Annotated in this window: 55 protein-coding genes and 1 riboswitch (2 of these 56 cut by a window edge); of the genes, 24 read left to right on the top strand and 31 right to left on the bottom strand. The window is 67.0% G+C overall.

The window, feature by feature from the left end; translation table 11 throughout:
• The 3 genes in view from DC347_RS16860 to DC347_RS16850 are tightly spaced (at most 26 nt apart) and all read right to left on the bottom strand, a layout consistent with a single transcriptional unit that may run on beyond the window.
• Positions 1-2,409, bottom strand: partial view of a UvrD-helicase domain-containing protein gene (locus DC347_RS16860; protein WP_240617829.1) — the 5' portion only. The gene continues 1,119 nt to the left of window position 1, outside the view; the window shows 2,409 of its 3,528 coding nt (coding positions 1-2,409); it begins with the start codon at positions 2,407-2,409; its stop codon lies off the left edge, out of view.
• Positions 2,406-5,705, bottom strand: coding sequence for an ATP-dependent DNA helicase (locus tag DC347_RS16855; RefSeq protein ID WP_109863793.1), 3,300 nt, complete (start codon positions 5,703-5,705; stop codon positions 2,406-2,408). Before DC347_RS16855 ends, DC347_RS16860 begins: the two co-directional genes overlap by 4 nt.
• Before the next feature lie 26 nt (positions 5,706-5,731).
• A complete protein-coding gene (locus DC347_RS16850; RefSeq protein WP_109863756.1) occupies positions 5,732-6,148 on the bottom strand; it encodes an MGMT family protein in 417 nt (138 codons plus the stop codon).
• Positions 6,149-6,211: 63 nt separating this feature from the next.
• Between DC347_RS16850 and DC347_RS16845 the strand changes: the two genes are divergently transcribed.
• From DC347_RS16845 to DC347_RS16830, 4 genes are all read left to right on the top strand, one after another.
• Complete coding sequence (locus DC347_RS16845; protein ID WP_109863755.1) at positions 6,212-6,922, top strand: 3'-5' exonuclease; 711 nt, start codon at positions 6,212-6,214, stop codon at positions 6,920-6,922.
• Positions 6,923-7,253: 331 nt separating this feature from the next.
• Positions 7,254-8,201, top strand: coding sequence for an ABC transporter substrate-binding protein (locus tag DC347_RS16840; protein ID WP_018760269.1), 948 nt, complete (start codon positions 7,254-7,256; stop codon positions 8,199-8,201).
• Between the two features lie 12 nt (positions 8,202-8,213).
• Positions 8,214-8,978 (top strand): amino acid ABC transporter permease, encoded by a 765-nt coding sequence (locus DC347_RS16835; RefSeq protein ID WP_109863754.1) that lies wholly within the window; start codon positions 8,214-8,216, stop codon positions 8,976-8,978.
• Positions 8,975-9,712: an amino acid ABC transporter ATP-binding protein gene (locus DC347_RS16830; RefSeq protein WP_109863753.1), complete on the top strand. Its 738-nt coding sequence runs from the start codon at positions 8,975-8,977 to the stop codon at positions 9,710-9,712. The genes DC347_RS16835 and DC347_RS16830 overlap by 4 nt, the downstream gene beginning before the upstream one ends.
• A gap of 113 nt (positions 9,713-9,825) precedes the next feature.
• Here DC347_RS16830 and hemL read toward each other — a convergent pair whose 3' ends face one another.
• The 10 genes from hemL to hemE form a co-directional block, all read right to left on the bottom strand.
• Positions 9,826-11,157, bottom strand: coding sequence for a glutamate-1-semialdehyde 2,1-aminomutase (hemL, locus tag DC347_RS16825; protein ID WP_109863752.1), 1,332 nt, complete (start codon positions 11,155-11,157; stop codon positions 9,826-9,828).
• 33 nt (positions 11,158-11,190) lie between these two features.
• A complete protein-coding gene (locus DC347_RS16820; RefSeq protein ID WP_018760273.1) occupies positions 11,191-12,267 on the bottom strand; it encodes an LLM class flavin-dependent oxidoreductase in 1,077 nt (358 codons plus the stop codon).
• Positions 12,264-13,247 (bottom strand): porphobilinogen synthase, encoded by a 984-nt coding sequence (gene hemB, locus DC347_RS16815; RefSeq protein ID WP_018760274.1) that lies wholly within the window; start codon positions 13,245-13,247, stop codon positions 12,264-12,266. Before hemB ends, DC347_RS16820 begins: the two co-directional genes overlap by 4 nt.
• Before the next feature lie 60 nt (positions 13,248-13,307).
• On the bottom strand, positions 13,308-14,204 hold the full coding sequence (locus tag DC347_RS16810) for a uroporphyrinogen-III synthase (protein WP_109863751.1): 897 nt from the start codon (positions 14,202-14,204) through the stop codon (positions 13,308-13,310).
• 7 nt (positions 14,205-14,211) lie between these two features.
• Positions 14,212-15,210: a hydroxymethylbilane synthase gene (gene hemC, locus DC347_RS16805; protein ID WP_109863750.1), complete on the bottom strand. Its 999-nt coding sequence runs from the start codon at positions 15,208-15,210 to the stop codon at positions 14,212-14,214.
• Positions 15,207-16,448 carry a ferrochelatase gene (locus DC347_RS16800; RefSeq protein WP_109863749.1) on the bottom strand — a complete coding sequence of 414 codons (1,242 nt, stop codon included), beginning with the start codon at positions 16,446-16,448 and terminating at the stop codon, positions 15,207-15,209. The genes hemC and DC347_RS16800 overlap by 4 nt, the downstream gene beginning before the upstream one ends.
• Positions 16,445-17,146, bottom strand: coding sequence for a hydrogen peroxide-dependent heme synthase (gene hemQ / locus DC347_RS16795; protein WP_018760278.1), 702 nt, complete (start codon positions 17,144-17,146; stop codon positions 16,445-16,447). Before hemQ ends, DC347_RS16800 begins: the two co-directional genes overlap by 4 nt.
• Before the next feature lie 111 nt (positions 17,147-17,257).
• A complete protein-coding gene (locus DC347_RS21540) occupies positions 17,258-18,061 on the bottom strand; it encodes a hypothetical protein (RefSeq protein ID WP_133247102.1) in 804 nt (267 codons plus the stop codon).
• Between the two features lie 138 nt (positions 18,062-18,199).
• Positions 18,200-19,648, bottom strand: a complete 1,449-nt coding sequence (gene hemG / locus DC347_RS16780; RefSeq protein ID WP_109863746.1) for a protoporphyrinogen oxidase — start codon at positions 19,646-19,648, stop codon at positions 18,200-18,202.
• Between the two features lie 3 nt (positions 19,649-19,651).
• On the bottom strand, positions 19,652-20,746 hold the full coding sequence (gene hemE / locus DC347_RS16775) for a uroporphyrinogen decarboxylase (RefSeq protein WP_109863745.1): 1,095 nt from the start codon (positions 20,744-20,746) through the stop codon (positions 19,652-19,654).
• 159 nt (positions 20,747-20,905) lie between these two features.
• Here hemE and DC347_RS16770 point away from each other — a divergent pair, with 159 nt between their 5' ends.
• Positions 20,906-22,231, top strand: a complete 1,326-nt coding sequence (locus tag DC347_RS16770) for a glutamyl-tRNA reductase (protein ID WP_109863744.1) — start codon at positions 20,906-20,908, stop codon at positions 22,229-22,231.
• Between the two features lie 247 nt (positions 22,232-22,478).
• On the opposite strand, the gene moeB is transcribed toward DC347_RS16770, so the two are convergent.
• The gene (moeB, locus tag DC347_RS16765) at positions 22,479-23,678 is read right to left on the bottom strand and encodes a molybdopterin-synthase adenylyltransferase MoeB (RefSeq protein ID WP_018760282.1); all 1,200 of its coding nucleotides are present in this window, start codon (positions 23,676-23,678) and stop codon (positions 22,479-22,481) included.
• Positions 23,679-23,762: 84 nt separating this feature from the next.
• On the opposite strand from moeB, the gene DC347_RS16760 reads away from it, so the two are divergent.
• Genes DC347_RS16760 through DC347_RS16750 form a run of 3 tightly spaced genes read left to right on the top strand, consistent with a single transcriptional unit; the run spans position 23,763 to position 25,026 of the window.
• The gene (locus tag DC347_RS16760; RefSeq protein ID WP_018760283.1) at positions 23,763-24,428 is read left to right on the top strand and encodes a TetR/AcrR family transcriptional regulator; all 666 of its coding nucleotides are present in this window, start codon (positions 23,763-23,765) and stop codon (positions 24,426-24,428) included.
• Between the two features lie 44 nt (positions 24,429-24,472).
• Entirely contained in the window at positions 24,473-24,697 is a 225-nt protein-coding gene (locus DC347_RS16755) for a DUF3107 domain-containing protein (protein WP_018760284.1), read from the top strand.
• 26 nt (positions 24,698-24,723) lie between these two features.
• Positions 24,724-25,026: a hypothetical protein gene (locus DC347_RS16750; protein ID WP_018760285.1), complete on the top strand. Its 303-nt coding sequence runs from the start codon at positions 24,724-24,726 to the stop codon at positions 25,024-25,026.
• A 63-nt stretch (positions 25,027-25,089) separates the two neighbouring features.
• On the opposite strand, the gene DC347_RS16745 is transcribed toward DC347_RS16750, so the two are convergent.
• The 3 genes from DC347_RS16745 to thiO form a co-directional block, all read right to left on the bottom strand.
• A complete protein-coding gene (locus DC347_RS16745) occupies positions 25,090-25,902 on the bottom strand; it encodes a thiazole synthase (RefSeq protein ID WP_109863743.1) in 813 nt (270 codons plus the stop codon).
• Between the two features lie 4 nt (positions 25,903-25,906).
• On the bottom strand, positions 25,907-26,143 hold the full coding sequence (gene thiS, locus DC347_RS16740; protein ID WP_018760287.1) for a sulfur carrier protein ThiS: 237 nt from the start codon (positions 26,141-26,143) through the stop codon (positions 25,907-25,909).
• Positions 26,140-27,429, bottom strand: a complete 1,290-nt coding sequence (thiO, locus tag DC347_RS16735) for a glycine oxidase ThiO (RefSeq protein WP_109863792.1) — start codon at positions 27,427-27,429, stop codon at positions 26,140-26,142. The genes thiS and thiO overlap by 4 nt, the downstream gene beginning before the upstream one ends.
• Positions 27,424-27,543, bottom strand: a riboswitch (TPP riboswitch). Its footprint overlaps the gene before it by 6 nt.
• Positions 27,544-27,576: 33 nt before the next feature.
• Between thiO and thiE the strand changes: the two genes are divergently transcribed.
• From thiE to DC347_RS16715, 4 genes are all read left to right on the top strand, one after another.
• Positions 27,577-28,263, top strand: coding sequence for a thiamine phosphate synthase (thiE, locus tag DC347_RS16730; RefSeq protein WP_109863742.1), 687 nt, complete (start codon positions 27,577-27,579; stop codon positions 28,261-28,263).
• A 29-nt stretch (positions 28,264-28,292) separates the two neighbouring features.
• Positions 28,293-29,804: an RNB domain-containing ribonuclease gene (locus DC347_RS16725; RefSeq protein ID WP_109863741.1), complete on the top strand. Its 1,512-nt coding sequence runs from the start codon at positions 28,293-28,295 to the stop codon at positions 29,802-29,804.
• Between the two features lie 291 nt (positions 29,805-30,095).
• Positions 30,096-31,763: a DEAD/DEAH box helicase gene (locus DC347_RS16720; protein ID WP_018760291.1), complete on the top strand. Its 1,668-nt coding sequence runs from the start codon at positions 30,096-30,098 to the stop codon at positions 31,761-31,763.
• A gap of 8 nt (positions 31,764-31,771) precedes the next feature.
• Positions 31,772-32,644 carry a site-specific DNA-methyltransferase gene (locus tag DC347_RS16715; RefSeq protein ID WP_018760292.1) on the top strand — a complete coding sequence of 291 codons (873 nt, stop codon included), beginning with the start codon at positions 31,772-31,774 and terminating at the stop codon, positions 32,642-32,644.
• A gap of 13 nt (positions 32,645-32,657) precedes the next feature.
• Here DC347_RS16715 and DC347_RS16710 read toward each other — a convergent pair whose 3' ends face one another.
• Positions 32,658-33,506, bottom strand: coding sequence for a PHP domain-containing protein (locus DC347_RS16710; RefSeq protein ID WP_109863740.1), 849 nt, complete (start codon positions 33,504-33,506; stop codon positions 32,658-32,660).
• A 79-nt stretch (positions 33,507-33,585) separates the two neighbouring features.
• Between DC347_RS16710 and DC347_RS16705 the strand changes: the two genes are divergently transcribed.
• Positions 33,586-35,160, top strand: coding sequence for an aminopeptidase P family protein (locus DC347_RS16705; protein ID WP_109863739.1), 1,575 nt, complete (start codon positions 33,586-33,588; stop codon positions 35,158-35,160).
• Between the two features lie 121 nt (positions 35,161-35,281).
• Here the strand turns inward: DC347_RS16705 and DC347_RS16700 are convergent, their stop codons facing one another.
• Positions 35,282-36,250: a general stress protein gene (locus DC347_RS16700; protein ID WP_109863738.1), complete on the bottom strand. Its 969-nt coding sequence runs from the start codon at positions 36,248-36,250 to the stop codon at positions 35,282-35,284.
• A gap of 77 nt (positions 36,251-36,327) precedes the next feature.
• On the opposite strand from DC347_RS16700, the gene DC347_RS16695 reads away from it, so the two are divergent.
• The 3 genes from DC347_RS16695 to DC347_RS16685 all read left to right on the top strand — a co-directional run bounded on the left by DC347_RS16695 (position 36,328) and on the right by DC347_RS16685 (position 39,506).
• Positions 36,328-37,611 carry a CBS domain-containing protein gene (locus DC347_RS16695; protein ID WP_026264267.1) on the top strand — a complete coding sequence of 428 codons (1,284 nt, stop codon included), beginning with the start codon at positions 36,328-36,330 and terminating at the stop codon, positions 37,609-37,611.
• Positions 37,612-37,645: 34 nt separating this feature from the next.
• Positions 37,646-38,293 (top strand): DUF1003 domain-containing protein, encoded by a 648-nt coding sequence (locus DC347_RS16690; RefSeq protein ID WP_231369833.1) that lies wholly within the window; start codon positions 37,646-37,648, stop codon positions 38,291-38,293.
• A 67-nt stretch (positions 38,294-38,360) separates the two neighbouring features.
• Complete coding sequence (locus DC347_RS16685; protein ID WP_109863737.1) at positions 38,361-39,506, top strand: Mrp/NBP35 family ATP-binding protein; 1,146 nt, start codon at positions 38,361-38,363, stop codon at positions 39,504-39,506.
• Positions 39,507-39,514: 8 nt separating this feature from the next.
• Here the strand turns inward: DC347_RS16685 and DC347_RS16680 are convergent, their stop codons facing one another.
• The 3 genes from DC347_RS16680 to sigE form a co-directional block, all read right to left on the bottom strand.
• On the bottom strand, positions 39,515-39,919 hold the full coding sequence (locus DC347_RS16680) for a Sec-independent protein translocase TatB (protein ID WP_109863736.1): 405 nt from the start codon (positions 39,917-39,919) through the stop codon (positions 39,515-39,517).
• A gap of 69 nt (positions 39,920-39,988) precedes the next feature.
• Positions 39,989-40,825: an anti-sigma factor gene (locus tag DC347_RS16675; RefSeq protein WP_109863735.1), complete on the bottom strand. Its 837-nt coding sequence runs from the start codon at positions 40,823-40,825 to the stop codon at positions 39,989-39,991.
• Between the two features lie 7 nt (positions 40,826-40,832).
• Positions 40,833-41,447, bottom strand: coding sequence for an RNA polymerase sigma factor SigE (gene sigE, locus DC347_RS16670; protein WP_109863734.1), 615 nt, complete (start codon positions 41,445-41,447; stop codon positions 40,833-40,835).
• Between the two features lie 229 nt (positions 41,448-41,676).
• Between sigE and DC347_RS16665 the strand changes: the two genes are divergently transcribed.
• Positions 41,677-42,309: an O-methyltransferase gene (locus tag DC347_RS16665; protein WP_018760302.1), complete on the top strand. Its 633-nt coding sequence runs from the start codon at positions 41,677-41,679 to the stop codon at positions 42,307-42,309.
• Positions 42,310-42,363: 54 nt separating this feature from the next.
• Here DC347_RS16665 and DC347_RS16660 read toward each other — a convergent pair whose 3' ends face one another.
• From DC347_RS16660 to DC347_RS16645, 4 genes are all read right to left on the bottom strand, one after another.
• Positions 42,364-42,531 carry a DUF3117 domain-containing protein gene (locus tag DC347_RS16660; RefSeq protein ID WP_009357720.1) on the bottom strand — a complete coding sequence of 56 codons (168 nt, stop codon included), beginning with the start codon at positions 42,529-42,531 and terminating at the stop codon, positions 42,364-42,366.
• Between the two features lie 233 nt (positions 42,532-42,764).
• Entirely contained in the window at positions 42,765-44,021 is a 1,257-nt protein-coding gene (locus tag DC347_RS16655; protein ID WP_018760304.1) for a hypothetical protein, read from the bottom strand.
• Positions 44,018-44,476, bottom strand: a complete 459-nt coding sequence (locus DC347_RS16650) for a DivIVA domain-containing protein (protein WP_018760305.1) — start codon at positions 44,474-44,476, stop codon at positions 44,018-44,020. Before DC347_RS16650 ends, DC347_RS16655 begins: the two co-directional genes overlap by 4 nt.
• 75 nt (positions 44,477-44,551) lie before the next feature.
• Positions 44,552-45,334 (bottom strand): TIGR00730 family Rossman fold protein, encoded by a 783-nt coding sequence (locus DC347_RS16645; RefSeq protein ID WP_018760306.1) that lies wholly within the window; start codon positions 45,332-45,334, stop codon positions 44,552-44,554.
• Between the two features lie 104 nt (positions 45,335-45,438).
• Between DC347_RS16645 and DC347_RS16640 the strand changes: the two genes are divergently transcribed.
• From DC347_RS16640 to DC347_RS16625, 4 genes are all read left to right on the top strand, one after another.
• Complete coding sequence (locus DC347_RS16640) at positions 45,439-46,194, top strand: amino acid ABC transporter ATP-binding protein (RefSeq protein WP_026264268.1); 756 nt, start codon at positions 45,439-45,441, stop codon at positions 46,192-46,194.
• A gap of 68 nt (positions 46,195-46,262) precedes the next feature.
• The gene (locus tag DC347_RS16635) at positions 46,263-47,150 is read left to right on the top strand and encodes a glutamate ABC transporter substrate-binding protein (protein ID WP_018760308.1); all 888 of its coding nucleotides are present in this window, start codon (positions 46,263-46,265) and stop codon (positions 47,148-47,150) included.
• Between the two features lie 84 nt (positions 47,151-47,234).
• On the top strand, positions 47,235-47,885 hold the full coding sequence (locus tag DC347_RS16630; protein WP_018760309.1) for an amino acid ABC transporter permease: 651 nt from the start codon (positions 47,235-47,237) through the stop codon (positions 47,883-47,885).
• Positions 47,882-48,733 (top strand): amino acid ABC transporter permease, encoded by an 852-nt coding sequence (locus DC347_RS16625; protein WP_018760310.1) that lies wholly within the window; start codon positions 47,882-47,884, stop codon positions 48,731-48,733. Before DC347_RS16630 ends, DC347_RS16625 begins: the two co-directional genes overlap by 4 nt.
• A gap of 71 nt (positions 48,734-48,804) precedes the next feature.
• Here the strand turns inward: DC347_RS16625 and dapE are convergent, their stop codons facing one another.
• Positions 48,805-49,941 (bottom strand): succinyl-diaminopimelate desuccinylase, encoded by a 1,137-nt coding sequence (dapE, locus tag DC347_RS16620; protein WP_109863733.1) that lies wholly within the window; start codon positions 49,939-49,941, stop codon positions 48,805-48,807.
• A 51-nt stretch (positions 49,942-49,992) separates the two neighbouring features.
• Between dapE and dapD the strand changes: the two genes are divergently transcribed.
• Together dapD and DC347_RS16610 are read left to right on the top strand one after the other, a co-directional pair.
• Positions 49,993-51,015 carry a 2,3,4,5-tetrahydropyridine-2,6-dicarboxylate N-succinyltransferase gene (gene dapD, locus DC347_RS16615; RefSeq protein ID WP_109863732.1) on the top strand — a complete coding sequence of 341 codons (1,023 nt, stop codon included), beginning with the start codon at positions 49,993-49,995 and terminating at the stop codon, positions 51,013-51,015.
• A gap of 7 nt (positions 51,016-51,022) precedes the next feature.
• A complete protein-coding gene (locus DC347_RS16610; RefSeq protein WP_109863731.1) occupies positions 51,023-51,877 on the top strand; it encodes a hypothetical protein in 855 nt (284 codons plus the stop codon).
• 10 nt (positions 51,878-51,887) lie between these two features.
• Here DC347_RS16610 and DC347_RS16605 read toward each other — a convergent pair whose 3' ends face one another.
• Both DC347_RS16605 and DC347_RS16600 read right to left on the bottom strand, forming a co-directional pair.
• The gene (locus DC347_RS16605) at positions 51,888-52,499 is read right to left on the bottom strand and encodes a hypothetical protein (protein WP_109863730.1); all 612 of its coding nucleotides are present in this window, start codon (positions 52,497-52,499) and stop codon (positions 51,888-51,890) included.
• 116 nt (positions 52,500-52,615) lie between these two features.
• Entirely contained in the window at positions 52,616-53,221 is a 606-nt protein-coding gene (locus tag DC347_RS16600; RefSeq protein WP_109863729.1) for a TetR/AcrR family transcriptional regulator, read from the bottom strand.
• Positions 53,222-53,322: 101 nt separating this feature from the next.
• Between DC347_RS16600 and galE the strand changes: the two genes are divergently transcribed.
• The gene (gene galE, locus DC347_RS16595) at positions 53,323-54,336 is read left to right on the top strand and encodes a UDP-glucose 4-epimerase GalE (protein ID WP_109863728.1); all 1,014 of its coding nucleotides are present in this window, start codon (positions 53,323-53,325) and stop codon (positions 54,334-54,336) included.
• Between the two features lie 76 nt (positions 54,337-54,412).
• On the opposite strand, the gene DC347_RS16590 is transcribed toward galE, so the two are convergent.
• Together DC347_RS16590 and dapC are read right to left on the bottom strand one after the other, a co-directional pair.
• Positions 54,413-55,699, bottom strand: coding sequence for a citrate synthase (locus DC347_RS16590; RefSeq protein ID WP_018760317.1), 1,287 nt, complete (start codon positions 55,697-55,699; stop codon positions 54,413-54,415).
• Positions 55,700-55,936: 237 nt separating this feature from the next.
• On the bottom strand, positions 55,937-56,720 hold the 3' portion of the coding sequence (gene dapC, locus DC347_RS16585) for a succinyldiaminopimelate transaminase (RefSeq protein WP_109863727.1). It continues 368 nt past the right edge of the window; only the last 784 of its 1,152 coding nucleotides appear in the window; its start codon lies off the right edge, out of view; it ends in the stop codon at positions 55,937-55,939.

Genomic DNA, 56,720 nt, shown 5'->3' with positions numbered 1-56,720 from the left:
TTCTTCTTCTTCCCCGTGGGCCTGCACCGCCGCCTTGAAATCTTTCTCAGCATCCAGCCACCCCTTTTGGTCCGGTTGTTCCACGTCCCACTGGGGAAGGTCCGCCCGGTCTCCGCGCAAAGGCCAGGGAAGGGCTGCCGACCCGCTGCTCCAGCGGGAATCCCTGTCGCTCGGGAAGGCTCCCGCGTTCAGCCCGGGCACGAAGACAACGTCCCATTCCAGGCCCTTGGACGCATGGACGGTCAACAGCTGGACTGCTTCCCGGTTCACGTCGCTGGCAGGTGCTTCCAGGCCGTTCTCCTCAGCGGAGGCAGCCTCCAGCCATGACAGGAAGGCGAGGATATCCACCCGTTGGGAGGTTCGGAGGAATCCCGCCGCGGCGTCCTGGAAGGCGTCGAGGTTACGCCGCGCCTGATGGATGCTGATCCCGGGCCGTGCCGCCACCTCGATATCCAGGAGCATGGCCCGTTCCACTTCACCCAGGAGGGTGGTGAGGTCATCGCCAAGGTAACCGCGCAATTGGCGCAGTTCCGCCGACAACCGGGCAAGACGCGTGCGGGCCGGCGCACCAAGGGTCCGTCCGTTCGACGACGTCCATCCGTCGCGCGGCAGGAAGTCCAGGGCTTCCACGAGGCTGGCGCCGTCCGTGAGGTCACTTTCCAGGACCGGCCCCTCACCGGCGTCGCCTTCGTTGCCGGTGACGGTGTCGGTGTCGGTGTCCTCGAGGTTGAGCCCGGCGGAGGCTTTGCCCCGGTTTCGCGCCAGTTGGCTGGACCAGTCCCGCAGCGCCATCAGGTCCGCGGGACCTATGCGCCACCGTGCACCGGCCAGGAGCCGCATGAGGGCATCGGAACGGCCCGGGTCCGCAAGGACTCGCAGGGTGGCGACGAGGTCTACGATCTCGGGGGTGTCCAGGAGCCCGCCAAGGCCCACGATTTCGTAGGCGATGCCACGGGCCTCGAATTGCCGGCGGATGGTTTCCATCTGGGCGCGCCTGCGGCACAGCACGGCCAAGGCAGGGGCAACGGCGGTTCCGTCCGCCGTGGCTTCGAAGTCTGTGACCTTGTACCTCAGGACGTCCTCGGCCAGCGCGGCGGCCTCCTCGACGTCGCTGGCGAAGCGTCCCAGCACCACTGCTCCATCGACAGCGTGGGGGCTGGGTTGCAGCGGGGGCACTTCGGCCACGGCCGCCGTCGCTCCTGCCGGCCCGCGCCTGGCGGCCGACAGGCCAAGGGACTGGGACATGACGTTTGCGGCAGCGAGGATGGAGCGGCCGTTCCGCCAGGCTGTGGTCAAGTAAGAGGTTGGGGCGGGCGCCCAGCCCGACCCCGTGCCGGTTTCAGCGGTCCGGACGGGAAATTCACGGACGAAGTGGAACAACTGCCCGGCGGAAGCGCCGCGGAACCCGTAAATCGACTGGTTGGGGTCGCCGACTGCCGTGACCGCATGGCCGCCGCCGAAAAGGCGGGAAAAAAGTACCAGTTGCGCGTACGACGTGTCCTGGAACTCGTCGAGCAGGACAACCTTGTACCGCTGCCGCTCCATCGCGGCCGCCAGGGGAACCTCCTGCGCCACTTTCGCGGCGAGAGCCACGAGGTCCCCGAAATCGAGGGCGCCGCGGGCACGTTTCGCCGCAGCGTAGCGGCCCACCATATCAGCGACGCTCGCCCTGGTCCGCAGCATTCCGGCAAGCTCCGCCGCTGCCTGCGGCGGGTTCTTCTTCTTGTCTGCCAGATACGGCAGGGACTCGAATTCCGAGAGGCGCGCCATCAACCAGGCTTCGACGTCCTCGGGTTCCTGGAGGTGTTCGGCGCACTCCCCCGCCAGTTGGATCACGGCCTTCACCAGGGTGGACTTCGCCGCCCGGAAGTGGGCGTATTCGCCGTCGTAGGCCTCAACCACCTCACTTGCCAACTGCCATGCCTGCGCGCCGCCAAGCAATACCACATCGCGTTCCACACCCAGCCGGAGGCCGTAGTCCGAGACGATGCCGCTGGCGAAGGAATGGTACGTGGACACCTTGGGTTCCAGTGCGTCGCTGCTGAGCAGGCCCTCCGGAAACATCCCGCCGCCGGCGTCCTTTGCGGCAAGCCGCTGCAGGGCCAGCAGCTTCGACCGGATCCGGCTGGCGAGCTCGCCGGCAGCCTTCCGGGTGAACGTCACCCCCAGGACTTCCTCGGGCGTCACCCAGCCGTTGGCCACCAGCCATACCACCCTGTCCGCCATGGTGGCGGTCTTTCCCGAACCCGCCCCCGCGATCACCAGCCGGGGCGACAGGGAGGAAGAGATGATGGCCGACTGCTCCGGCGTCGGGATGTTCTTTTCGCCGAGCAGCACGGACAGCTCTTCGGGACTGAAACGGGATGTGGCGGCCTCCCCTGCAGTCAGGACCTCCATCGGGTGGCTCATTCGGTAACCTGCCTTCCACGGGCACACAGCGGACATACTTCGGGAAGCCGGCAGCCATGGCCGCCGTGGCTGCCCTTGGCCGGATCGTGCCGTGCGACGAATTCGCTGCCACCCATCACGGCGGCCGCATCCTTGACCATGTCCAACGCCCAGTTTTCCTGCGGGTCCAGAGGCTCCTGCTGCTGGATGGACGGGTTCTTGGCCCCGGTGCCGAGCTGCGCCAGGATGGCACCGCCGGACAAGCCGTTCCCCTGCGGGCCGGCCTCGAAACCGCCGGCGACCACCGCTGCCTGGTATGCACCAAGCTGTGGATGGCTGGAGAGCTCACCCTTGCCGGGCTGCCTCTTGCCGGTCTTGAGGTCCACCACCACCAGGCGGCCCTCGCCGTCGACCTCCAGCCGGTCCACCTGCCCGCGGAGCACTGCATCGCGCGGCGCCGCTGCGTCCACCACCACGTCCCCTAGGGCAACATCGAAGTCCTTTTCCACGCCCAGCAGGCTGCGGCCTTCAGCCCTCATGGCCACCACATACTGCGCCAACTTCCGCACCATGGACTCGGCGCGCTGAAAATCCAGCCGCCCTTCCCAGTTATCCTGCATCCCCAGCGCCGGCCAACGGCGCACCAGCTCCGCAACGTACTCGGAGCCGGACGCTTCCGGCATGTCCTGGGCGATCGCGTGCACAAGGGTGCCAAGGCTGCGGGCAAAGTCGGTGGCCGCCTCGCCGCCCGCCGCCTGGACGAACCAGTCCAGGGGCGACTTCTGCACGGTCTCCACCTTGGACGGGGACACGAACACGGTGGACCCCGGCGGCACCACGGCCTCGGAGGAGCTCAGCGGAGCCAGCCCCCACCAGGTGTCCGGGTGGGCACCGGCGACCGCAGGTTCGGCGGCGGCCAGGCGTGCCAGCACTTTGGCCGCCTCCTCCCTGTGCGCGGGATCCGCAGCATCCGATTGGGCATATTGCCGGAGTTCGGCGACCAGGGCACGCAGGGTCATGGGCCGCTCGACCTGGGTGAAAACGCGCCCCTCCTGCCCCGGTTCCAGTGGTGCGACGAAGTCCAGGAAGGATGACGGTTGGTCGTCTTCCGATGAGACGGCGGTGCACACCAGGAGTTCGCGTGCCCGCGATACCGCCGTGGAGAAACTGCGCAGTTCGTCATAGCGGATATCCCTCAACCGGCTCAACGGATCCCGTTGGAGCGCATACTCCGGTCCGTGTTCCACGGCGTCGGCGTACAGGGTGCTGCCGAGCAGTTCGCCGCGGAGCCTGGTATTGGGCCACACACCCTCCTGCAGGCCCGCAATGATGACGACCGGCCATTCGCGGCCCGCGGCGCTGGCCGGCGTCATCAGTTCAACGGCGTCATCCAGCTGGGCGCGGGCAGCGAGGGTGTCCATGGGAAGCTCCTGGTTCAGCAGGTATTCCAGGAACTGCTCAGGGCCCGCGCCGGGCATCTGGTCCACATACCGCTCAGCGGTGTGGAAGAGGGCCATCATCGCGTCGAGGTCGCGGTCCGCCCGGGCCCCGTGCGGACCGCCCGACAAGGCAGTTGACGTCCAAGCGGGGGCGAGGCCGGTGGAGTTCCACAGAGCCCACAACACTGATTCGGCATTGGCGCCGGGCAGGGCGGCTGCCGCGCGGCCGGCCTGGATCATCCTCGCGGTTCGCCGCGCTGCCCGGCCTTCAAGGCCCAAGGCGCCGAGCGCCCCGGGCTCGAGCAGTGCCTCGACCAGGAGGACATCGCTGGCTCGCCCGCCGCCACCGAGGAGTTCCTCCCGGCGGAGCGATTGCCGGAGCCGGCGGAGCTCGATGGATGTGGCCCCTCCGATCCGCGACGTCAGGAGGGCCACGGCGGCTTCCGGCGTCAGGAGGTCCGGATCCAAGGCAATGGCGAAGGCATCCAGGAGCGGCCGGACCGCGACCTCGTCCCGGACCGCGGATTCAGCCACGGGGACCCGGACCGGGATGCCCTGCCCGGACAGGTACCGCTGCAGCTCGCTGACCTGGCCGCCGTTGCGGACAATCACCGCCATGTCGCCAAGTCCGCGGTTGTGGTTGATGTGCTGGTCAAGGATTCTCTGGGCAACATAGCGCAGTTCATGGACTGGTGTGGGGACCAGGTGGGCCTCGACACGGCCGGCCGGGACGTTGTCTTCGTCGTGCGCCGGGCCATCGTTCCGGGCCGTCCGGCCGATTGGCTCCAGCCGCCGCGCCAACTGGCCGCCGGCACGTTGCGAGATGCGGCCGGCAACACTGAGCCACGACTCGGCGACGGCGGGGGCCAGGCCGTGCGCGTAACGGAGCGGACGTTCCAGGACGGGATCCTGGGCGGCCAGGAGCCGCGGCAGTTCAGCAACGAGGTCCGGCCTGGCGCCACGGAATCCCTGGACTACGGTGTCCGGAGACGACGTCACGTAGCAGTCGCTGCCGGCCCCGATATCGGCCAACAGTTCAAAGATTGCGGGGTTGGCCTCCTGGATATCGTCCACCAGGACCACCTGCAGGCGGTCACGCTCGGCCGCGAGGAAATCGGGGGCGTCCTGGAAGATCTGGCGGGCGGCTGTGATGATACCGGCGGGGTCGAACGCTTCCGGCATTCGCAGGTCCAGGACGTCCCGGTACTCCGCGTAGAGCGCTGCAGCCGCTTTCCAGTCCGGACGACCGCACTGGTCCGCCAACCGGGAGAGGTCCTCGGCCGTGCGGCCGGATTCAATGACGCGGTCAAAGAGTTGCCGCACCTCCTGGCGGAAACCGCGGGTTTCCAGTGCCCGGTCGAGATCGGCCGGCCACGGCAGCTCAAGGCCGGGGATCCTGTGTCCTTCCAGGAGCTCCTTGATAATCAGGTCCTGCTCCGGACCGGACAGGAGCCGGGGTGGCCTCGAGAGCTGGATGACGCCCTCGGCCTTGGCCCGCCGGATGAGGTCGAATGCATAGGACGCCCAGGTCCTGGCGGGAGTGGTGCTGAGGCTACGGTCCAGGCGGGCGGTGAAGCGGTCCCGCAGGAAGTCTGCGGCAAGGCGGGTGGGCGCCAGGATCAGCATGCGTTCCGGATCCACCCCGTCGCGGAAGACGCGCTGGACGGCTGCCTCCACCAGGACGGTGGTCTTTCCCGTGCCCGGTGCACCGGGTACCAGGACTGGCCCTGAACCCTGCGCAACATCCACCGCTGCCTGCTGGTCCGGCGTGAGCTGGATTGCTTCCGCATGCGCCCGGCGGGGCGGGAGCAGCCGAAGAGCAGGGGTACCGGAAAATGCACCCTCGCGGGCCTCCTGCCTTTCCTGCCGCGGGGCCAAGGGGCCGTTCAAGGGGATTGTTACTGTCACAAACTCATTCCATCATCAGCCACCGACAATCTCCGGAGCCTGCGCTCCAACTCCCCGGCGGCGGCATCGATCCGCTCAAAATCCTCGTCGGTGGGGGCCCAACGTGCCGCAGCCAAATCCACGCGCCACCGTCCTTCCCCTGTCCGGAGGTACGCCGCATGGTCTCCCTTCAGCGGGGTTCCCTCCTCGAGGTAGCGGTACAAAGCCTCGGCTTCGTGGCCTTCGGGGGCATGCCCGCTCGCTTTCAGGACGCGCCACCAGGGCACACCGCTTCCGAAGTGGCTCATCACCGAGCCCACCTGCCGGGGCCCACCGGACCCCAGGAGCTCGGCGACATCCCCGTACGACACTGCGGATCCCGGCGAAACCAGCCTGACAACGGCAAGGACCGCCTGGACATACTCTTTCCGCATTGATCCAATGTAGCGGCAGTGGCGTTCCACTAAATTGTCGGCGGGTCCCCTTAGCGTTGAACCATGAGCTCCTGGCATACCCTCCCCCGCGCAGCATTTGACCTTGAAACCACCGGCCGTAATTCGCGTGCGGCCAGGATCGTCACGGCGTCGATCACCGTGGTGGACCAAGAAGGCGGGGTCATCAAGGAGCACGAGTGGCTGGCGGACCCGGGTGTGGAGATTCCCACGGAGGCCAGTGATGTCCACGGCATCACCACCGAGCAGGCGAGGCGGGACGGCCGGCCGGCCCATGAGGTGACGCGGGAGGTCGCCGCCGTCCTGCAGGAACTCTTTGACTCGGAAATCCCGGTCATCGCGTTCAATGCCAGCTACGACTTTACGGTCCTCGCTGCGGAGTCGGCGCGGTACGGGGTGCCGCAACTCCACCGCTTCCCCATCCTGGACCCATACATCATGAACAAGCAGGTGGACCGGTACCGCAAGGGCAAGCGGACGCTCACCGCCCTCTGCGAGGAATACGGTGTGAACCTGGACAATGCTCACACCTCCGCCGCCGACGCTCTCGCCACCCTGCGCGTGCTCGATGCGATGGCCGGGAAGTTCCCCAAACTTCAGATGCCGGCGGGCAACCTGCACCAGCTCCAGATCGAATGGGCTACGGCCCAGGCCGCGGACTTCCAGAACTACCTCCGCAAGACCAAGCCTGCGGCCGTGATCGAGGGAGACTGGCCTGTCCTGCCGCCACAGGATGCTACGGCCGGAGGCTTCTAGGCCGCTCCTGCCGCCTGCCGGATTGGGAGGCATGTCACAGTCACGTTGCTTAGTGAAAGTTCCCCCTCAGGTCGGCTGATCCTTCGTTCGCGTGGCCGCCTGGCGCTTTGATCACTCCATGAATCCTTCCACGGCTGATCATTATTCGGCCAAAAAGTCATGGAGCAGCACTTTCTTCAGCTCACTGCCCCTAATCGCGCTGGTGAGACAATAAAGTTTTGCGGTCACCGCCTGCCCAGCCCGGCTGGACCAGCGCCGGGAGCAGGTACCAGGCGCCATAGCGCAGCCCTGCGGCCCGGTCGACTTAGGACTCAATGAAAGTGACAACCTGATGAAAATCAAAGCGATGAAGTGGCTCACAACCGCTCCTGTTGCCCTCGCCCTTGCGGTTTCGCTCGCGGCGTGCGGTGGCTCCTCCCAGCCGAGCGGCACCCCCACCGACGCCCTGAAGGGCAGCGACCAGCAGACGCTGGACAAGTACACCACCGCGGACGTCACGCCGATCGACAAGATCGACAAGACCAAGCTCGGCCTCATCACCGAGGGCACCCTGCGCGTCGGCACCCTCTCCGATGCCCCGCCGAACATCTTCATTGACCCTTCCGGCAAGTTCACCGGCTACGACAACGAACTCCTGCGCGCCATCGGTGACAAGCTGGGCCTGAAGGTGGAGTTCGCCTCCACCGATTTCTCGGCCCTGTTGTCCCAGGTGGCCAACAAGCAGTTCGACGTCGGATCCTCCTCGATTTCCACCACGGACAAGCGCCGTGAGACGGTCGGTTTCACCAACGGCTACGACTTCGGCTACATGGCTGTCGTGACCAAGAACGACTCCACGGTCAAGGGCTTCGCCGACCTCAAGGACGGCGTGCGCATCGGCGTGGTCCAGGGCACTGTGCAGGACGACTACGTCACGAACACCCTGGGTCTCGAGCCGGTCCGGTTCCCGGACTACAACACTGTCTACGCCAATGTGAAGTCCGGCCAGGTCGACGCCTGGGTGGCACCCTCGCAGCAGGCCACCGGGCAGGTCAAGGATGGCGACAACACCAAGATTGCCGAGAAGGTGGTCAACACCCAGAACTTCACCGCGTACGCAGTGAACAAGGACAACAAGCCACTGATTGACGCCCTCAACGCGGGACTCGACGCCGTTATCGCTGACGGCACGTGGACCAAGCTCACGGCCCAGTGGTACACGGACCGTCCCACGGCCGCCGAGCAGACCCCGCAAGGCTGGAAGCCGGGCAGCAAAGCCGTCCAGGTTCCCGCGAAGTAACCCGGGCGTTCCATGGATATCCTCAAACTACTCTCCGATACCTTCCTTGACTGGAATGCCATCGGCGCCGTCCTGCCCAAAATGTTCGCCGTCGGGCTTCCGAATACGCTCGTTTTGGCCGTCTCCTCCGGCGTCATCGGAACAGTGCTTGGCATGCTGCTTGCCCTGATGGGGATCTCCCGGAGCGCCGGGGCCCGCTGGGTCGCGCGTATCTACACGGACGTGCTCCGCGGGCTGCCGCCCATCCTCACCATCCTGGTGATCGGGCTGGGCTTCGGGCCGATCGTCCGGCAGTGGACCGGGTCCACCAGCCCCTACCCGATGGCAATCGCCGCGCTGTCCCTGATGTCGGCCGCCTACATCGGCGAGATCTTCCGCTCCGGCATCCAGAGCGTGGACAAGGGACAGCTCGAAGCCACCCGTGCCCTGGGGTTCGGCTACGGCCCGGCCATGCGCCTGGTGGTCGTGCCCCAGGGTGTCCGGCGGGTGCTTCCGGCCCTGGTCAACCAGTTCATCGCGCTGATCAAGGAGTCCTCCCTGGTTTTCATGCTCGGGCTGCTGGCCAGCGAACGGGAAATCTTCCAGATCGGCAAGGACGCGGCGTCCACCAGCGGCAACCTGTCGCCCTACGTCGCTGCGGCTGTCTTTTACCTGGTGCTCACCGTTCCGTTGACGCACTTCGTGAACTGGATCGACAGGCGCCTCCGCACCGGACGGCCGGAAAAGAAAGAACCGGACGAAGCTGCAGCGGTCGTCGGGAAGGGAGCCCAGGCATGAGCGAGTTCACGTCCGGAACACTGAGCGCAAAGAATATCCATCTGTCCTTCGGCAGCAACCACGTGCTGCGGGGCATTGACCTGCACGTTCCGCAGGGCACCACGGCTTCCGTCATTGGCCCTTCGGGGTCGGGCAAGTCCACCCTGTTGCGGGTCATGAACCGGCTGATTGAACCGGACCAGGGGGACATCCTGCTGGACGGCCGTTCGGTCCTGAAGGACAACCCTGATGAACTCCGGCGCCGGATCGGGATGGTGTTCCAGCAGTTCAACCTGTTCCCGCACAAGACGGTGGTGGAGAACGTCTCGCTTGCCCTGCGGAAGCTGCGCAAGCTCTCCAAGGAGGAAGCGCGCGCCAAGGCCCTGGAGCAGTTGGACCTTGTCGGGTTGAAGCACAAGGCTGATTCCCGGCCCGCCAACCTGTCCGGCGGGCAGCAGCAGCGCGTCGCCATTGCCCGCGCGCTGGCCATGAAGCCGGAGGTGATGTTCTTTGACGAGGCGACCTCCGCGCTGGACCCTGAGCTGGTCAAGGGCGTGCTGGCCCTGATGGCGGACCTCGCCAAGGGCGGTATGACCATGGTGGTTGTCACCCACGAGATGGGTTTCTCCCGCAACGTGTCCGACGCCGTGACTTTCATGGACGCCGGCGTGGTGGTGGAGTCCGGCCCTCCTGAGCAGGTCTTCACCGAGCCACGGACGGACCGGCTGAAGGGGTTCCTCGCCGACGTCCTGTAGGCAGCCCGGCAGGCACGGACCAAAAAACCCCGCCTTCCGGACTTTTCCCCCTTGTACGCAGGGGGGAAAAGTCCGGGAGGCGGGGATTGTCCGTTTAACGGCCGACGGCGGTCCTAGGCCTGGGCGGCTGCGGCCGCCTTGGCTGCGGCTGGGAGGGCGTCGTAGATCCGGTTCATGGCGTCGTCGTCGTGCGCGGCCGAGAGGAACCATGCCTCGAAGACCGAGGGCGGCAGGTAGACCCCGGATTCCAGCATGGAGTGGAAGAACGGGGCGTAGCGGAATGTTTCCTGCGCCTGGGCGTCGGCATAGTTGTGGACACCATGGGCGGAGGTTCCGAAGGCCACCGAGAAGAGGTTCCCGGCGAACTGGATGGAGTGGTCCACCCCGGCGGCATCAAGGGCGGTGGAAACTGCGGAGGACAGTTCCAGCGAGCGGACGTCGATGAAGGAGTAGACATCCCGCGTGGCGTGGGTCAGGGTGGCGACGCCGGCGGCCATCGCCACCGGGTTTCCGGACAGCGTGCCGGCCTGGTACACGGGGCCGGTGGGCGCTAGGTAGTCCATGACATCGGCACGGCCGCCCAGGGCCGCCGTCGGCATTCCGCCGCCGATGACCTTGCCGAAGGTGAGCAGGTCCGGGGTCCAGGGTTGCTCGGCGTCGGGGGCGCCGCCGGTGAGGCCCCAGTAGCCGGAGTAGCCGGTGCGGAAGCCGGTCAGGACTTCATCGACAATGAGGAGCGCGCCGTGCTCCCGGGTGATCCGGGAAAGGCCCAGGTTGAAGCCCTCGGCGGGTGTGACAACGCCCATGTTGGCCGGCGCGGCCTCGGTGATGACAGCTGCGATGTTCTGTCCGTGCGCGGCGAAGGCTTCCTCGACGGCCTGGAGGTCGTTATAGGGCAGCACCAGGGTTTCGGCTGCGGTGGCTTCCGTGACGCCGGCGGACCCGGGCAGGGCGAGCGTCGCCACGCCGGAGCCGGCGGCGGCCAGCAGTCCGTCAAGGTGGCCGTGGTAGCAGCCGGCGAACTTGATGATCAGGTTGCGGCCGGTGAAGCCGCGGGCCAGCCGGACCGCCGTCATGGTGGCCTCGGTGCCGGTGGACACCATCCGCAGGCGTTCGACGGCGGGCACGCGTTCCTGGACGATGGCCGCCAGGTTTGCCTCATCAGGCGTGGACGCACCGAAGGAAAGGCCACGGTCGACGGCGGCGTGGACGGCATCCAGCACGGCCGGGTGGGCGTGGCCCAGCAGGGCCGGTCCCCACGAGCAGACGAGGTCCACGTATTCCTTGCCGTCGGCGTCGGTCAGGTAGGGGCCTTTGGCTGAGACCATGAACCGAGGCGTGCCGCCGACGGAGCCGAAGGCGCGGACCGGCGAGTTGACGCCGCCCGGCATCAACTGGCGGGCGCGGTCGAAGAGTGCCTCGTTGCGAGGATTGCTGGAAGTCATGGTTCCTATTCTCTCAGTTAGCCGTAAGCACGGTTAGCCGGCGAGCAGCTCGGCCACCCGGGGCGCCACCGCCGTACCCATCAATTCGATCGAGCGCATCATGGCCGCATGCGGCAAAGGCCCGTTGCTGTATTTCAGGTCGAAGCGGTCCACGCCCAGGTTGCGTTTGAGCCGCACGATCTTTTGGGCCACCGTCTCCGGCGAGCCGACGTAGAGGGCGCCCTCGGCCGAGCAGAGGGCATCGAACTCGCCGCGGCCGGCCGGCCCCCAGCCGCGCTCGGCACCGAGCTTGTTGCGCAGCTTCAACCAGTGCGGGAACAGCTCTTCGCGGGCCTGCTCATCGGTGTCGGCCACATGGCCGGGCGAGTGCGTGGCCATCTGCTGCATCGGGTGGCCGTACTTGGCCATGGCCTCGCGGTAGAGGTCGGCGAGGGGCCGGAAACCGCGCGGCTGGCCGCCGATGATGGCGAAGATGATGGGGTAGCCGTACTGGGCGCACCGGAGGACGGATTCGGGGGTACCTCCCACGCCGATCCAGGTGGGCAGGAGGTGGTGTTCCAGCGGCGGGTAGACGCTCAGGCCGGCGAGGGCCGGGCGGGTGCGGCCTTCCCAGTGCACAGGTTTCTGTGCGCGGACCTTGTCGAACAGCTCGAGTTTCTCTTCGAACAGGACCTCGTAGTCGGCCAGGTCCAGCCCGAACAGCGGGAAGGATTCGATGAAGGATCCGCGCCCCAGCATGACTTCCGCCCGGCCGTTGGAGATTGCGTCCACGGTGGAGAAGCGCTGGAACACCCTGATGGGATCGTCCGAGCTCAGGACGGTCACGGCAGAGCCCAGGCGGATGCGGGTGGTGCGTGCCGCAGCGGCGGCGAGGAAGACTTCAGGCGCGGACACGGCGTAGTCCTTGCGGTGGTGCTCCCCCACACCGAAGGCGTGGAGTCCGACGGCGTCCGCCAGTTCAGCCTGTTCCAGCAGTTGGCGCAGGACCTGGGCATGCGGCTGCGGGCTGCCGTCGGGGGCCTCACCCACGTCGCCGAAGGTGTTCAGGCCCAACAGGATGCGGTCGTCCCCCACCGGCGCGGTGGGTCCCGCCGCCTGGGCGGCAGTCACCGGGATTCCTTGAGCCAGCCGGCCAGTTCGGTGGCCCAGTACGTGAGGACCATGTGGGCGCCGGCCCGGCGGATGCCGAGGACGGACTCGGTGATGGCGGCGCGGCGGTCGATCCAGCCGTTGGCGGCTGCGGCCTCGATCATCGCGTACTCGCCGGAGATCTGGTAGGCGGACACGGGCACGGGGCTCATCGCGGCGACGTCGGCCACGATGTCGAGGTAGCTCATGGCCGGTTTGACCATGATGATGTCCGCGCCTTCAGCCAGGTCCAACTCCACTTCGCGGAGGGCTTCGGTGCGGTTGCCTGCATCCATCTGGTAGGTCCGCCGGTCTCCCTTGAGCTGGGAGTCCACGGCTTCCCGGAATGGTCCGTAGAACGCCGACGCGTACTTGGCGGAGTAGGCGATCACCGACGTGTTGAGGTGGCCGGCGTCGTCAAGGGCTGAGCGGATGGCGGCGATCTGGCCGTCCATCATGCCGGAGGGGCCCAGCATGTGGGCGCCGGCCTCAGCTTGCGCCACGGCCATCCGGGCGTAGATTTCCACGGTGCGGTCGTTGTCTACGTACCCGTCGGCGTCGAGCACCCCGCAGTGTCCGTGGTCGGTGAATTCGTCCAGGCAGACGTCGCTCATGATCACCAGGTCGTCGCCCACTTCCGCGCGGACGTCCCGGATGGCCTTGTTCAGCACACCGTCCGGATCCAGGGACGCCGAGCCTTCGGCGTCGCGGGTTTCCGGGATGCCGAAGAGCATGATGCCGCCCAGGCCGAGTTCCACCGCTTCCGCCGCGGCCCGTTTGAGCGTGTCGGTGGTGTGCTGGACCACGCCCGGCATGGACGTGATGGGGTTGGGTTCGGTGAGGCCTTCCCGGATGAAGGCCGGGAGGATGAGTTCGGCGGGCGCGAGCCGGGTTTCGGCGGTCAACCGGCGCATGGCGGGGGTGGTGCGCAGGCGGCGGGGGCGTTGGTTGGGGAAAGTCATGGGTCCTGTCCTTCGCGTGGTTCATCAGGCTTTTGGGGAGCGGGGAGGCGGGCGGGCCGGTCAGGGCGGGTTGAGGGCCTTCGCGACGGCGGCAACCAGCCCGTCAGGGGTGGGCTCGTCCGCCACCGCAGCCACGTCCAGGCCGAGCGCCACGGCCTGCTCCGCCGTCGACCGGCCGATGACGACCAGCCGGCAGCCCGGGCGGCCCGCGAGGGCTGAGAGGCGTCGCACAGCGCTGGGCGAGGCGGCTATCGCCGCATCGATGCGCCCCGCGGCGATCTCCGCCGCGGCGCCTTCCGGGGTGAGGAGGGAGTACGACGGCGGCTGGTGGCGTGCGCCGCCGTCGTCCGCTTGGACGGCGAGCCGGCGCTCTGCTGCCGCCGGGTAGTCCACGGTGCGGTAGGCAGTGACCGTCGAGACATCGCCCCCTGCCGCCCGCAGGCCATCGGCCAGTGTGGCAGCGGCGATGTCGGCCTGCGGCAACAGGATCCTGCCGCCTCCCGGCCAGACGCCCAGCAGGCCCGCTGCCGACTGCTCTCCGGCCGGAACAAGGGAAACGGTGAGGCCACCGGATTCCAGGAGCCTGCGCGTCGCCGGACCGATGGCCGCGATGCGCGTGCCTTCAGGGACCAGTCCGGCCAGGCCGAAGCCCCGGTCTGCGGCTTTTTCCAGCAGGACGTGCACGGTGGTCGCGCTGCTGAGCACCAGCCAGTCAAAGGCGCCGGCGGCCAGGGCATCGCAGGCGACGTCCACCGCGTGCTGGTCCGGTGCCCGTTCGAAGTCGATCAGCGGCAGCAGAACCGTCTCGGCGCCTGCCCTTCCAAGGGCGTCCACCAGGGCGGCGGCGCGTTCCGGGCTCCGGGTGACCAGCACCCTGGCACCGGCCAGGGGTCCGCCGCCGGACGGTTCACCGCTGCGCGGCGTGTCCGGTCCGGGGCTCGGCGAAGGCTGCGTCATCGCCAGGTCAGGACGCCTGCAGGTCTGCGATGTCGGCGGCTCCGGCGGCGAGGAGGACCTCAGCCAGCTCAATGCCCAGCAACGTGGCGCCGACTTCCGTCAGCCCGTCCGTGGCCCGTTTGTCCCGTACGGTGGCGGTGCCGTCCACGGCGCACACAACTGCTTCGAGGTGGAGCATGCTGCCTTTTCGGTAGGCGTACGCACCGACCGGTGCGGCGCAGCCCGCTTCGAGCCGGGCCAGCAGGGCCCGTTCGGCGGTGACCGCCAGGCGGGTGTCCGGGTCATCCAAGGCTGCAAGCGCCTGGGCCAGCACCTCGCGGGATCCTTCGGTGGCACCCGGTTTCGGCGGGGCATCGGCCGTGCGGCACTCGATGGCCAGTGAGCCCTGCCCGGCGGCGGGGAGCATCACGTCCGTTTCGAGGTATTCGCTGACGCTGTCCAGCCTGCCGATGCGTTCCAGTCCGGCGGCGGCGAGGACCACCGCGTCGAGGTCACAGGATTTTCCGGGCACCACCTGGTCAGTGGAGTTGCCGGGCAGTCCGGGCACGCGGCCCAGCCGGGTGTCCACATTGCCGCGGATATCGATGATCTCCAGGTCGGGCCGGGCAGCACGCAACTGCGCTGCCCGCCGCGGCGAACCGGTGCCCACCTTGGCTTCCGCCGGCAGGTCGGCCAGCTTGAGTCCGTCGCGGGCGCACAGGACGTCCCGCACATCCACCCGCCGGGGCGTCGCGGCCAGGCTCAGCCCCACGGCTGGTCCGGTGGGCAGGTCCTTGAGCGAGTGGACGGCGACGTCGCACTCATCGCGCAGCAGGGCATCACGCAATGCTGCGACGAAGACTCCGGTGCCGCCCATTTGCGACAACGATCCGGTGAGGACGTCGCCGTCGGTCCTGATGTGCACCAGTTCCACCGGGAAACCCCCGACGGCGGCCAGCTGGTCCGCGGTCTGCCGGGTCTGGGTCAGCGCGAGCTTGCTGGCGCGGGTTCCGATCCGGACAGTCACTGCTGTGCCGTTTCCCCGGCCGTCCCCGCGGGATAGGGGTCGTGCCCGGTTCCCACTGTGGTGTCAGCGCCGGAGATGGTGGGCTTTTCGCCACGGAAGTTGGCGCAGCAGCCGGGCCGGCACACGTCGTACCAGGGCCCGAGATCCGTCACGGCCGGGCGGTCGCTGATGTTGTTCGCCACGGTCCGCTCGCAGATGAGGTCCACGAGGCCGTCGACGAACGCGCGGTGCGTGCCGGGAGTGGGGACGCGGGTGGCGGCCAGTCCGAGGTTGGCGCAGGTTTCCATGGCTTCGGTGTCCAGGTCCCAAACGACTTCCATGTGGTCGCTGACGAAGCCCAGCGGCACGATGACGATTCCCTTGACCCCTTGGCCTGCCAGTTCCTCGATGGCGTCATTGATGTCCGGTTCCAGCCACGGAACATGCGGGGCGCCGGAACGGGACTGGTACACCAGGGACCACGGAGCGGCCAGGCCGGACTCCGCCTTGACCCGGTCCATGACCGCGGCGGCGTTGGCCAGGTGCTGGGCCACGTACGCCGAGCCTTCCTCGAACTCGCGCGGCTCGCCCTCGGAACGGCCGGCAGCCTCGGCGTCGCGGGTGGGGATGGAGTGGGTGGCGAACAGGACGTGGACGGGAGCCTCCGGGGTGCCTGCGGCCGCCAGTTTGGCCAGGACGTCCGCCAGGCCTGCGGAGGTTCCCTCGACGAACGGCTCCACGAAACCGGGGTGGTCGAAGTACTGGCGGACCTTGTCCACTTCCAGCCTGCCGTCCAGGCCGGTTTCGGTCAGGGCCATGCCGATGTCCTCGCGGTACTGGCGGCAGCTGGAGTAGCAGGAGTAGGCACTCGTGGTGAGCATCAGCACGCGGCGGTGGCCGGCGTCGTACGCTTCCTGGAGTGTCTGCGGGATGTAGGGCGCCCAGTTGCGGTTGCCCCACAGGACGGGAAGGTCGATCCCCCGGGACGCCAGCTCGGCCTCCAGGGCTGCCTTGAGCTCGCGGTTTTGCTGGTTGATGGGGCTGATGCCGCCGTTGGCCCGGTAATGGTGGGAGACCTCTTCAAGCCGTTCGTCCGGAATTCCGCGGCCGCGGGTGACGTTGCGCAGGAACGGAATGACATCGTCCTGGCCTTCCGGTCCGCCGAACGAGGCGAGCAGGACGGCGTCGTAATTCTTTGGCGCCATGCGTCCGGCTTCCGTGACGGGGTTGACCGCTGCCTGCGGATCCAGCGGGCTCATGCGAGGACCTCGGCAACCTCATCGGCGGTGATCCGGCGGCCGGTGTAGAAGGGCACTTCTTCACGGACGTGGTTGCGTGCCTCGGTGGCGCGCAGGTGGCGCATCAGGTCCACCAGGTCCACGAGTTCGGGCGCTTCCAGTCCAAGGATCCATTCCCAGTCCCCCAGCGCGAACGAGGAAACGGTGTTGGAGATTACCTGGGGGAACTCCCGGCCCAGGAGTCCGTGCTCCCGGAGCATCGCGCCGCGCTCCTCCTCCGGCAGGATGTACCACTCGTAGGAGCGGACGAACGGGTAGACACAGAGCCATTCAGCCGGCGCGACGCCGCGCGAGTAGGCGGGCGTGTGGTTCTTGGCGAATTCGGCCTCGCGGTGGACACCCATGGCGGACCAGACAATCTCGGTCCCGGCAAACAGGGTGCTGCGGCGGATGTCGCGGATGGCCTGCTGCAGCGCCTCGGGCTTGGGCCCGTGGAGCCACACCATCACGTCGGCGTCGGCACGCATGGCGGAGACGTCGTAGCTGCCCCGGTGCGTCACGCCCGCCTCGGCGAGCCGCTCCAGCAGGGCTTCGAAGTCGGCGGCAGCGTCTGCGCTGCGGACCACCGACGCCGACCGCTTGAAGACCGTCCAGAGGGTGAAGAACTGCTCGGCTGATTCTTCGGTTTTAGTGACAGATTCGGCAGAAGTGTGGCTCATGGTTACCAGTTTGCCCCTTCACCGCCACCAAGTGGAAACCGAACAGTTCTACAACTCGTAGAAGTGATTAATGTCACATTATCCCGCCCCGCGGGTCAGGCTGCACGGCGTTTACAACCGGCGCATGCGCAGGAACACGAGGCCGGCGGCGGTCCCCACGCCGACGAGCCCGACTCCCAGCCACACCATGGCATCGGGGACACCCGGCAGGGCCTCGATGGACGAAACCGGGCGGCCCGGACTTGCCGGGACTCCGGCCGCCTGCGCGGTGCGGGCTGCCGGGGACGGCTGGGCGCCCGGCTGCAGGGCAGTGCTGGACGGCAAGCCAGTCGACGGAGCCCCGCCGGTTTCCGGACCGGCAGCAACCGGCGCCGTACTCTCCTGGCCTGCTGCAGCGTCACCGGCGGCCGTGCCGGGCGTTGCTGCTGCGACGCTGGATCCCGTGCCCGGATCGACAGCTCCGGGCACGGGAGGGACCGCCGCCGGGGCAGGCGCCGGCGCTGATGGGGACACCCCTGCCGCGGAGCCGGACGCCGCGCCGGCACCCGTGGACGCGGCAGGTGCCGGGGCGGTGGCGGGGGCGGGCCTGGCGGACGACGGCGAAGAGGATGGCGAAGGAGTCGACGACGGCGCAGGGGTTGTCGGCATGGGGGTCCGCGCGGCCGGGGACAAAGGAGTCCCGGAGGTGGTCGGGAGCGGAAGATCGGGAAGCAGCGCGGACAGCGGGCCTCCCGCCGAAACGGCGGCGGACGCTGTTGTGCCGGCACTCAGCGACGCTTCCGCCGTGGGATCCTGCGGCGGGACTGCGTCCTCGGCCAAGGACGCCTGGACGCCGGTGGAAAGAACCAGTACCGCTCCGACGGCCGCTGCTGCGGTGCCTCGCCGGAGTCCCCCATGGATACCGGTCCGGGACATTGGAAGCTCGGACCTGTGTTGAACCATAGTCATCGACCCTAACCAGAACGCCGGCCCGATTGAAAACCGGGAACTGCCCGGCCGCAGGTTCTGGACGGGGGCGTCAAGGCGCCCCGACGCACTGACCAGCAGTGATGGTCAGGCGCCGGTCATCCGGCCAATTTGTTCCCGGGTATCGGCAACAACGGCAGCCAGGCCGTTCCCGGCCATCCAGCCGCCGACGACGGCCAGGCCGCCGGCAGCCGTGCACGCCTCCCGGATGGCTGCCGCCCGCGCCCGGTGTCCCACCGCGGCGAAGGGGAGGGACCCGCGCCACCGCACTACGTCCCAGTCCCGGATGTCGCCGGCCGCGACGGGAACGCCCAGCAGTGCTGATGCGTCGCGAAGCGACGCCGCGAAGAGCTCCTCATCGGAGTCCGGGCCGCCTGGCTGGGCGGAGGCGCCGTCCACCCGGCCGTAAGACAGCCGCAGCACGTGGCGGCCGGGGCCTGCAGCGGCGGCGAGCCAGTCCCATTTGCCGGTGGCATGGGTGAGTGCCTTCGCCTCGACGCCTGGGGTTTGCGGGGCCACCAGGATCCCGGTTCCGCGTGGCCGCCGGTCCAGGTCCGGCTGGTCCAGCACCAGGGTGACAAGTTTGACGTCAGGCCCGGAGGCCGGCTGCTTCCCTGCGATCGCAGGGACCGCAGCTTCCAGGAGCCCGACGGCGGCCGGACCGTCGACTGCCATGACCAGCAGGTCGCCGGTGAACGGCGCGCCGGCGGCGTCCACCCGCCACCCTGTAATGGTGCGGCTGACGGCCGTCGCCGCCGTGCCCGCCAGCAGGGTCACCCCCCGCGACCGCAGATCGGCCACCAGGGCATCCACCAGCGTGTGCATGCCACCGTCAAGACCGGCGACGGCGGACCCGGCCTTGACGGGACGGCCCGGATCGGTGGCTCCCGCACCGATTGCGCGTCGACGCTGCGCAGACACCGCGGCAGCGAGGGAACCGTGTTTCCGCAGCCCGGTTCGAAGGCCCGGCGCCACCATGTCGACGTCGAGCAGCCCGGGATCCGCGGAGTGGACACCGCCCACGACGGGGGAAACCAGCCGGTCCAGCACCCGCGCGCCCATCCGTGCCCGGACGAGGGCGGCAACGCTGGTTACGCCGGTACCGGCACCCACCGAGGCAGGCAGGAGCCGGTCCAGCGAGGCACGCAGCGAGCCCATGATGCCCAGGGTCCGCCGGACCTCCGGGTCCCAGGGGTTGGCCGGAATGCCCAGCACGCCGGTCTTGGGCAGTTCGCGGGGCCCGTCGGGAAGCTGGACCCAGGCACCGCCCGGGCGTGGGGAAACGATCCTTCCGCCCAGTCCCAGTTCGGTGGCAAGGCGGGCTACGGCGTCGGACCTTGTGGCGAAGGATTCCGCACCGCTGTCCAGCGTGAGGCCGGACACGGTGTGGCTGCCAACGCAGCCTCCCCAAGCGTCACCGGCCTCGAGCACGGTGACGTCAAGGCCGGCTGTGGTGAGCTCCCGGGCGGACAGGAGCCCGGAAATCCCGCCGCCCACCACCAGCGCCGTGCCGGGCTTCGCCGGAGAACTGCCCACGGGTTACGCCGGCGGGATGGAGTGGATGAGCTCCACCACCCGGGTCAGGACGGCCGGATCCGTTTCGGGCGGCACGCCGTGCCCCAGGTTCAGGACATGGCCGGGGGCGGCGGAACCGGCCGCGATGACCTCCCGGACGTGGGCTTCGAGGATGTTCCAAGGAGCTGGGAGCAGCGCGGGGTCGATGTTGCCCTGCAGCGGAACCGTTCCGCCCAGCCGGCGGTTCGCCTCATCAAGGGGGAGCCGGTAGTCCACCCCCACCACGTCCACGCCAACGTCACGCATGGCCACCAGGAGTTCGGAGGTTCCGGTGCCGAAGTGGATGAGCGGAGCACCGAGGTGGCGGACGTGGTCAAGGGCCCGGGCCGAGGCCGGTGCGACATAGCGGGTGTAGTCGGCCAGGCCCAGCGAGCCGGCCCATGAGTCGAAGAGCTGGGCCGCCGAGGCACCCGCCTCCAGCTGCGCCTGGAGGAACATGCCGGAGGCGTCTGCGGCCCAATTTGCCAGGGCGTGCCAGGTTTCGGGGTCGGCGTGCATCATGGTGCGCGGGCCAAGGTGGTCGCGCGACGGCTTTCCTTCGACCATGTACGCGGCCAGCGTGAAGGGGGCGCCGGCGAAACCGATGAGCGGCGTCTTGCCCAGTTCAGCCACCGTCAGGCGGACGGCCTCGCGGATGGGCTCAAGCGCTTCCCAGGTCAGCTGCGGGAGGGCGGCAACGTCGGCGGCCGTGCGCACGGGCTTGTCCAGGACGGGCCCCACCCCCGGCACGATGTCGACGTCGACGCCGGCCAGCTTCAGCGGAATCACGATGTCGGAGAAGAAGATGCCGGCGTCGACGTCGTGGCGTCGTACGGGCTGCAGCGTGATCTCCGAGGCCAGTTCGGGCCGGAGGCAGGAGTCCAGCATGGCGATGCCCTCGCGGACCTTGAGGTACTCCGGCAAGGACCGGCCCGCCTGCCGCATGAACCAGACGGGACGGCGGGAGGGTTTGCCTCCGCGGTAGGCCGTGATCAGCGGTGAGTCCGCTGTGCGGCCGTCCATCAGTGGATGGTCTGCGGCGAGGGCGCCGGCAGCGGAGACGGCAGGGCTAGGAGTCATGCTTTTGATTGTGCCCAAAAAGAGCCGCAAAAGATAACGACAACCTGTCGCCGTGCGGCCCTCGCAACGGGAAGGTGTCCGGGATCACCGCAGGGTGTGGCGACTATCCTTTCCGGCGGTTGTTCTACCGGGCAACGAAAAAGCTATGATTGGTCTGCTGTGGTTCTTTTCTCATTGGTGGCTACACACGCCGACATCGATCTTGAAACCGTCGCTCAGCTGAGCAACGGTTCCTCAGGGATTGCCGCGTCCACCCTCATCGAATCCCCCGCCGTGGCCGGCGCCGTGGTCCTGGCCACCTGCAACCGCTTCGAGATCTACGGTGAAGCCCCCAACGCTGCCGACGTCGAGGCTGCCCGCGCCGCCCTCGTCGCCCGCATCAGCGAGGCCAGCGGCTTGGCTGAACCCTTGGTCTCGCGTTCGTTCAATACCCGTACCGGGCCCGAGGTGACCCAGCACCTGTTCGCCGTGAGCGCCGGGCTTGACTCCGCCGTCGTCGGTGAACGCGAAATTGCCGGGCAGGTACGGCGGGCACTGATTACCGCACAGCACGACGGCACCGCCAGCGCCGGACTGGTCCGGCTCTTCCAGGCCGCGTCCAAGACCGCCAAGGACGTCGGCGCCCAGACTGCCCTGGGGTCCCGCGGCCTCTCCATTGTCTCGGTGGCCCTGGATCTTGCCACCGACCTTTCCGAAAGCCCCGACTGGTCTGCAAAGAAGGTAGTGCTTTTCGGAACCGGCGCCTACGCAGGCGCCACCATGGCCCTCCTCCGCGAACGCGGCTGCACGGACATCAGTGTCTACTCGTCTTCAGGGCGGGCCGAAGGATTCGTGGCAACACGCGGCGGCACGGCGCTGGACGCCGAGTCCCTGCGACCGGCGGTTGCTGCGGCTGACGTCATGATTGGCTGCAGCGGTTCGGACACCCGGGTGGAAGCCGATGAACTGGCCGAGGTCCGTGCGGATTCCACGCAGCCGTTGATCGCCATCGACCTTGCCCTCACCCACGATTTCGACCCCGCCGTCGGCGAACTGGACGGCGTCGAGCTGCTCACCCTGGAATCGGTGCGCCTCGCTGCCCCACAGGAGCAGGCCGAATCGCTGACGCACGCAAGCGGCATCGTCAACGGCGCCGCCAGGGCGTTCGAACAGGAACGCGAAGCCCGCTCGGTGGACTCCGCCATCGTTGCCCTGCGCCGCCACACCATGAACGTGCTGGACGCGGAGATGGAAAAGGTCCGGGCCCGCCACGGCTGCACCGCCGCCGCGGAAGAAGTCGAATTCGCGCTCCGACGGATGGTCAAGCAGCTGCTGCACGTGCCCACCGTACGCGCCCGCGAACTTGCCGCCAACGGGCAGCAGGATGACTACGTGGCCGCTTTGGAAGCCCTGTACGGCATCACCGTCGAGCAGCCCGGAGCCGCTCCGGCCGCAACCGCGGAGGCCGAATGCCCGGTGGACCACACAGGCCGCGAAACCGCCTGACGTCCCGGCAGCAACGCCCGCTCACTTCCTACCCCCATTGAGCCAACGCCCGCTCACTTCCTACCCCCATTGAGCCAACGCCCGCTCACTTCCTGCCCCTCTCACGCCAACGCCCGCTCACTTCCTGCCCTTCTCACGTCAACGCCCGCTCACTTCCTTCAAGAAAGTGAGCGGGCGTTGGTTTGGAAGCTGTCGAAAGTGAGCGGGCGTTGGGGAAATTGGTGTCGAAAGGGAGCGGGCGTTTCCGTCAGTAGACGGGCTTGTCAGGCTCCACCTCGCGCACCCAGGCCAGGATCCCGCCGTCGAGGTGGCTGACCCGCTGGTAGCCTGCCTGGCGGGCCGCCGCGAGGACGTTCGCCGAGCGCGTCCCGGCCTTGCAGTGGAACACGATGTCCCGGTCCTGCGGTAGTTCGCCCCACGCCTCGCCCGCCAGGATCCGTCCCTGCGGGATGAGCTTGGCTCCGTCGATCCGGACGATGTCGTACTCGCCGGCCTCCCGTACGTCCACCAGTTCGAAGTCCTTGAGCCCGGCTTTCCGCGATGCCAGCATGGTGGCCAGCTGGGTGGCGGTGATGGTGTGTTCCGTGTCCGTGGTGGACGCCGGGGCAATCCCGCAAAACGCCTCATAGTCCGTGAGTTCAGTGATGGGCTCCGCCGCCGGGTCCTTGGCGACCCGGATCTCCCGCCAGCTGCCGCCCAGGGCATCGAACAGCGCCACGCGGCCCAGCAGGGAGCGCCCGACGCCGGTAATCAGCTTCACCGCCTCGGTGACCATCAGCGAGCCCACGGCGGCGCACAACATACCGAAGACGCCGCCCTCGCCGCAGGAAGGCACGGAACCGGCGGGAGGGGCCTCGGGGTAGAGGTCCCGGTACGTGGGGCCGTGCTTCTCCCAGAAGACACTCACCTGTCCGTCGAAGCGGAAGATGGAGCCCCACACATAAGGCTTGCCCAGGATCGCGGCGGCATCGTTCACCAGATACCTGGTGGCGAAGTTGTCAGCGCCGTCCAGGATCAGGTCGTACTCTGCGAACAGTTCAAGCGCATTGCCCGAATCCAGGCGCACGTTGTGGAGCCGGACATCCACCAGCGGGTTCAGGGCGGCGATGGCATCGCGGGCCGACTCGATCTTGGGCCGTCCCACATCCTGCACGCCATGGATGACCTGGCGCTGCAGGTTGCTCAGGTCCACCACGTCGTCGTCGATGATGCCCAGCGTCCCCACCCCAGCCGCGGCGAGGTACAGCAGTGCTGGTGAACCGAGGCCGCCGGCTCCGATGACCAGCACTTTGGCGTTCTTGAGCCGCCGCTGCCCCAGCGCGCCGATCTCGGGAATGATCAGGTGCCGGGAGTAGCGTTCCACCTCGGCGGACGTCAGGGCAGCTGCCGGTTCCACCAGCGGATCCAGCGAATGGGTTGAAACATTTGCGGTGAACGTCGAAGCCATACTTCAATGTATGCCCCGGGATACCGCCGGGTCATATTACCCCGCAGTAAAGTGAATGTAACTGCAATGGAAAGAAGGACAACTGTGGTCCCTGAAGCACGGGCTGACCGCCCGCCCGCGGCCGAACCGCAAACTCCCTCCCGCCCCGCAGGCCAACGGTCCGCCCGGCTGCCCCGGGACGAACGCCGCGCGCAGTTGCTTGCCGCCGCCCAGGAAGTTTTCGTTGCGAACGGCTACCACGGGGCCGCGATGGACGAAATTGCAGAGACTGCCCACGTGAGCAAGCCTGTCCTGTACCAGCACTTCCCGTCCAAGCGTGAGCTGTACCTGGCCCTGCTGGAAAGCCACCTGACGTCACTGACCGAGCTGATGCTGGGGGCGTTGAACTCCACCACGGACAACGACGAGCGCGTTCAGGCCGTCATGCGCGCCTACTTCCACTTCATCGCCAACGACGACCAGGCACACCGCCTGGTGTTCGAATCGGACCTGATCAACGATCCCGATGTCAGCTCCAGGCTGGAGACCTTTAATCGGACCTTCGCAGACGCCATCGCCCGGGTCATTGCCGAGGACACCAAGCTCCCCCACTTGGAGGCGGAGCTCCTGGGCCGCGGCCTTGCCGGGATGGCGCAGGTCAGCGCCCGGTATTGGCTGGAAACGGACGGCAACCTGGACCTCAACGTGGCCAGCGACCTCATCTACCGTTTAGCTTGGCGCGGAATCTCTCGCTTCCCCAAAGAGTCCTAGACTACAAATAAGACATCATCGACGAACCAGGCTGGGAGGCCCCCTTGGAAATTAAGATCGGCGTTCAAAACGTTGGCCGCGAAATCGTGCTCGAATCAGACCAGGATGCTGAGACGGTGGCCAAGACTGTTGGTGAAGCCATCAATGACGGCACCCAGTTGCGCCTGAAGGATGACAAGGGACGCCTGATCATTGTGCCCGGCAACGCACTTGCCTATGTGGAAATTGGCGCTGAAGAGGTCCGCCGCGTAGGTTTCGGCCAGTTCTAGGCTGACCGCACGTTCCAAGGAGATCCATGCTGTCGCTGACCATCGTGGTGCTTGCCACGCTCGCCGCCGGGTTTATCGTCTGGGCCAATGACAAACGCCATTCCCGATACGGCGCGGGCGTGCCCGCCGGGATCGCCGTGGGCGTCGCGGCGATGGCGTGGATCATCCTCATGACGGCAGGTTTCGGCTACCTTCCGGGTTTGACGTGGCTCCCCTGGGTCCTGCCCATCGTCCTCGGCACCGCCGCGGCCATTGCCGCCGTCGCCTACCTGGGCCGCACCCGGACACGCCATGACACCGAACGGCTGAACGCGGTCCTGCGGGGCTGAACCGACCCTGAGTAAAGCTGTGGCCACCACCCGGACGGGTGGTGGCCACAGGCTTTTTGGGGGCTAGAGGAACTCGGCCCGGCCCTCCATCGCCGATGAGGCCAGGGCGTGTTCCCGGCGCGGGATGCGTCCGGCTGCCCTCGCCAACCGTCCGGAAACCACAGCGTGCTTGAACGCTTCCCCCATCAGCGCCGGGTTCTGCGCACGCGTCACGGCTGTGGCCAGCAGGACGGCGTCGCAGCCCAGTTCCATGGCCAGGGCGGCGTCGGAGGCCGTACCGATGCCCGCGTCCAGGACCACGGGAACCGAGGCCCGGGAGACGATGAGTTCGATGTTGTGCGGGTTCAGGATGCCCAGGCCGGTGCCGATCGGTGCGCCGAGCGGCATCACGGCGGTGGCACCAAGATTTTCCAGCCGCAGCGCCAGCACGGGATCGTCGTTGGTGTAGGCAAAGACCTTGAAGCCGCGGTTGACCAGCTGCTCGGTGGCGTCAACGAGTTCCACGGCGTCCGGCAGCAGGGTCTGCTCGTCGGCGATGACTTCCAGCTTCACCCAGCCGGTTTCGAGGGCCTCCCGGGCCAGTTCCGCGGTGAGGACAGCGTCCCGGGCCGTGAAGCAGCCAGCGGTGTTGGGCAGGACTTTGATCCCGTGGTCCACCAGCAACTGGAACAGAGAGCCGGTTTCCGCGGTTGAGTAGCGCCGCATGGCCACCGTGGTCAGTGCCGTGCCGGAGGCCAGGAGCGCAGCGCCCAGGCCGTCCAGGCTGGGTGCACCGCCGGTGCCCATGATGAGCCGGGATCCGAGGGCGACGCCGTCGATCACCAGGGTGTCATCTGCGGCTTGGCTTGCGGTGTTGATGGTGCCGGTTTCGGTCATGGGGTCAGCCTCCTTGTACTGCAGTGACGAGTTCGATGTCGTCGCCGTCGGCGAGCGCGGTACCGAACCATTGGCTGCGCGGCACCACCTGGGCGTTGTGGGCGACGGCGACGCCCAGTTTCCTGCCGTCCGTCGCCTGGCCGTTGGGGGCCAGCGGCCGCCCGGTGACCTGGCTGACGAGCGTGGTGATGGAGGCGCCGTCGGCCACGGTGTGCGGGTTTCCGTTGAGGGTGATGTTCACGCTGTCTCCTTCAGATGGGGGCTGGGGACGGCCACGGCCGACCCGGAAAAACGGTCCGGGCTGAACGGTGCCCAGCGGGGATCGGCGGCCCCGTCCAGGAGTGCCGTGCAGATAGCGGCGGCGGCGGGCGTGAGCAGCACCCCGTGCCGGAAGAAACCGGTCGCGATGATCAGCCCCGGCACGTGCCCGTCGGCTGGGCCCCCGGATCCCAAGGACGCCGCAACCCGGCCCAGCAAGGGTGCATTGTCGGGGGTTCCGGGGCGCGCCCGGGCGGTGCATTCCAGGAGTTCAAGTTCGGCGACGGCGGGCACCAGCGCCTGGGCGTCCCGGAGCAGCTGGTAGACGCTCCCGGCGCTCACGGCGTCGGAGAGGGCGTCCTCCCGTTGGGAGGCGCCGATGACTACCGTGCCATCCTCCCGGGGCACGATGTACACCGGGATCCCGTGGACCAGCCCGCGCACCGTGGCTGTCACCAACGGGCGGAGGTGCTGCGGCACGGAAAGCCGGAGGATGTCCCCGTGCACCGGCCGCAGCGGCAGGTCAAGGCCGTGGGGCAAGCCGTCAAGGGACGCCGCGTGCAGGCCGTTGGCCACGACAGTTTCCCCCGCCAGGACTGTGCTGCCGCTCCCAAGGCGGACGCCGGCCACCGTCCCGTCCTTCCACAGCAGTCCGGCCGCCCGCTCCGGGACGGCAAAACCTTCCGTTGCACCGGCAACCGCCACCGTCGGGGTTTCCCGTACCGTTGCGGCGAGCGCCAGGCGCACGGACGCTATCAGCCTCCTCGGGTCCACCTGGTGGTCGGCCGGGGTGTCCAGCGCACATGAGATCCCCGGGCTCAGCAGGGGTTCGCGGCTGCGGGCTTCACGCACGGTCAACGGTGCCACCTCCAGGCCACTGGCCTGCTGCACTGCGCGCAGGTCCATCAGCGCCCGCCGGTCGGCAGCGTCGACACCGACAGCGAGGGTGGGTGTCGTCAGGTAGCCGGTCCCGGCTCCGGCTGCTGCGGCGACGCCGGCAGCGAAGCCTGGCCAGCGGGATGATGCGTCGAGCATGAGTTCCAGGAGGTCCTCTTCCTGGTAGTGCAGCTCGCTGACGGGGGCCAGCATGCCGGCAGCGGCCCAGCTGGCGCCGGCGCCGGGCGCGTCATCGATGAGGGCAACGGACCTGCCGGAGCGCTGGATCTCCCAGGCGATTCCGTGTCCCACCACTCCGGCGCCGATGACGGCGACGTCGGCCCGGATGGCGTCATCGCCAGGTCCGGGCAGGCAGTTCCTGGTGCTGGTCATGGTGTGGTTCCTTCCCTACGCCGGTATTAGCCGGATCAGGTCAAGCGGTCGGCTCCGACGCCCTCTCAGCCCGGCGCTTTGTGACAGCTGCCGCGGGCTCCCGCAGTACCAGCCCAGTTTAGAGGAACTAGGCTGGCAGGCATGAATATGTCCCCCTCCTCCTTTCCTGCCCTTGGGGCGGCCCGACTGTACCTCTGCACGGATGCGCGCCGGGACCGCGGCGACTTTGCCCGGTTCGTGGATGCCGCGTTCGCCGGGGGCGTGGACATCATCCAGTTGCGCGACAAGAGCATCGAGGCAGCCGAAGAACTGGACCTGCTGGCGGTCTTGAAGGAGGCCGCGGTTCGCCACGGGCGGCTGTGGGCCGTTAACGACCGGGCCGATATCGCGGTGCTGTCCGGCGCACCGGTGTTCCACATCGGCCAAAAGGACCTCCCGTTGGCTGCGGCCCGGACGCTGGTCAACGGCAATGCGGCCATCGGGCTGTCCAGCCACAGCCCGGAGCAGGTGGATGCCGCCCTCTCCGCCGCTGCCGGGCCTTCCCACCTGGACTACTTCTGCGTGGGGCCTGTCTGGGCCACGCCCACCAAACCCGGCCGGACCGCCGTCGGGCTGGACCTGGTGAAGTACGCCGCCAAGGCTGCCGCGGAAGTACCCAACCCGGTGCCGTGGTTTGCCATCGGGGGCATCGACCACGGAAACGTGCACCAGGTGGCGGAGGCAGGAGCACGGCGGATCGTGGTGGTGCGTGCCATCACGGAGGCGTCGGATCCCGCGGCCGCTGCGGCCTCCCTGCTCGACGCGCTGGACGCTGCCGGCCCCGGGCCTGCGTAAACCCAGGACTTGGAGTTACGCTGACTTTTGTGTCACATCATCGGTTGGCTCCCAATGTCCGCGACCACCGGAACGCCTTGGAAGAGGCACTGGGCGCGTTGCGGACCGAACTCGAACTGCCGGGGCCTTACCCGGCCGCGGCAGTGGACGACGCCCGCGCCGCCGTGGCGGCCCTGAAACTGCCGTCCTATGACCTGACCGCCGTCGCATTCGTGACCATCGACCCCGCCTCGTCCACGGATCTGGACCAAGCCGTGTTCATCGAGCCGGACGGGGGCGGCTACCGGGTGCTGTACGCGATCGCCGATGTTCCTGCATTTGTTGCGCCGGGTGGTCCGCTGGATGCTGAAACCAGGCGCCGCGGGCAGACGTTCTACGCTCCCGACGGCCGGATCCCGCTGCACCCGGAGGTCATCAGCGAAGGGGCCGGGAGCCTGCTGCCGGGCCAGGAGTGTCCGGCTTTCGTCTGGGAATTCACGCTCGACGCCGACGCAGCAGTGACGTCCGTGGGCGTCAGGCGGGCGCGGATCCGCAGCCGCGACAAGCTCAGCTACAAAGGTGCACAAGCAGCCCTCGACGCCGGCACCGCTCCCCCCGTGCTGCAACTGCTCCGGGAAGTGGGGCTGAAACGGGTGGCGCTGGAGCGGGAGTGCGGGGGCGCCAGCCTCAACATGCCGGAGCAGGAGATCGTTCAGCTGCCCGACGGCGGCTACCGGATCGACGCCGCCCCGCAGCTTCCCGTGGAGGACTGGAACGCGCAGATTTCGCTGATGACGGGGATGGCGGCCGCCCAGCTCATGCTGGAAGGCAAGGTGGGCATCCTGCGCACCATGCCGGCCCCGGATGAGCGGTCGCTGAGGCATTTCCGGCTGCAGACCGAAGTGCTGGGCAGGCCGTGGGACGGCGAAGTCAGCTACGGCGAGTACCTGCGGTCGCTTGACCCCACCGATCCCCGCCAGCTGGCCATCATGCATTCGGCCGGGATGCTGTTCCGGGGCGCGTCCTATACGGCGTTTGACGGGACGGTCCCGGACGACGGCATCCAGTCCGCCATCGGCGCCGCCTACGCCCACACCACCGCCCCGCTGCGCCGGCTGGTGGACCGCTTCGTGCTGGTGATCTGCGAAGCCCTCAGCAACGGCGGTGATGTTCCGGGCTGGGCACGGGAGGCGCTGCCGCTGCTGCCGGGAATCATGGCCGGTTCCGACCAGCTGGCGTCGCGGATGGAGCGGATGGCGCTGGACACGGTGGAGGCGGCATTGCTGCTGAACCACATCGGCCAGGAATTCGACGCGATCGTGATTTCCGGGTCCAAGCCCCAGAACGGGAACGGCAACGGATCCGCCAAGAACGGCAATGGAAACGGCAACGGAGCCACCAGGAACGGCAACGGGAACGGCAGTTCCGGGATCATCCAGATCGCCGAACCGGCGGTGACGGCCCGCTGCGCCGGCGAGCTGACGTCCGGTACCAAGGTGCGCGTCCGGCTGCTGTCCTCCGACATCACCACCCGGCAGATCCACTTCGAACTGGTTCCATAAGGGCCCTATGGACGCGGCAGGAAGGGGCAACACGGGGATTTCGCCCCTGTACGGCTAGACTGGGAAGGTAGAACTGGATGCCCGGTCGTTGATTTCCTTGATTTGAAACCAACAAGCCCGCCCCTACGCGATCTTGAGATTTGCCCGTTGGTCACCAGTGCCAGCATTAGATAGCCCGCGATCGGCTTCCACTGGATTAGCTTGCGCGCCCGAGCGTGCTCCGGAACGGCCAGGACTGGCCGGCCCGTTGAGCAGGCAGCGCCATTGCCCAAATGAATAAGGAAACTCCCCGTGAGTGAATTGCATACCCACCAGCTCCTGACCGATGCGTCCGGCACCGAGACCATCGAGCCGGAAGAGACCATCATCTCGGACGAGACCCCGCACGAGATCGCGGAGAAGTCCTTTGCCGACTACAACGTCCGCGCGGATATTGTCGAGTCCCTCGCCGACGCCGGGATCACGCACCCCTTCCCCATCCAGGCCATGACCCTGCCGGTGGCCTTGGCGGGCCACGACATCATCGGCCAGGCCAAGACCGGTACCGGCAAGACCCTGGGCTTCGGCATCCCGGCGCTGCAGCGGGTCATCGGACAGGACGACCCCGGCTACGCCAAATTGGCCGTTCCGGGCGCCCCGCAGGCCCTGGTCATCGTCCCCACCCGCGAGTTGGCAGTGCAGGTGGCCAACGACCTCCAAACGGCCTCCCGCAAGCGTAACGCCAGGATCACCACCATTTACGGTGGCCGCGCCTACGAGCCCCAGGTTGAAGCACTCCAGCAGGGCGTCGAAGTAGTAGTGGGTACCCCGGGGCGCCTGATCGACCTGTACAAGCAGAAGCACCTGAGCCTGAAGAACGTCAAGCTCGTGGTCCTCGACGAAGCCGACGAAATGCTGGACCTGGGCTTCCTGCCGGACGTTGAGACCCTGATCGCCGGAACCCCGGCTGTCCGCCAGACGCTCCTGTTCTCGGCAACCATGCCCGGCCCCGTCATCGCGATGGCGCGCCGCTACATGACCCAGCCCACCCACATCAGGGCAGCCGATCCGGATGATGAAGGCCTCACCAAGCGCGACATCCGCCAGCTCATCTACCGTGCGCACAGCATGGACAAGACCGAGGTGGTGGCACGCATCCTGCAGGCCCGGGGCCGTGGCCGGACCATCATCTTCACCAAGACCAAGCGCACCGCCGCCAAGGTGGCCGAGGAACTGGTGGACCGCGGTTTCGCCGCCGCAGCCATCCACGGCGACCTGGGCCAGGGCGCACGCGAACAGGCGCTCCGCGCGTTCCGGAACAACAAAGTGGATGTGCTGGTGGCAACGGACGTCGCCGCCCGCGGCATCGACGTGGACGATGTCACCCACGTGATCAACTACCAGTGCGTCGAGGACGAAAAAATCTACCTGCACCGGGTGGGCCGCACCGGCCGCGCCGGCAACAAGGGCACTGCAGTCACATTCGTCGACTGGGATGACATGCCGCGCTGGGCGCTGATCAACAAGGCCTTGGGCCTGAGCGTCCCCGAGCCCGTGGAAACCTACTCCTCCTCACCGCACCTCTACAGTGACCTCGACATCCCCGAGGGCACCAAGGGACGTCTCCCGCGCGACAAGCGGACCTTGGCCGGCGTTGACGCCGAGGTGCTTGAGGACTTGGGCGAAACCGGCAAGAAGAACAGCCGCGGCGGCCGGGACGCCTCCCGTTCCCGCGAGCGCGACGGCCGGGGACGCGGAAAGGACGACGGCGGAAAGGCCGGCGGCCGGGACTCCGCCCGCTCCGGTGAGCGCCGTCGTCGTACCTCCGACTCCGCCCCTGCCGCGGACGCAGCCGCCCCCGCGGCCGACGGCGACCAGCCCTCGCGCACCCGCCGTCCCCGGACCCGCACCCGCCGCCGCAACGGCGAAGTGGTTGCCGCCGCGGACAAGGGCGGACAGCCCGGCAGCTCCGAGGGCTAACTGCGTCGATGACAGACACTGTTTGGGCGCCGGACGGCGGCAGCCTGGTGGTTCACGCGGACAACGCGGAGTACCTCCCAACACTGCCGGACGGCGCCTTCACGCTGATCTATGTGGATCCGCCCTTCAACACGGGCAGGCCGCAGCAGCGGCAGGAAACCCGGATGGTAGCCAACGCTGAAGGCAGCGGGGACCGGGTGGGTTTCAAGGGCCGTTCCTACGACACCATCAAGGGCGCACTGCACCGCTACGACGACGCGTTCAGCGACTATTGGTCCTTCCTGGAACCGCGGCTGGTGGAGGCGTGGCGCCTGCTGGCTGATGACGGCACCCTTTACCTGCACCTGGACTACCGCGAAGTGCATTACGCCAAGGTGATGCTGGACGCCATTTTCGGCCGGGCATGCTTCCTGAACGAGATCATCTGGGCGTACGACTACGGCGCCCGGGCGAAGAACCGGTGGCCCACCAAGCACGACAACATCCTGGTGTACGTGAAGAACCCGGCCAAATACCACTTCGACAACGCCGAGGTGGATCGTGAACCGTACATGGCCCCCGGGCTGGTGACGCCGGCCAAGCGCGAACTGGGCAAGCTGCCTACGGACGTCTGGTGGCACACCATCGTCTCCCCCACCGGCAAGGAAAAGACCGGGTACCCCACCCAGAAGCCGGAAGGGCTGGTCCGCCGGATTGTGGCCGCCTCGTCCCGCCCCGGCGACTGGTGCCTGGACTTTTTCGCAGGCTCCGGCACCCTGGGCGCCGTGGCGGCCAAGCTTGGCAGGAAGTTCGTGTGCGTGGACCAGAACCAGCCCGCGATCGACATCATGGCCAAAAGGCTCGGTGCGCACGCCACCCTGGCCGTGTACCAGCCCACCTGACGCGCCCCCATGATCAGGGGCGGATGACCGCGGCTCCGGTACCCAGTTCTTCGATCCGCGCCAGCATTCCGGGGGCAGTGACGTTCTCGCCGAGCAGATTCGGCTTGCCCGTACCGTGGTAGTCGGAGGAGCCGGTGACCAGCAAGCCATGCTTGGCGGCGAGCTTGCGCAAAAACGCCCGTCCCTCTTCCGGATTGTCCCGGTGGTCGATCTCCAGTCCCGCCAGTCCGGCGTCGATCATCTCTTGGTAGGTCCGCTCCCCCACGATCCGGCCCCGGGCCGACGCTACCGGGTGGGCAAACACCGGCACGCCTCCCGCGGCACGGACAAGTTCGACGGCGGTGGCCGGGTCCGGTGCATAGTGCGGGATGAAGTAGCGGGACCGGGAAGTGAGGATCGAAGCGAACGCCTCGGAACGGTCTTCCACCACCCCCGCTGCCACCAGGGCATCAGCGATGTGCGGCCGGCCCAGGGTGGCGCCCGGAGCCACGTGGTGGATCACGTCGTCCCATGTCAGGGGGTAGTCCTCGGCCAGGATGGTGACCATCCGTTCGGCCCGCGTCAGGCGCGAGTCCTTGGCTTTGGTGATCTCCTCCAGCAGGCCTGGATGGGTGGGGTCGTGCAGGTAGCTCAGGAGGTGGACGCTGATGCCTTCCGCGGTCCGGCAGGAGACTTCCATGCCGGGAACCAGGGCCACGCCGTGCGTGACGGCGGCCGCGGCCGCCTCGGCCCAACCCGCGGTGGAATCATGGTCGGTCAAGGCCACCACGTCCAGGCCCGCACGCGCGGCTGAGGCCATGACTTCGGCGGGGGGCTCTGTCCCATCGGAGACGTTGGAGTGGGCATGCAGGTCAATCCTCACTTGTCCAGACTAGTGGACCCCGCCCCTCCGGCACCGGAGCCTGTTCGCATAGCCGCGACGCTGGTGAGACGATGGTGCCGTGAACCCTGCCGATAACACCCAGAACTCTGCTTCCCAGCCGCTGGAGGAGCGCGTCAACAACCGCTCTCAGCGGCCCAGTTCCAACGCTTTCAAGGCCTTCATGGCCAGCAACTGGGCGCCGTCCAGCCAGGAACTCCCCCAGCGCGACGCCGTCGCCGGTTACGCCGCAACCCGGCGCAAGGCAATCTCCGCCCTGTTCAAGGGCGAACGGCTGGTCATCCCCGCCGGACCGCCCAAGGTCCGCTCCAACGACTGCGACTACCGCTTCCGGCCGCACTCCGGCTTCGCCCACCTGACGGGCCTCGGCCTGGACCACGAGCCGGACGCTGTCCTGATCCTGGACCCGGTGGAGGAAGGAACCGGCGACGACGGCGGCAACCACCGCGCCACGTTGTACTTCCGGCCGTTGGCGGGCAGGGACACCGAACAGTTCTACGCCGATTCCCGCTCCGGCGAGTTCTGGATCGGGGCGCGCCCCACCCTCGAAGAGTTCCAGGCCCGCCTGGGGCTGCCCACCGCCCACATCGACCAGCTCGAAACGGCCATCACCAAGGATGTCGGCGCTCCCGAGATCGGCGGCATCTCCATCCGCCTGGTCCGCAAGGTGGACGAAAACATCGACGCCCTGGTGGATACGGCCCGGTACAACACGGCGAAGGACCCGGAGAACCTGGACCTTGAGGTCCTGGACGCCCTGGACGAGAAGCTCAGCGAAGCACTCTCCGAGCTGCGCCTGCTCAAGGACGAGTGGGAGATCGAGCAGATGAAGATCGCCGTGTCCGCAACGGTTGAGGGATTCGAGGAGGTCGTCAAGGCCCTCCCCCGTGCGCTGACGCATGCCCGCGGCGAACGGGTAGTGGAGGGGGCGTTCTTTGCCCGCGCCCGCGAGGTGGGCAACGAACTGGGCTACGACACCATCGCGGCCTCCGGCAACAACGCCACCGTGCTGCACTGGACCCGCAACACCGGCCGGGTCCACGCAGGCGACCTCCTGCTCCTGGACGCCGGTGTCGAGGCCGACTCGCTCTACACGGCGGACATCACCCGTACCATTCCGGCTGATGGCACTTTCACCGCTGTCCAGCGCAAGGTCTACGAGGCAGTGCTCGACGCCGCGGACGCCGGCTTCGCCGCAGCGCAGCCGGGGACGAAATTCCGCGACATCCACACCGCGGCAACCACGGTCCTGGCCGAGCGCCTCGCCGAGTGGGGTCTGCTGCCGGTCAGCGTGGAGGAAGCGGTCAGCCCCGAGGGCCAGCAGCACCGCCGCTGGATGCCGCACGGAACGAGCCACCACCTCGGCCTGGATGTGCACGACTGCGCCCAGGCCAAGCGGGAACTATACCTGGACGGCATCCTCACCGAAGGCATGGTCTTCACGATTGAACCTGGCCTCTACTTCAAGGCGGAAGACCTGGCGATTCCCGAGGAATACCGCGGCATCGGCGTCAGGATCGAGGACGATATCCTCATGACCGCCGACGGCCCCGTCAACCTCAGCGCCGCCCTGCCCCGCACGGTTGAAGACGTCGAGACCTGGATGGCCGGCATTTACCGGACCGAAGAGGCCTGACACGGGCACACACGGGAAAAGCGTGGCCACCGGACTGGGTCCGGTGGCCACGCTCTTTTCGTTTCGCCGTCATCCTGCGCGTTCCGTCAGGAAGGCAGGGGTGTCTGCGGAGCTGGCAGCCCTATTGTCCGCTGCCGCCCCGGTGCGTGTCCTCGTCCTTGCCGTACTGCCCTGCGTTGTGCTCCGGGTTGTGGCCCGCTGCGGATTGGGTGGCCGGTTCGTTGGTGTGTTCCAGGGCGGCTGCGCCGTGCTGCGCGGCGTCAGCCGTGGGGCCCTGCGGAAGCCGGACTCCGTACTGGGGGCGGCCGTCCGGCAGGTCGGGGTACCGCACGGTGCGGACCGGCTGTGCCGGCGGCTGCCCGTCGTCATACTGTTGTCCGGCCTGTTGCTGGCTTCCGGCGCCCGGGTAGCCGTGGCCTTCCTGCGGCGGAGCTGCAGTGGGCCGCTGGCCGTAGGGGTCGTTCCACCCGGCGGGCCTGGCCGGTCCTTGGCCAGGCTGCTGTTCCTGCCCCGGCTGCTGCTGGTTCGGCTGGTTGTAATAGTCATGCTGCGTGTACGGGCCGTGCCCGGACGCCGCGTCGGAGCGGGACATCGGCAGCTGCTGCAGCAGGCGCCGGGCCTCATGGGCTGCCTCGGGAGCCACGATGACATCATAGTTCGTGGCCACTACCTGGCTGGTGGAGGTGAAGTCCCGCTTGCCGCGCTGCATGGCGTAGGTGACGATGCCGAAGAGCATGAAGAAGGCCGCACCCATCAGCACCGACGTCATGATCGAGAAGTAGCCGGGCGAGGGCGCAAAGAAGGACAACATGACGCCTACGAAGAGGCCGAACCACATGCCGCTCAGTGCTCCGGAAAGGGCCACGCGGGGGTAGCTCAGGCGTCCCGTCACCCGCTCCACCATCTTCAGTTCGTTGCCCACGATGGAAACCATCTGGACCGGGAACTGCTGGTCCGCGAGGTAGTCAACCGCCTTCTGGGCGTCGAGGTAGGAGTTGTAGGACCCGACGGTGTCACCGGTGGGTACGGCCCGGGCGTCATCCGGTCCGGTGGGGCCGCCGGTCTTGGGAGCACCAAAAATGTTGGACATACACCCATTCTTGCCCATCAAGATGGGTGCTGCCTGTAAATTCAGCTAAAAGAGAGCAGACTCGGTAGCCTGTAGTGGTGAGCACAACACCTACCCGTGTCTTCGTGGCACGCCTCCTGGGCCTGGATGTCTTCGACCCCTTGGGTGACCGCCTGGGCCGGCTGCGCGATGTTGTTGTGCTGTCCAGGGGGACCCAGGGTGCGCCGCATGTGGTGGGTATCGTGGTGGAAGTTCCGGGGAAGAAGCGCGTCTTCGTGCCCATGACGCGGATCACCTCGATCGATCAGACGCAGATTATCTGCACCGGCCTGGTCAACCTGCGCCGGTTCGAACAGCGTGGAGCCGAAACCCTGGTGGTGGCGGAGATGTTCGACCGGCGGGTCACCCTCCGCGACGGCAGCGGCGACGCCACCATCGAGGACATCGCGATCGACCAGCACCGGTCCCGGGACTGGTTCGTCAGCAAGCTCTTTGTCCGGCGCGGCCACTCGCTGTCCCCTTTGAGCCGTTTGCGCCGCAACGAAACCCTGATCATTGACTGGGCGGACGCCCAGCAGGGAGCACGCACCGAGCCGCAGGCAGCCACGCAGTTCGTGGCCAACCACGAAGACCTCAAGCCCGCAGACTTTGCCGAGGCACTGCAGGAGATGAGCGACAAGCGCCGTTTCGAAGTTGCCAGCGAACTGCAGGACGAGCGGCTGGCCGACGTCCTCCAGGAGCTTCCCGAGGACGATCAGGTGGAAATCCTCTCCGCGCTGGATGTCCAGCGCGCCGCCGACGTCCTTGAGGAAATGGACCCCGACGACGCCGCCGACCTCCTGGGCGAACTCCCCTCCGCCCAGGCCGAGGAACTCCTCCAGCTGATGGAGCCCGAAGGCGCCGAGGACGTCCGCCGCCTGCTCGAATACGACGAGGACACGGCCGGCGGCCTGATGACGCCCGTGCCCGTGATCCTGCCGCCGGAAGCCACGGTGGCCGAAGCCCTGGCCCATGTGCGGCGGGAGGAGCTCTCCCCTGCGCTGGCGTCGTCGATCTTCATCGCCCGGCCGCCGCTCGAGACCCCCACCGGCCGCTTCCTGGGCGTGGTGCACATCCAGCAGCTGCTCCGTTTCCCGCCGTTCGAGGCACTGGGCAACCTGGTGGACAAGAACCTCGAGCCTTTGTCCGACCAGGCCCACATCAGTGAGGTGGCCCGGACCCTGGCCACCTACAACCTCAACTCCCTCCCGGTGGTCAACGACGCCGGCCGGCTTGTGGGGGCGGTGACTGTTGATGACGTATTGGATCACTTGTTGCCGGACGACTGGCGCGCCCACGATGGCGAAGCCCCGATAAGAAAGCTCGGTGGCCGCATTGGCTGATAACAGCGCCCCGAAGAACCCCAACCAGCGGAGCCTGGCCAACGCGGAAGCAAAAGGCAGCCTCGACACACCCCTAAGCGCCCGTCAGCGGATCCTGCCCAAGTTCAAGCCGGATCCGGACGCATTCGGGCACGCCACCGAGGGTTTTGCCCGGTTTATGGGCACGCCGCAGTTCCTGGTGTACATGACGGTGTTCTGCATCTTCTGGTTGGGCTGGAACACCTGGGCGCCCGTCGAGTGGCAGTTCGACTCGAGGGACCTCGGCTTCACCCTGCTGACCCTGATGCTGTCGCTGCAGGCTTCCTACGCGGCACCCCTGCTGCTGCTCGCGCAGAACCGCCAGGACGACCGCGACCGCGTCTCGCTGCAGCAGGACCGGCAGCGCGCCGAACGCAACCTGTCCGACACCGAGTACCTCACCCGGGAGTTGGCCTCCCTGCGGATCGCGCTGCGTGAAGTAGCCACCCGTGACTACGTCAGGGCGGAGTTGCGCTCACTCCTGGAGGACATGTTGGAAGCCCAGGAGGAACTCCGGACCCACGACGACTCCGGCCCCGGTTCCCATGAGTCACCGCGGGACAAGGTCAAGGACAAACTGCGTGAGCAGAGGGACCGGCAGCGTGGCCCGCGGACCCAGCAGATCCCCCGGGTCAAGCCCGGCCATTCCACCAACGAACGCTAGGCCGGATCATCCGGCTGCACTTCGCCGCACCAGCACGAAAGCCGAGGCCCCTCACGTGAGCGCCCCCATGGATCCGGCACCATCCAGCAACTCCCCGCTGCTCCAGGCCGTCACCCACGCCCTGGCAACCGTTATTGACCCTGAGCTCCGCCGCCCGATTACCGAACTGGGGATGGTGGACTCCGTCCAGGTGTCCGACGACGGCCGGGTCACCGTCGCAGTCCTGCTCACCATTGCGGGTTGCCCGCTGCGGGACACGATCACAGCCGATGCCCGCAAGGCCCTGTCCGCGGTCCCCGGCGTCACCGCCGTCGACGTCGACCTGAAGGTCATGGACCAAGCCCAGCGGAATGCGCTCAAGGAGAAGCTGCGCGGCCCCGGCGGCGCACGCACCATCCCGTTCAACCAGCCCGAGTCGCTGACCAAGGTCTATGCGGTGGCCAGCGGCAAGGGCGGGGTGGGGAAATCCTCGGTGACCGTAAACCTTGCCACCGCCTTGGCTGCCCGGGGCCTGCGCGTGGGCATCGTGGACGCGGACGTCTACGGTTTCTCCGTCCCCGCCTTGATGGGCATCACCCAGGCTCCCACCCAGGTGGATGACATGATCCTTCCCCCGGTTGCCTACGGTGTGAAGGTCATCTCCATCGGGATGTTCGTCACCGGGAACCAGCCTGTCGCCTGGCGGGGACCCATGCTGCACCGGGCCCTGGAGCAATTCCTCACGGACGTCTACTTCGGCGACCTGGACGCACTGTTCCTGGACCTTCCCCCGGGGACCGGGGACATCGCCATTTCGGTGGCGCAGTTGCTGCCCAAGGCCGAGATCCTGGTGGTCACCACGCCCCAGGCTGCGGCAGCGGACGTGGCCGAACGCGCGGGTGCGATCGCAGCCCAGACCGGCCAGAAGATCGCCGGTGTCATTGAGAACATGTCGTACCTGGACATGCCCGGCGGCGGCAGGATGGAACTCTTCGGAAGCGGCGGCGGGACAGTCCTTACCGGGCGGCTCAGCACCACGCTCGGCGTTCCGGTGCCCCTGCTGGGCCAGATTCCACTGGATATCCAACTTCGCGAGGGCGGTGACGCCGGGGTTCCGATCGTGCTTGGCAGGCCCGATTCCGCGGCAGGGGTGGCGTTGGCAGGTATTGCGGCGCAGCTTGCCGCCACACCGCGGGGCCTTGCCGGGATGAAGCTGGGCCTCCAGCCCCGCTGACCAGCGCCCTAGGTGGCTTCGGTATCGAAGGGAGCGGTTTCGCCCGGGGCAAGCCGCTCCACAACCCGCTCAGGACGGGAAGGTGTGGCGTCGGCCACTGCAGCCGCGCCGGAAACCGCCGCCACCGCGGCCGGGGCTCCCGCACTGACGGGTTTGGTGTCGTCGTCGAACAGTGCTTCCTTGATGATGCGGCGGGGGTCGTACTGGCGGGGATCGTATTTCTTCCAATCGACATCGTCGATGTCGATGCCTACTTCTTCCTTGATTTGCTCACGGGCACCGGAGGCCATCCGGCGGACTTCCTTGACCAGGTTTGCCAGCTTCTGGGTATATTCGGGCAGCCGTTGGGGGCCGATCACGAGAACGCCTATGATCAGCAGAATTATGAATTCCGGGCCGTTGATACCAAACACTTTAGGAAGATTACCCTCTCCGGGCTGCCAGTGACGATTCCCGTCCGGCTGACGTGGAAACAGTCCGCGTCACGGGGTGAACAGGGCTGCGATCTTGCTGATGCCGCGCTCCAGCCGTGACTCCAGCGGCTCCCCGGACTTTCCTGCGGACGGTTCTGGAACGGAGGCCGCAACACCCTCGGTGGCGGCATCAGCGACGTTCTTGAGGATCGGAAGGGCGTCGTCGGCCCGCGCCGCAGGAAGGTCCGAGCGGTAGGTGATGGTGAGGCCGGCGGTCCGGTAGGTCGCAGACGCCGGGGTCAAGGACCACGCCTGCGACGTCCCGGCACCCGGTTTGGACGGGTGCTGTTCGGTGACCGTGGCGTGATGGGCACCGTCGGTAAGGCGCAGCTCCACCGCCGGTTGTCCTTCCACCAGCACCGCCCGTGCGGCTTCGAGGTGGAATCCCATGGCCTGCAGTTCCGGGCAGGCCCAGCCTTCAGAACGCAGCGAGGCCAGTTGGGCGGGATCCAGCGGGCGCCCATCCGTTGGGCTCTGCGAGGAAACGTGGGAAAACGCCGCCTCCGTTCCTGACGGTTCCCCCGCCACCGGATCCCCCGCTGCGGTGAACGCCCCCACGGCGAGCACGCCGGCCGCGGCCATGGTCCCTCCCGCGGTGAACGCCAGGGCCCGGGCGGCCATCCGGCTTCCGGTGGGGCCCGCGGGTGCTTCAGGCTGCGCCGCAAGTTCGTGGGTGCGCGCCAGAAGCCGTGCCGTCAGGTCCTCGCTGGCGGGCGGGACCGGCGCTTGGCGGAGGCGCTCAAGGTACTGCCGTTCCCGGCGGACAGTGGCGGCACACTCCTGGCACGCCTCGAGGTGGCTGCCGGAGCGCTGGTGCTTGCCGCCGAAAGGAAACTGGGACCTCATGCGCCGATCAGAGGATGCCCGCTATGCGCGGCATGGAGAGCTTGCGGCGTCCCTGGTGCGGGCGCGGGTCACGGTGTGCCAGCTTTTCCCGCAGCATGGTCCTGCCGCGGTGGATACGGGAACGGACGGTGCCGAGTTTGACGCCGAGCGCCTCGGCCACTTCGTCATAGGACAGGCCTTCGAGGTCGCAGAGGACGACGGCGGCACGGAAGTCCGGCGGGAGTTCCTCCAGCGCTGCCTGGACATCGAGGTCCAGGTTGTTCAGCTCGAAGCTCTGCTCGGGGCCCGGTTCGCGGCCGGGCAGCCGGGACTCGGCGTCCTCCGCCAGGGCGTCGAACCGGATGCGCGTCTTCCGGCGCGCCTGGTCGAGGAACAGGTTGGTGGTGATGCGGTGCAGCCAGCCGTCCAGGGTGCCCGGCTTGAAGTTTTCCAGTGAACGGAAGACGCGGACGAACACCTCCTGGGTGAGGTCCTCGGCGTCGAACTTGTTCCCGGTCAGGCGGTAGGCCAGCCGGTAGACCTTCGCGGAGTGATTGGTGACCACTTCTTCCCAGGTGGGACGGACCCACTCATCATCGGGATTGTTGACTGCAGGGACAGGTGCCACAACTGAAGATGACATCGTCCACTCCCCTCGTGGAATGCTAACGCCCGGATACTGTTGACATCTCTGATTCGGCGCCGGTCACCTTTTGGATGAGCGGATTCCAATCATGTCAAACTTGGCTGGGAATTTCCTGACCGCAGGGTAACTTCAGCCTTCGGCGCAACAGCCTCTTCCCGGGCCGGCGGGGCCGGACACAGTAGGCTAAAGGGGACATTCCCCCTTCACGCCCAGAAAGCGATAATTCATGAGCGCCGACAAGTCCAGCAGCTGGTCCTATGCAGAAGATCTGCCCGCTGAGGATGAGGTCATGCTTCGGGCCCGGGAACGTTCCTTTGAATTGGGCGTGAGTGCCATCAGCCCCGGTGTCGGCGCGGTCCTGACGGTCCTTGCTGCCGCGTCGAAGGCGCAGACCGCCGTCGAGATCGGCACCGGCGCCGGTGTCTCCGGCGTCTGCCTGCTGCGGGGCCTTGGCCCGCACGCTGTCCTGACCACCATTGACGTGGACGTCGAACACCTGCGCGCGGCCCGCGAGGCGTTCACCGAGTCCGGCAGTCCGGCAAACCGCACGCGCACCATTTCCGGCCGGGCCGGCGATGTCCTGCCGCGCCTCACTGACGGCGCGTATGACCTGGTCTTCATCGACGCCGACAAGCCCGGCCTGCCGGGCTACGTCGAGCAGGCCATCCGGCTCCTCAAGAGGTCGGGCCTGTTGATTATCAATGACGCCCTGGACAAGGACAAGGTGGCCAACCCGGCCGGCCGCGAGGCCACTACGGTGGTGCTGCGCCAGGTGGGAAGGGCCATCCGCGACGACGACCGGCTGGCGTCGGCGATGCTCCCCACCGGCGACGGCCTGCTGGTCGCCGTCAAGAAGTAGGCCGGAAACAGGACAGGGTCCGCGGCACGAGGCCACGGACCCTGTCCGGCACGACTATTCGGTAACGCCCACCAGGCATTCCTTGAGGTTGGCTGCTTCGGCAGCGTTCAGCTCGACCACGAGGCGCCCGCCGCCTTCGAGCGGGACGCGCATGATCAGGCTGCGGCCCTCCTTGGTGACTTCCATTGGGCCGTCGCCGGTACGTGGTTTCATAGCCGCCATGAGGAATTCCCCTCCATTTTGTTCCAGGACTGATCAGCCCGGGCGGGCTGGGTCCGCATGTCGATCAAGCGGCTGTGGCGGGGTGGTGCTCCCCCCGCCGAGGCTGCGCGTTTTCTGGATGCTTGTGTCCTTGCTTACTTACTATTATCGCGGATTTACCCGCACGTAGCTAATCGATGGACATTTCCGTGCGCCGGGCATTCCCGGCCTGACCTGCACGGAAGCCCCTCCCGCTAGGGCGGATAATCGCCGCCTCCCGGCAACTGGGCCCAGGCCCACAGCCACACGATCCACACGATCTGCAACAGCACGAACATGGCCACCACGGTTCCGCGGTAAGCCCGGGACCGGGAAAGGAAGGCAGCGCCCAGGGCCAGCGGAAACAGGGGCAGCAGCATCCTGAACGTGCTGGTCTGCGGGTGGAGGAACATCAGCAGGTAGCCCATGTAGCAGGCACACCACAGCCGGAGTTCGGCACCGAGCCGCACTACCGGGGGAAGGAACAGCATCACGCCGAACAGTGCCACAAAGACCAACGGCGCCAGCAGGCCAAGGACGGGGCCGAAAAGTTCGACGCCGGTATCGAACCAGGGCTTGAACGGCACCAGGTCCTGCCCCCGCCACACAGTTTCGGTCTTGGTGTAGGCCTGTGGGTCACCCGTGGCGGCCCACGCGGCAGCAGGCCAGACCAGTGCGGACACACCTGCGACGGCGGTGAGTCCAGTCAGCGCGGCGAGGTCCCGCACCGAGTGGGATTCTTCTTCCGTTCCCGGCGCGGCGCCGCCCCGGAGACGGTCCACGGCGCGCCAGACCAGCAGCAGGCCCACCATGGCCGCAAAGGGCACGCCCACGGGCCGCGACAGGCACAGCACGAACACCACCGGCATGGCCCACAGGTATTGGCGGCGCAGCACCAGCAGGAGGGCCCACGCAAGCAGCAGGAGGGACAATGGTTCGGCGTACGGCACCTGCAGCACGGCCGAAACGGGAAAGGTCGAGAAGAACGCGACGCCCCACATCGCCTGGCCATGGTCCGCCCGCTGCCGGAACAGGACGTAGGCCAGCAACGCGGCGCCCCAGCCGGCCAGCATGGCGATCACGGTCAGCGATGCGGCGGAATTCATGCCGGTGAGGCGGCTGAGCCCGCCGGCCAGCGCGGGAAAAAGCGGGTAGAAGGCCCACGTGTTTTCCTGCACGTTTCCGGCGGCGTCCGTGGGGAGCACGGAAGGGTAGCCATCGGCGATGACCGTGGCGTACCAGCGGGCATCCCAGATGTTGATGAAATTCCAGTAGTCCGGCTTCGGCGGGAACCAGGGGTTGACGCCCTGGTGGAGCGCGGCGGCCATGAAGATGCACGCCGAGACCAGGCGGGCGGCGGCATACAGGACAGTGGTTTGGATCCACCACGGCCAGCCGCGGACGGCGGAAGCAGCCCGGAGTGCGGCAGTGTGGGCAGATGCCAGGGGGCTGCGGCGGTCCACCGTGCTCACGGGCCGCCCGTCCCCGGCACGGCGGTCCCGCGGGCGGCCTCGTCCGCGTCCGCGGAGGTGCCCGGGTCAGCCGGTGCCGGGTTCGCGGGGGCGGCCGGGCCGGCGTCGGAATCCGGTTCCGGTACGTCGCCTTCCATCGCAGCCAGCCGGCTGCGGAGCTCCGCCACTTCCCGGTTCCTGGCGGCGAGTTGGTCCCGCAGGTCCTCCAGGACCTGGTCCACCTGGTCCATCCGGTAGCCGCGCAGCCCGAGCGAGAACCGTAGTTGGTCCACGTCCTCAGGTCCGGCGTGTGCCGGCAGCAAGACCGGTGGGAGGTTTGCGGGCGGGTCCTCGAGGCCGGCACCCAGCAGTGCAGGCAGCCCGGCACCGCCGGTACCGCGGGAGCGCCGGCCCAGGCCGGCCCACAGGACCGCCGCCACCAGGACCACGGCGAGGAATACCAGAAAGAAACTCACTGTCCCATCGTGCCAGATCCATCCCGCCGGTCCGCGGCCCACGGCACGGAACCGGGCCAGGCCGTGGCCCCTGTACTACTCCGGCCGCTGCTCACCATTCATGGACGGGGTCACGGCAACGTGAAGCACACGGTCCACCGCTTCGGCGGGATCGTCAACTAGCTGGATCAGGTCCAGGTCCTTCTCCGAGACCATTCCCTCGGCCACCAGGGTGCCCCGGATCCATTCGATCATCGGCCCCCAGAATTCGACGCCAAGGAGCACGATCGGGAACGACGTCACCTTCCGTGTCTGGACCAGGACCATGGCCTCGAACAGCTCATCCAGGGTGCCCAGGCCGCCCGGCAGCACGATAAAGCCCTGCGCGTACTTGACGAACATGGTCTTGCGGGCGAAGAAATAGCGGAAGTTGATACCCAGGTCCACCCACTGGTTCAGGCCCTGCTCGAAGGGCAGCTCAATGCCCAGGCCCACGGATACGCCGTTGCCTTCCACCGTCCCCCGGTTGGCCGCCTCCATGGATCCGGGGCCGCCGCCGGTGATAACCGCCACCCCGGCCTCGGCGAGCTTGCGCCCCACCTCGACGCCCATTTCGTAGTACTTGCTGCCGGGCTTGGTGCGGGCGGAACCAAAAACGCTGACGGCCTTTCCAATGTCCGCCAGCGCACCGAATCCTTCGACGAATTCGCTCTGGATCCGCAGGACCCGCCAGGGGTCGGTGTGGACGAACTGGCCGGGGCCTTTGGTATCGAGCAGATGCTGGTCGGACATTTCCACGGCGGCCTGCTTGCGGCGCAGTTCAAGGGGCCCTTTGCGGCGTGGCTGGGTTGTCTTGGCCGGATCAGCGTTGGTACTCATTCCCCTAGGCTAACCTCCGACTCCAGGTATCTCTTGAATCACGATCGGCATGAACTTGGGGTGATTGGCGTCATAACCCACCGTTGTTCGCTAGATTCTTTCCTATGACTACTCATGTGCCCGGCGATGCCCTCGTCTCCCTGAACGCCGTTAATAAGCATTACGGCCAGCTGCACGTTCTGAAGGACATCAACCTGCAGGTCCGCAAGGGCGAGGTTGTTGTGGTCATCGGACCTTCGGGCTCCGGTAAGTCCACCCTCTGCCGCGCCATCAACCGCCTGGAAACCATTGAGGGTGGAACCATCACCATCGACGGGAAAGTCCTGCCCGAGGAAGGCAAGGAACTGGCCCAGCTCCGCGCCGATGTTGGCATGGTCTTCCAGTCTTTCAACCTTTTCGCACACAAGACCATCCTTGAAAACGTGACGCTCGGGCCCATCAAGGTCAAAGGCGTTTCCAAGACGGCCGCGGAGAAAGATGCCATGGCACTCTTGGAACGGGTAGGCGTAGGGCACCAGGCGCCCAAGCTTCCCGCCCAGCTTTCCGGCGGACAACAGCAGCGCGTCGCCATCGCGCGCGCCTTGGCAATGAAGCCGAAGGTCATGTTGTTCGATGAACCCACGTCCGCGCTCGACCCCGAAATGATCAACGAGGTCCTGGACGTCATGGTCCAGCTGGCCAAGGAAGGCATGACCATGATCGTGGTCACCCACGAGATGGGCTTCGCCCGAAAGGCTGCTGACCGCGTGGTCTTCATGGCAGACGGCCAGATCGTGGAGGACGCCACCCCGGAGGAATTCTTCAACAACCCGAAGAGCGACCGTGCCAAGGACTTCCTCTCGAAGCTCCTCACGCACTGATCCCCAAGCAACCACACTCAGTTCGCATCCAGGCCGAGAACCCAACGGCCATCAATGAAAGGAATGTCATGAAGGCATTTATGTCCCGACGAAAGTCCTTCGTCGTGGCGGCTACAGCCGCCCTCGCCCTGTCCCTTAGCGCTTGCGGTGGCGGAGACTCCGGAGGCTCAAGCAACCCGAGCCCCGTCGAGAAGCCGTCGTTCGCAGCCGGTACCACCATGGAGAAGCTGTCCTCCGCCGGCACCATCAAGATCGGCACCAAGTTCGATCAGCCGCTGTTCGGCCAGGTCGGCCTGGATGGCAAGCCCGTCGGTTTCGACGTTGAAATCGGCAAACTGATCGCCGCCAAGCTGGGCATCGCCGCTGACAAGATCGAATGGTCCGAAACTGTCTCCGCAAACCGCGAGCCCTTCATCGAACAGGGCAAGGTGGACATCGTCATCGCGACTTACACCATCAGCGACAAGCGCAAGCAGGTCGTTGACTTCGCCGGCCCGTACTACGAAGCAGGCCAGGCCTTGATGGTGAACAAGGACAACGACTCCATCAAGAAGCCCGAGGACGTCAAGGGCAAGAAGGTGTGCTCCGTAACCGGCTCCACCCCCGCTGCGACCATCGTGGACAAGTACGGCGCCGAACTGGTGCCTGCCGCTACCTACTCCGCCTGCCTGGAGCCGCTGCGCAACAAGCAGGTTGAAGCCGTTACCACTGACAACGTGATCCTCGCCGGGTTCGTTGACAAGGAGCCGGACGCTTTCAAGCTTGCATCAGAAGAAACCTTTACCAAGGAGCCTTACGGCATCGGCCTGAAGAAGGGCGACACGGAGTTCCGTAACTGGATCAACGACCAGCTTGAGTCCTTCGAGAAGGACGGTTCTTACAAGAAGGCCTGGGAAGCCACCGCAGGTTCAGTCATCAAGACTGCACCGAGCCTGCCGGCCATCAACCGCTACTGAGCAGCGTTCCATAGGTGCCGGGGCCGCCAAGCAGCCCCGGCACCACCGCCTTCACTCCGTCCACGCATACAGCCGAAGGATCTTATGGACGTCATCATTGAAAACCTGCCCTTGTATTGGGAGGGTTTTCTCCGCACTCTTTTCCTTTCCGTCGTATCGGGTATCTTCGCGCTGATCCTCGGAACGTTGCTGGCCGCAGCGCGGGTATCCCCGGTGGCGGCGTTGCGCGGTTTCAGCACCGTCTACGTGGAAGTACTCCGCAACACACCGCTGACCATCGCGTTCTTCTTCGCGGCGGTCGTGCTCCCCCGCCTCGGGGTCAAATTTGAGCAGTTCGAGGTCGCCGCAATTATCGCCCTCAGTACGTACACGGCCGCGTTCATCGCCGAAGCTGTCCGGTCGGGCGTCAACAGCGTGCCCGTGGGCCAAGCCGAAGCAGCCCGCAGCATTGGCATGAAGTTCAGCCAAGTACTCTCGCTCATCATTCTTCCGCAAGCACTGCGGACGGTGATCCCGCCGCTGATCAACATCCTGATCGCGCTGGTGAAGAACTCATCCGTTGCCGGCGCCTTCTTTGTCCTGGAGCTGTTCGGCTATGGCCGGCAACTGGCCAACGCCAACGGTGACGCGGTCATCACAGTCCTGTTGGGCACGGCTTTCTTCTATCTGCTCCTCACCGTTCCGCTGGGAATCCTCGCCAACACGGTGGAACGAAAGGTGGCGATTGCCCGATGAGCTCCGTCCTGTATGACGTCCCCGGCCCCAAAGCACGCCGGGTTTCACTCATTGCTTCAATCATCGGCGGTCTCCTGATCCTTGGCCTGCTGGCCTGGGTGGTCATGACCTTGGCCCAGCAAGGCATCTTCGAGGGCCGCCGCTGGCAGATTTTCACCCGCGCCGATGTTTGGCGGCTTCTCGGCAACGGCCTTGGTTCGACCCTGTCCGCAGCCGCCCTGGCAGCAGTCATCGCATTTCCGCTTGGCCTGCTGCTATGCCTCCTGCGGATTTCAGACGCGGCGGTCATCCGGATACCCATGCGCATCATCCTCGAATTCCTTCGCGGTATGCCCGTTGTCCTGATGATGCTCTTTATCCTCCTCGGATTCGGTACGTCCGCATTCATCGCTGTCGTTGCCGGCCTGGTCCTCTACAACGCAGCGGTGTTCGCTGAAATCATCCGTGCCGGTATCCAGTCCCTCCCCAAAGGACAGCGCGAAGCCGGCCTGGCCATTGGCCTGACGAGCTTCAAATCCCGGATGCTGATCGAACTGCCGCAGGCGATCCGGCGCATGATGCCGTCCCTTGTAGCGCAGATGGTGGTCCTCCTGAAGGACACCTCGCTGGGTTACATCGTGGCCTACGGCGAGCTGCTGCGGGCGGTGCAGGTCATGGCGGACTTCCTGGGAACGCAGTACCTGTTCCCGATCTTCTTTGTGGCGGCAGCGATCTACATTGCCATCAACATCTCCGTGTCCAGGATTGCGGTGTGGATCGAACGCCGCGGCTCCCGGAAGGCAGCTGGCGGCGTGGCAACTGCAAACACGACGGCGGACCTTCAGGTCGGACACGCCGGACCCGTTTAGCACACCCTGAACAAAGAGCAGGTCCGCAACTCCCGGGAGTTGCGGACCTGCTCTTTTTAATACAAACAGTATTATCCGGCGAGCCAATCCTGCAGCGCCCGGAGGCAGGCGCGGATTGCGTCGGCGGATACGTGTTCGTTGTCCTTGTGCGCCAGCAGCGGGTCGCCCGGGCCGAAGTTCACCGCCGGGATGCCCAGCTCACTGAAACGGGCGACGTCGGTCCAGCCGTACTTGGGCTTGGGCTCGGCTCCCACGGCGGCAACGAAAGAGGCGGCAGCAGGGTGCTGCAGGCCGGGGCGGGCGCCGGCGGCGGCATCGGTGCGGACCACGTCGAAGCCGGCAAGCAGCTCACGGACGTGGGCTTCCGCCTGGTCCGGGGTCTTGTCCGGGGCGAACCGGTAGTTGATCTCCACCACGCAGCGGTCGGGGATGACGTTGCCGGCCGTACCGCCGTTGATCTTCACCGCGTTAAGGCTTTCGCGGTAATCCAGGCCGTCAACGGTGACGGTACGTGGTTCATAGGCGGCCAGGCGCGCCAGGATGGGGGCCGCGGCGTGGATGGCGTTGCTGCCCATCCAGGCGCGTGCGGAATGGGCGGCTTCACCGGAAGTGCTGGCCTCGAACCGGCTGGTTCCGTTGCAGCCGCCTTCCACCGTGCCGTCCGTGGGTTCCAGCAGGATGGCGAAGTCCCCCTGCAGGAGGTGGCCGTGGTTGCGGACCAAACGTCCCAGTCCGCTCTTGACCGCCTCCACTTCCTCGTGGTCATAGAAGACGAAGGTGACGTCGCGTCCGGGCTGGGCGCCGCCGTCGAACATTCCTGCTGCCAGCGCCAGCTGGACCGCCACGCCGCCTTTCATGTCCGTGGCTCCGCGGCCGTAGAGGATGCCTTCGCCAGGAACGCCGGAGTCCCAGCTGGACGGGACCGTCCCCCTGGAACCTTCCGTCAGGGGCAGCGGGACCGTGTCCAGGTGTCCGGCGAGGATGACGCGTTCGCTGCGGCCCAGTTCCGTGCGGGCAACGATGGCGTCCCCGTCCCGGACCACGGTCAGCTGGGGAATCCCCCGCAAAGCGGCTTCCACGGCGTCCGCGAGCTGCTTCTCATTGCCCGACACGCTGTTGATGTCCATCACCGCGGCAGTCAGCAACGCCACGTCCTGGCGCAGGTCAAGGATGGACAGGGACGAGTCAGGGGCGGTTTCAGCAGTCACGAAGCCAGTCTAGTTCGAACGGGCTGCCCGCCCCTCGATAGACTGGAGCACATGACTGAGACCGCTTCCTCTGCCGTGCCCGAAACCCTCACCCCTGACACCGATGACCGTTCCGCCCACGGCTTTGGCGTCGCCACCATCGCCACCGGCGATGCAAGCGTCCTGGACGTCTGGTTCCCGGCACCGGCGCTTGGTGTCGCCGCCGAGAACCTCCGCTCGGTGGAGCACGCCGACGAAACCCTGACCCGCATTGCCGAGAACGGCGCTGACGAGGACCGCGGTACCGAGCAGAAGGTCGTGTTCGTCCAGATCAACCTCGATGAAGCCCCCGCGGACACCGCCGACGCCTACCTGCGCCTGCACCTCCTCTCGCACCGTCTGGTCAAGCCCAACACCATCAACCTCGACGGCATCTTCGGCAAGCTCCCCAACGTCGTGTGGACCAACTTCGGGCCCGCCGCCGTCGAAGGCTTCGAACTGACCCGCGCCAGGCTCCGCCGGCGCGGCGCCGTCACCGTCTACGGCATCGACAAGTTCCCGAGGATGGTGGACTACGTGGTGCCCACCGGCGTGCGGATTGCCGACGCCGACAGGGTCCGCCTTGGCGCGCACCTGGCCGCCGGCACCACCGTCATGCACGAGGGCTTCGTCAATTTCAACGCCGGAACCCTGGGGACCTCCATGGTGGAAGGCCGCATTTCGGCCGGCGTCGTGACCGGTGACGGCAGCGATGTCGGCGGCGGCGCATCCATCATGGGTACCTTGTCCGGAGGCGGCAAGGAAAAGATCACTATCGGTGAGCGTGTGCTGCTCGGTGCCAACTCCGGCGTGGGTATCAGCATCGGCGATGACTCCGTTGTCGAAGCCGGCCTCTACGTCACGGCCGGCACCCGGGTGCGCATCCCCGGTCCCAAGGACGAGGTCGGCGAAGACACCACCAAGATCGTCAAGGCTGCTGAACTCTCGGGCGTGCCCAACCTGCTGTTCCGCCGCAACTCCACCACCGGCGCCGTCGAGGCGCTCCCCCGCGCCGGCCAGACCGTCGAGTTGAACGACGCCCTGCACGCCAACTGATCCGCCGGTGGGACGAAGACGCGGCCTGCGCCGCCTGGCGGTCCTCCTGCTGGCCCTCGCGCTGGCAGCGGGCGGCATTTATACCGCTGTGTACTTCGTGCAGCGTTCCGAAACCCTCGTTTCGGAACGCTGTACTGCCTCTGCGGGCAACCGCAGCGGGGAGCTGGCACCGGACCAGGCGGCCAACGCCGCCCTCATCACCGCCGTGGCGGTGCGGCGTGGATTGCCGGCCCGCGCTGCCACCATCGCACTCGCCACCGCCATGCAGGAGTCGAAGCTGCGCAACATCGGGCACGGGGACCAAGCCGGTCCGGATTCGCGGGGGCTCTTCCAGCAGCGGCCCTCCCAGGGTTGGGGCAGCGAAGCGCAGATCATGGACCCGTACTACGCCGTCAACGCTTTCTACGACGCTTTGGTGAAGATTCCAGGGTACGAGGCGCTCGACATCACCGATGCCGCCCAGCGGGTTCAGCGCTCGGCCCATCCCGGCGCTTACGCCCAGCACGAGGACATGGGCCGGGCGTTTGCCTCCGGCCTGACCGGCCAGACACCGGAGGGGGTCAAGTGCACGCTGCGCTCGGCCACCGCCACAGGGAATGCGGCCGCGGTGGCGGGCGAACTGGAGCAGGCCTACGGTGGCGTGGATTCCCAGGCAGACGGCGCCACCCTGGTAGTGGAAGCCGACGGGGAGATGGCGTGGTCCATTGCCCAGTGGGCAGTGGCCAACGCCAAGGACCTGGCGGTGACCCGCGTTGATGTTGCCGGGCGGACGTGGCAGCGTTCAGGAGGCGACTGGCAGGATTCCACCACGGCAGCTGGGCAGGTGCGCATCACGCTGCGGCAGGGCGACGGCGGCAGTTGAGCCCCCGGGGTCAGACCAGGATTTCCAGCACCGGCTGGACGTAGCTGCGGAACAGCTCCGGCTGGCCCATCAGTTCCTGGCTCATGATGATCTTGTCCGGTTCCAGGTACCACGCCCGCTGCTCGTCCAGCGGCAGTTCGATGATGGTCAGGCGGAAGTCCCGCGAATCGCGCCCGATTTCCATCAGCCTGTCATCCACCATCTCCGCAAGCAGTTGGTCGGTGCCGCTGGCGACCCGTTCCCCCTCCAGTTCGGCATACTCGCTCCTGCGTTCCCTGGCCCAGGTGAGGGCTGAGCCGAAGTGCGCCTGCAGGACACGCTGCAGGGCCGGGGAGTTGCCGAACGCCTCAAAATCCGGTGGAGAGAGTTCGGGCACCGTCTGCGGGTGCGCCTTGAGCAGTTGGTCCCACCAGGCCTCCCATTCGGTCTTCAGTGCGCTGAGTCCACCAACCTCCGCGGTCAGGTGGGTGTGGTCGGCGGACCTGATCTTGGGAGCCGCGTGGGACAGCACGGGACGGCCCACGCCGTTGAGGGCCGCCGCATCCCGGACGTAGAGCGCAATCATCATCGGTCCGGACGTGTCCGTGGTGATTTGCCATCCTGAACCGCTTGCGTGGTGCATTCAAAGTCCTTCCCTGGCCGCCTTCCGCCGGACATCATGAGGCTGTCCGGCGTACCGGCTTTCAGTCTATTCCCGCAGGCCATCCGCGGTAGTGCCGGACATGCTCCGGGTACCGGTCATCGGGCAAGGCTGTCCAGGTGCCGGTCAAGGACATCGCGGCACATTTGCGCAGTCATCCAACCCGGCTGCAGCAACGCGTGCATGCACAGGCCGTCCAGGGTGGCCAACAACCGCTCCGCCTCCAGTACCAGGTTGTCCTGCGGTTCGTCCGGCAGCAGCGCGGCAACCACCGTCCCGACGACGGCGGCGACCTCCCGGTGGCTGCGGTCCGCCACGCCTGCAAGGAACGGCCTGATCCGCGCTGCGTTCTTGAAGGCCAGCCAGGCGCAGGCCTCCACCGCGCTCTCCTGGTCCAGCGGCAGCAATCCGCCCAGCAGGGTTAAAACGGCCTCGCGGTGCTCCGGGCTGCCCGGGACGGCCCCGTCCACAGCGGGCAGCAGTTGCTGGAGCCGTCCGACGATGCGGTCCACCACCGCGCCGAACGAGAAAGCGAGGAGTTCTTCACTTCCCGCAAAGTAGTGCCGGACGGAGCCCACCGCCAGGCCGGCCTCGTCAGCCACTTCACGCAGCGAGGCGCGCTCCAGCCCGTCAACGGCGATTATCCGGAGAACCGCCTGGACCACGTCCTGCCGCCTGGCATCTGCATCAACAATTTTGGGCACCCTCCTTATTAGCACACTTGTGCTTCTTTCCGGGTGTCACATCGCGCCCGCCATCCGGAAAGCAGGGGCGGCCGGCGCCTGCCGTGGGATAGCGTTGGGGCATGAGAATCTTGGTTACAGGTGGGACCGGCTACATCGGTTCCCACACTGTTCTTTCCCTGCAGGAAGCCGGCCACGAGGTCGTTGTCATCGACAACCTGGTCAACTCGAGCGAAGAGTCGCTGCGGCGGGTTGCCGAGCTCAGCGGCAAGGCCGCCGAGTTCCACCACGTCGACCTGGTGGACGAAGCTGCCGTCGAAAAGGTGTTTGCGGGCGCCGCCATCGACGCCGTCATCCACTTCGCCGGCCTCAAGGCCGTCGGTGAGTCGGTCCGGGAGCCGCTGAACTACTACTACAACAACCTGGTGGGCACGCTGAACCTGATCCGCGTCATGGACCGGCACGACGTCCGCTCCATCGTGTTCAGCTCCTCCGCCACCGTCTACGGTGAGCACAACCCCATTCCGTACGTGGAAAAGATGGAGATCGGTGCCAACAACCCCTACGGGCGCACCAAGGAGCAGATCGAGGACATCCTCTCGGACCTTGGCGCAGCGGACACCCGCTGGCACATAGCACTCCTGCGCTACTTCAACCCGGTGGGCGCGCACCCGTCCGGCAGGATCGGCGAAGACCCCCAGGGCATTCCCAACAACCTGGTTCCGTTCATAGCCCAAGTGGCCGTGGGCCGGCGCGAAAAACTCATGGTGTTCGGTGGCGACTACGACACCCCGGATGGAACCTGCCTGCGGGACTACATCCACGTTGTCGACCTGGCCGAAGGACACGTGGCTGCGCTGAACCACATTGCCGCCCGCACCGGAGTCTTCCGCTGGAACCTGGGCTCCGGCAAGGGGTCCTCCGTCCTGGAGGTCCTGCGGTCCTTCGAAAAGGCCGTCGGCAAGCCCATCCCCTACGAGATCACCGGCCGCCGCGCAGGAGACCTGCCGGCGTTCTGGGCCGACGCCACGTCCGCGCTGGCGGATCTGAGCTGGTCCACCACCAAGACGGTGGACCAGATGTGCGAGGACCACTGGCGGTGGCAGAAGAACAACCCCCAGGGCTACGCCTCGTAGTCCCCTTGAATATGGCACAACGCGAAGCGGCCGCCCACCTTGGAAAGGTGGGCGGCCGCCGTCGTTATGGCCGGTTTCAGCGTGCCGGGTAGTCACGCTCCGGCTCACCGATGTACAGCTGGCGCGGGCGGCCGATCTTGGTGTTGGGGTCGCTGATCATTTCACGCCACTGCGCGATCCAGCCGGGCAGGCGGCCGATCGCGAACAGGACCGTGAACATCTTCTCGGGGAAGCCCATGGCCTTGTAAATCAGGCCGGTGTAGAAGTCCACGTTCGGGTAGAGCTTGCGCTGGATGAAGTAGTCGTCGTTGAGAGCCTTCTCCTCCAGGCGGAGTGCGATCTCCAGCAGCTCGTCGTTGCCGCCGAGCTTGGTGAGGATCTCGTGGGCCGTGGCCTTGACGATCTTGGCGCGCGGATCGTAGTTCTTGTAGACCCGGTGCCCGAAGCCCATCAGGCGGACGCCGTCTTCCTTGTTCTTGACCTTCTCCATGTAGTCCTCGGGCTTGAGGCCCTCGGCCTGGATCTGGCGGAGCATCTTCAGGACGGCCTCGTTGGCGCCACCGTGGGCGGGGCCGAAGAGGGCGTTGATGCCTGCCGAAACCGAGGCGAAAAGGTTTGCGTTGGAGGAGCCCACCAGGCGCACCGTGGAGGTGGAGCAGTTCTGCTCGTGGTCCGCGTGCAGGATCAGGAGCAGGTCCAGCGCCTTGACGATGACCGGGTCCAGCTCGTACTGCTCTGCCGGCAGGCCGAAGCTGAGGCGCAGGAAGTTCTCCACGAGGTTCATGGAGTTGTCCGGGTACAGCATCGGCTGGCCGATGGACTTCTTGTGCGCGTAAGCGGCGATGACCGGCAGCTTGGCCATCAGACGGATGGTGGAAACCTCCACCTGCTCGGCGTTGAACGGGTCCAGCGAGTCCTGGTAGAACGTGGACAGCGCGGATACTGCGGAAGAAAGCACCGGCATGGGGTGCGCGTCACGCGGGAAGCCGCCGAAGAAGCCCTTGAGTTCCTCGTGCAGCAGGGTGTGCCGCCGGATCTTCTGGTCGAACTCATCCAGCTCGGTGGGCGTCGGCAGGTTGCCATAGATCAGCAGGTAGGACACCTCAAGGAAGCTGGAGTGCTGCGCCAGCTGCTCGATGGGGTATCCGCGGTAGCGCAGGATGCCCGCATCGCCATCGATGTAGGTGATTGCCGAGGTGGTTGCTGCGGTGTTCATGAAGCCGGGGTCAAACGTCACGGCGCCGGTCTGCTTCAGCAGCTTGGAGACGTCGTAACCCTCGTTCCCTTCAACAACCTGGATGCGCGGGAGCTTCAGCTCGCCACCTGCATGGAGCAGGGTCGCAGCATTGTTGGTCTCAGTCATGGAGTCCCCTTCATGAGGCGTCTGGGCCTCTGTCGAAAGCTTGATCCAACATCAGGTGAGCCGCGCACTGATCCTGAGAAGACAGGTTCCAACACCCGGGCTGCCTTCTTGTAGAAAGCCACCATTGATAGTCACTTAAAAACTACCGCTCCTTGGCGGGTGTCACTAATCCGCAGCCCGCCGAGACAGCCTAAAATGCCCCGGATGTGGGACGAGTCACACGAATATTACGTGCTCCTAGGAACCCGCTCCTGACAGCCTCGCCACCGCTGCGTCAATGCGTTCGTCCGTGCCGGTCAGGGCAACCCGGACAAAACCATTGCCGGCATCACCGTAGAAGACGCCGGGTCCCACCACGATGCCCCGGTCCGCGAGGCGGTCCACCGTGTCCCAGGTGTCCTCCCCGGCAGTGGACCAAAGGTACAGTCCGGCGTCGGATTCCTTGATCTCGAGGCCGAACGCCTGCAGCGCGGGCACCAGCCGCTCACGCCGGCCCCGGTAGAGGTCCTTCTGCGCCTCAACGTGCACGTCGTCGCCCAGCGCCACCCGCATGGCCTCCTGGACCGGGTACGGAACGATCATGCCCGCATGCTTGCGGCTGTTGACCAGGTTGGGCATCAGGTCCGGGTCACCGGCCACGAAGGCCGCCCGGTAGCCGGCCAGGTTGGACTGCTTGCTCAGCGAGTAGACCGCCAGCAGGCCCTGGTGCGAGCCGCCCGCCACGCGTGGATCAAGGATGCTGGGAACGCGACGGCCGCCGCGCTGGACGTCCCAGTCCCCCCAGCCGAGCTCCGCGTAGCATTCGTCCGAGGCCACCACGGCACCCAGTTCCCGGGCCTGGACCACCAGCGCCCTCAGGGACCCGGCATCCCGCACGCTGCCGGTGGGGTTGCCGGGCGAATTGACCCAGATCAGGCGCACCCGGGCGCGCGTGGCGTCGTCGAGTTCGTCCAGGTTATCCGTCGCCACCGAGGTGACGCCTGCAAGGGTTGCGCCGATATCGTAGGTGGGGTACGCCACC

Origin of the sequence: Pseudarthrobacter sp. AG30, from assembly GCF_003116525.1 — a bacterium.
Taxonomy (GTDB): domain Bacteria; phylum Actinomycetota; class Actinomycetes; order Actinomycetales; family Micrococcaceae; genus Arthrobacter.
This window is presented reverse-complemented; position numbering and strand designations above follow the sequence as displayed.

What these genes read in the sequence shown, in the direction of transcription:
- DC347_RS16850 (WP_109863756.1), bottom strand. Translation starts at nt 6,148, where the DNA reads ATGCGGAAAGAGTATGTCCAGGCGGTCCTTGCCGTTGTCAGGCTGGTT.
- DC347_RS16845 (WP_109863755.1), top strand. Translation starts at nt 6,212, where the DNA reads ATGAGCTCCTGGCATACCCTCCCCCGCGCAGCATTTGACCTTGAAACC.
- DC347_RS16840 (WP_018760269.1), top strand. Translation starts at nt 7,254, where the DNA reads ATGAAAATCAAAGCGATGAAGTGGCTCACAACCGCTCCTGTTGCCCTC.
- DC347_RS16835 (WP_109863754.1), top strand. Translation starts at nt 8,214, where the DNA reads ATGGATATCCTCAAACTACTCTCCGATACCTTCCTTGACTGGAATGCC.
- DC347_RS16830 (WP_109863753.1), top strand. Translation starts at nt 8,975, where the DNA reads ATGAGCGAGTTCACGTCCGGAACACTGAGCGCAAAGAATATCCATCTG.
- hemL (WP_109863752.1), bottom strand. Translation starts at nt 11,157, where the DNA reads ATGACTTCCAGCAATCCTCGCAACGAGGCACTCTTCGACCGCGCCCGC.
- hemB (WP_018760274.1), bottom strand. Translation starts at nt 13,247, where the DNA reads ATGACTTTCCCCAACCAACGCCCCCGCCGCCTGCGCACCACCCCCGCC.
- DC347_RS16810 (WP_109863751.1), bottom strand. Translation starts at nt 14,204, where the DNA reads ATGACGCAGCCTTCGCCGAGCCCCGGACCGGACACGCCGCGCAGCGGT.
- DC347_RS16800 (WP_109863749.1), bottom strand. Translation starts at nt 16,448, where the DNA reads ATGAGCCCGCTGGATCCGCAGGCAGCGGTCAACCCCGTCACGGAAGCC.
- hemQ (WP_018760278.1), bottom strand. Translation starts at nt 17,146, where the DNA reads ATGAGCCACACTTCTGCCGAATCTGTCACTAAAACCGAAGAATCAGCC.
- DC347_RS21540 (WP_133247102.1), bottom strand. Translation starts at nt 18,061, where the DNA reads ATGTCCCGGACCGGTATCCATGGGGGACTCCGGCGAGGCACCGCAGCA.
- hemE (WP_109863745.1), bottom strand. Translation starts at nt 20,746, where the DNA reads ATGACTCCTAGCCCTGCCGTCTCCGCTGCCGGCGCCCTCGCCGCAGAC.
- moeB (WP_018760282.1), bottom strand. Translation starts at nt 23,678, where the DNA reads ATGGCTTCGACGTTCACCGCAAATGTTTCAACCCATTCGCTGGATCCG.
- DC347_RS16750 (WP_018760285.1), top strand. Translation starts at nt 24,724, where the DNA reads ATGCTGTCGCTGACCATCGTGGTGCTTGCCACGCTCGCCGCCGGGTTT.
- DC347_RS16745 (WP_109863743.1), bottom strand. Translation starts at nt 25,902, where the DNA reads ATGACCGAAACCGGCACCATCAACACCGCAAGCCAAGCCGCAGATGAC.
- thiO (WP_109863792.1), bottom strand. Translation starts at nt 27,429, where the DNA reads ATGACCAGCACCAGGAACTGCCTGCCCGGACCTGGCGATGACGCCATC.
- thiE (WP_109863742.1), top strand. Translation starts at nt 27,577, where the DNA reads ATGTCCCCCTCCTCCTTTCCTGCCCTTGGGGCGGCCCGACTGTACCTC.
- DC347_RS16715 (WP_018760292.1), top strand. Translation starts at nt 31,772, where the DNA reads ATGACAGACACTGTTTGGGCGCCGGACGGCGGCAGCCTGGTGGTTCAC.
- DC347_RS16700 (WP_109863738.1), bottom strand. Translation starts at nt 36,250, where the DNA reads ATGTCCAACATTTTTGGTGCTCCCAAGACCGGCGGCCCCACCGGACCG.
- DC347_RS16685 (WP_109863737.1), top strand. Translation starts at nt 38,361, where the DNA reads ATGGATCCGGCACCATCCAGCAACTCCCCGCTGCTCCAGGCCGTCACC.
- DC347_RS16675 (WP_109863735.1), bottom strand. Translation starts at nt 40,825, where the DNA reads ATGAGGTCCCAGTTTCCTTTCGGCGGCAAGCACCAGCGCTCCGGCAGC.
- sigE (WP_109863734.1), bottom strand. Translation starts at nt 41,447, where the DNA reads ATGTCATCTTCAGTTGTGGCACCTGTCCCTGCAGTCAACAATCCCGAT.
- DC347_RS16665 (WP_018760302.1), top strand. Translation starts at nt 41,677, where the DNA reads ATGAGCGCCGACAAGTCCAGCAGCTGGTCCTATGCAGAAGATCTGCCC.
- DC347_RS16660 (WP_009357720.1), bottom strand. Translation starts at nt 42,531, where the DNA reads ATGGCGGCTATGAAACCACGTACCGGCGACGGCCCAATGGAAGTCACC.
- DC347_RS16645 (WP_018760306.1), bottom strand. Translation starts at nt 45,334, where the DNA reads ATGAGTACCAACGCTGATCCGGCCAAGACAACCCAGCCACGCCGCAAA.
- DC347_RS16640 (WP_026264268.1), top strand. Translation starts at nt 45,439, where the DNA reads ATGACTACTCATGTGCCCGGCGATGCCCTCGTCTCCCTGAACGCCGTT.
- DC347_RS16635 (WP_018760308.1), top strand. Translation starts at nt 46,263, where the DNA reads ATGAAGGCATTTATGTCCCGACGAAAGTCCTTCGTCGTGGCGGCTACA.
- DC347_RS16630 (WP_018760309.1), top strand. Translation starts at nt 47,235, where the DNA reads ATGGACGTCATCATTGAAAACCTGCCCTTGTATTGGGAGGGTTTTCTC.
- DC347_RS16625 (WP_018760310.1), top strand. Translation starts at nt 47,882, where the DNA reads ATGAGCTCCGTCCTGTATGACGTCCCCGGCCCCAAAGCACGCCGGGTT.
- dapD (WP_109863732.1), top strand. Translation starts at nt 49,993, where the DNA reads ATGACTGAGACCGCTTCCTCTGCCGTGCCCGAAACCCTCACCCCTGAC.
- DC347_RS16605 (WP_109863730.1), bottom strand. Translation starts at nt 52,499, where the DNA reads ATGCACCACGCAAGCGGTTCAGGATGGCAAATCACCACGGACACGTCC.
- galE (WP_109863728.1), top strand. Translation starts at nt 53,323, where the DNA reads ATGAGAATCTTGGTTACAGGTGGGACCGGCTACATCGGTTCCCACACT.
- DC347_RS16590 (WP_018760317.1), bottom strand. Translation starts at nt 55,699, where the DNA reads ATGACTGAGACCAACAATGCTGCGACCCTGCTCCATGCAGGTGGCGAG.